We start from the raw sequence: 56,276 nt of genomic DNA, 5'->3' as shown, positions 1-56,276 counted from the left end.
GCTGACGGCTTTCGTCAAGGCGCCCTTCACCGGCAGGGGCGACATGAGCGAAGCGGCGCTGCTAAAGCAGGGGAGCGTCGAATTTCTTGCCGACAAGCTCTTCGGGCCGTACCTCCTTCCCTTCGAGGTCGCCTCGATCCTGCTGCTCGTAGGCCTCGTGGGCGCGGTCGCCCTGGCCAAGAAGAAACTCTAAGGCGGGAGAATAACGATGATACCTTTTGAACACTCGATGCTGCTCTCCGCCCTGCTCTTCGGTATAGGCGCTATCGGCCTCTTCGTCAGGAGAAACATTCTGGTTCTTCTGATGTGCGTCGAACTGATGCTGAACGCCGTGAACCTCGCCTTCGTCGCAGCTTCCGACCACCTCGATTCCGCGGAGGGGCTGATCTACGTCTTCTTCGTGATAACGGTGGCCGCAGCCGAGGCGGCGGTGGGGCTTGCAATAGTCGTGAACCTGTACCGGTACCGCAAGACGGTCTACGCCGAGGACATCAACCTTTTAAAGGGTTGAACCAGGCCCCGGGAGGATATTTAGATGCTTGAGTATATCTGGCTCATTCCATTTTTTCCCATGCTTGGGGCGTTCATAAACGGCGTCTTCGGCAAGAAGTGGGGTCACGGCGCGGTCAACGCGGTCGCCTGCGGCTCCATCTTCCTTTCCTTCCTCGTCTCGGTGGGGGCCTTCATAGGGCTTATGGGGCTCGACCCGTCCCACAGGTTCCACGAACAGGTTCTCTTCACCTGGATACAGGCGGGCTCCACGAAGATCGACCTCGGGTATCTTATCGATCCCTTAAGCTCGGTAATGACCCTGATCGTCACCGGCGTCGGCTTTCTGATCCACGTCTACTCCACCGGCTACATGCACCACGACAAGGGGTACACCCGCTTCTTCACCTACCTCAACCTCTTTTGCTTCGCGATGCTCACGCTGGTGCTGGGCAACTCCTTTCTGGTCCTCTTCGTGGGTTGGGAAGGCGTCGGCCTCTGCTCCTACCTCCTCATCGGCTTCTGGTTCGACGATATGGCCAAGGCCACTGCGGGCATGAAGGCCTTCGTGGTCAACCGCATAGGCGACTTCGGCTTTCTCATCGCGATGTTCATGATCTTCCAGAACTTCGGCACCCTTAACTTCCGCGAGGTGATGAACAGCGCACCCAACGTCCTTCTCTACGGCGGAGCGACGGTCACGGCGATCTGCCTTCTCCTCTTCGTCGGCGCGACCGGCAAGTCCGCGCAGATTCCCCTCTACGTATGGCTTCCCGACGCGATGGCGGGCCCCACCCCGGTCTCCGCCCTCATCCACGCCGCCACGATGGTCACCGCGGGCGTCTACATGATAGGCCGCTGCAACATCATGTTCTCTATGGCACCGGCGGCGATGGCCACCGTAGCCACCGTCGGCGCGCTCACCGCCCTCTTCGCGGGGTCGATAGCGCTGGTGCAAAACGACATAAAGAAGGTCCTCGCCTACTCGACGGTAAGCCAGCTCGGCTACATGTTTCTCGCAATGGGCGTCGGGGCTTACGTCGCGGGCATCTTCCACCTGATGACCCACGCCTTCTTCAAGGCCTGCCTTTTCCTCGGCTCCGGCTCCGTAATCCACGGGATGCACGACCAGCAGGACATGAGGCACATGGGCAACCTTCGGAAGTACATGCCTCACACCTACAAGACCTTCCTCATCGCGACGATAGCGATTGCGGGCATACCTCCGCTGGCGGGCTTCTTCTCCAAGGACGAGATTCTCTGGATGGCCTTCTCCCGCGGCTTCAAGCTCCAGTGGCTGCTCGGCTTCATCGCGGCGGGCGTAACGGCCTTCTACATGTTCCGCCTGGTCTTCATGACCTTCTTCGGCAAGGAGAAGTTCGACCACCACCACGTCCATCCGCACGAGTCTCCCGCCTCGATGTACGTTCCCCTCTACGTGCTTGCCGGGCTCTCGATAGTCGGCGGCTGGGTGGGGATTCCCGAGGCCCTCGGCGGCTCCAACATGTTTCACCACTGGCTGGCCCCGGTGCTCGATTCCAGCGCAGCCCACGTCGCGGTTAGGGAAGCGGCCAACATGGTCGGCAGCGGCGGGCTCGGAGTGGCCTCGGCCTTCGCGGGTGGCCACGAAGCGGCCGCGGAAGCCGGACACGCGGCAGCGGCGGGCGGCGGCCACGACTTCACCGAGTACCTTCTGATGTTCATGTCCGTCGGCTACGCCCTCGCCGGAATACTCGTCGCCGTCTACCTCTACATAAAGCGCCCCGAGATACCCGCGAAGATCGCGGCCTCCGCCAAGGGCGTCTACACCCTCCTCTACAACAAGTATTTCGTGGACGAGATATACGGAGCGGTCTTCGTAGGCGGCTGCGTCGGGCTCGCCAACCACTTCTGGAAGTTCTGGGACGTGGTGGTCATCGACGGCCTCGTAAACGGCGTCGCCGGCGCGGTGCGCACGGTGGGATCGATCTTAGCCAAACTACAAAACGGCCAGGTACAGGCCTATGCCCTGACGATAGCCGCCGGCGCGGTGGCCCTCGTCCTGCTGGTGGCCGCGTTCTAGCCGCGGGATAAGGAGAGAGAGAATGATCCTGACGATACTCGCCTTTTTGCCGCTGATAGGCGCAATAGCCATCCTCCTGATGAAGGAGGAATCTACCGGCGCGATACGGGGGTTCGCCCTCTTCACGGCCTGCGTCAATTTTGTAATCAGCCTTCCGCTGCTCTTCGGTTTCGACAGCGCGAAGGCCGGGATGCAGTACGTGGAGAAAGTCGACTGGATACCCTCGCTGGGCATCTCGTATCACCTCGGCATAGACGGCATAAGCCTCTGGCTGGTGATGCTGACCACCTTCCTCTCGGTCATCTGCATCCTCTCTTCCGGGTCGGTGGAAAAGAAGCTGAAACAGTACATGTTCTTCTTCCTTCTCCTCGAAACCGGGATGATCGGAGCGCTTGCGAGCCTCGACCTCTTCCTCTTCTACATCTTCTGGGAGGCGATGCTCATCCCGATGTACTTTCTCATTGGCGTCTGGGGGGGCAAGGAGCGCATTTACGCCGCCGTGAAGTTCTTCATCTTCACGATGGTCGGCTCGCTGCTGATGCTGGTCGCGATAATCGCCCTCTACTACCTCAATATAAAGGCGGGCAACCCGGCCACCTTCAACATTCTGGAACTCTACAAGCTGCCGATAGCCCCGAGCGTCCAGATGGTGATGTTCATGGCCTTCGCGCTCGCCTTTGCCATAAAGGTGCCGATGTGGCCTGTCCACACCTGGCTGCCCGACGCCCACACGCAGGCCCCGACGGCGGGCTCCGTCATTCTGGCGGGCGTCCTTCTGAAGATGGGGTGCTACGGCTTCCTTCGCTTCGCCATGCCGCTCTTTCCCAACGCGGTCGTCGCCGCCACCCCCTTCATGATGACGCTGGCCGTTGTCGGCATAATCTACGGCGCCCTCGTCGCGATGGTGCAAAAAGACGTAAAGAAGCTGGTCGCCTACTCCTCCGTCTCCCACCTCGGGTACGTCATGCTCGGCATCTTCGCCCTGAACGCGCAAGGAGTGGTCGGCGGCCTCTACCAGTCGCTGAACCACGGCATCTCCACCGGCGCGCTCTTCCTTCTGGTCGGCGTAATCTACGAGCGCAGGCACACCCGCATGATAGAGGATTTCGGCGGGCTGGCCCGCCAGATGCCCTACTACGCGACGATCTTCCTCATAATCACCATGAGCTCGATCGGCCTTCCCGGGCTAAACGGCTTCGTGGGCGAGTTCCTCATAATGATGGGAGCTTACCTCTCATCGCCGATAGCAGCCATCTTCGCCGCCTCGGGCGTCATACTGGCGGCGGGCTACATGCTGTGGATGTACCGCAGGGTGTTTTTCGGACCGCTTGAAAACGAGGCCAACAAGAACCTTACGGACCTTACCGGTCTTGAGTGGGGCTATCTCATGCCGATGGTGATTCTGGCCTTCTGGATGGGAATCTACCCCGCGACCTTCACCTCGAAGATGGAGCCCACGATTACCGCGTGGCTTTCACATATCGAGACGAAGAAGATAGCCTGCATGGAACTTGAGCCCGTCAAAAACCCCGTCGCTTCTCTCTTTAGCGGCGCCGAAACGCTCCGCAAGTAACGGGAGGGATTTTTATGACCTTTCAGATGTCGGATATTTCACTGATAACGCCGGAAATCGTCCTCACTCTGACGGCGCTTCTGGTGCTCCTCGTCGAAGCCTTCCGCCCCGGCGCGGGCAGAAGCGACACGACCTGGCTCTCGATCATCGGCGTTCTTGTCGCCGCCGCCTTCGCCCTCGGCCAGTTCGGGGAGAAGAAGCTCGGCTTTTCCGGGATGCTTTCAATCGACAGCTACTCGGCCTTCTTCAAGCTGATCTTCTGCTCCATCGGTCTCCTCTGTTTCCTTATCTCCGACGGGTTCATGAAGAGCGAGGAATACGAGCACGGCGAGTTTCACGCCCTGATGCTCATGTCCATGACGGGCATGATGCTGATGGCAAGCTCCAACCACCTCCTCATGATGTTCCTCGGCCTGGAGACGATGTCGATAGCCATCTACGCCCTGGCCGGTTACATGAGAACCAAAGAGGGCATGGAGTCGAGCTTCAAGTACTTTCTCCTCGGCGGCGCTTCCTCGGCCTTTCTCCTTTACGGGATCGCGCTTCTCTACGCCTCCACCGGCACCACGCAGATAGACCTTCTCTTCAACCATTTCGCCGCGCAGGGCGGGATGACCCATTCCCCGATGGCGCTGGCGGGAATAGCCCTCATCGCCGGAGGTTTCGCCTTCAAGGTGGCGGCCTTCCCCTTCCACGTCTGGACACCCGACGTCTATCAGGGAGCGCCCACCCCCGTGACCGCCTTCATGGCCACCGGCGTCAAGGCTGCGGCCTTCGCGGCTTTCTTCCGCATTTTCCTCGTCGCCTTCCCTGCCTCCGTCGAAAGCTGGAGCGGGGCGCTCTGGATTATCGCGGTTCTCACCATGACGATGGGCAACCTCGCCGCGCTGGTGCAAAAAGACATAAAGCGCATGCTCGCCTACTCCTCCATCGCGCACGCCGGGTATCTGCTGGTCGCGATGGTCACGGCCACCGCCGACGCAGGAACGGGGCTTCTCTTCTACCTCTTCTCCTACGCCTTCATGAACATCGGCGCTTTTGCCTGCGTAATCATGCTCGGCAGGAAGGGCGACCAGAGGACCACGCTCGACGACTACGCCGGAATCGGCTTTAAAAAGCCCCTTTTAGCCGCCGCCCTCACCGTCTTCATGTTCTCGATGGCGGGAATACCCCCGACGGCGGGTTTCATCGGCAAGTTCCTGATCTTCAAGGCGGCCATCAAGCAGGGCTACATCTGGCTGGCCGTCCTCGGCGTGCTTAACTCCGCCGCCAGCGTCTACTACTACCTTCGGGTGCTCGTGTACATGTACTTCAAGGAGCCCGGCGAAAAGGCGGACGAGCCCCTTCGCGCCGGAGGTCTCATCGCCCTTGCCACAACCATAGCCGTCGTGGTTATCCTCCTCCTCGGCATGGTTCCGGGCGCGATGGTGGAGTTGGCGCAGGCGGCGGCTTCAAAGTTCTAGCTTCACTTTACCCCGGTTTTAAAGGGCTCCCTCGCGGAGCCCTTTTTTATTGGACGGAATTTACGAAACAGGAACAAAAAAGGAGTTATCCGGTAACGAACAAAAAAAGTTCTGTTACAATTATCCTGCACAGGTTTTTTTGGCGCATTGCTTTTTACAGGGGCGCGGTTTGCAGGGTGAGCGGAAGGTTCTCTTCTGTGTTTTTGTCGCGGCGTTTACCGCCGCGCTTTTCCTTTTTGCGGGGCAGGCCCGCGCCTCGCAAAAAAATGTCCTTCTGATTAATTCCTACCACAAAGGGTTCGAGTGGACCGACCGGCTGACCGGGGGCATCGAAAAGGGGCTTTCCGAAAGCACCCCTGAAATCAGCCTTTTCACCGAATATCTCGACACCAAAAGAATCAGCGGCGAACTCCACTTCGACCATATCGAAACGCTCTTCGCCAACAAATTCCGGAAAATGAAGTTCGACCTGATAATCACGGCCGACGACGACGCCCTGAATTTTTTGTACAACCGGGCTCACCGGCTCTTCCCCGGCGTCCCCGTTGTTTTCTGCGGCCTGAGCGGTTACAGCCCGCGGTACCGGGAAAAAATTCCAGAGCTTACGGGAATAGTCCAGGCTCTCGGCGTAAGGGAGACCCTGGAGCTGGCGCTCTCCACGCACCCGTCGGCCAATTCCCTATACATAATCAATGACCGCACGCAGACCGGCGAAAGCAGGCAGGAGCAGTACCTTTCGGCCGTCAAAAACCTGAGCCGTCCGGTAAAAGTCGAGTTTTTGCGCGACTATTCGATGGACGAGCTTATCCGGAAGCTCGCGAGCCTCCCGCCCGGCGGCGTCATAATCCTCCACAGCTTCACCCGGGACCGGCTGGGGCAGGTTTACAACCAGCAGGCGGCCACCGCCATGCTTTCAGAGGCGGCCCCGCTCCCAATCTATACCTGTACCGACGGGAAGGTCGGCTACGGGGCTGTCGGAGGCTGCGTCAGCGAGGGAATGAGCCACGGCCTTGAGACGGCGAAGATGGCCTTGCGCGTGCTTCACGGCGAAAAGCCCTCGTCCATACCGGTGGTCGAAAACGGCATTAACCCGCCGAGCTTCGATCAGAGGCAGCTCGACCGCTTCGGAATAAGCGCTTTCGGGCTTCCAAAGGGAAGCACCATCTATTTCAGGCCGAAGACCATACTGGCCGAGTTCGCGCTGGAGACCGCCGTGGCCGTCACGGTCATAACTCTCCTCTTTCTCCTGGTCGTCGTGCTTGGGGTAAACATCGGCAGGCGTTCGAGAGCCGAAAAAGCGCTGCTCCGTAGCGAAAAGAGGTACCGCGAGCTGGCCGAACTCCTGCCCCTGGTGGTCTTTGAAACCGATCTTCGGGGCCGCATAACCTATCTCAACCGCTTCACCTTTCACCTTTTCGACTACACGCCCGAGGACATCAGAAAAGGGCTGAAGATTTTTGACGTCGTCGAGGAGGGGAAAAAAGACGAGGTCATGCGGAATTTCGCCGGAAGGCTCAGGGGCGAGCTTGGCGAACCGAGGGAATACCGGCTCTTGATGAAGAACAAATCCTTCGTGGACGCTCTGGCCTATGCCATACCTATCGTAGAGGAGGACCGAACCGTCGGCGTGCGCGGGGTAATGATCGACATAACCGGCAGGAAGCGCACCGAAGAGCGCCTTTCCCAGCTGGCGCAGGTGGTGGAGCAGGCCACCGAAGAGGTGGTGATCACCGACGCGAGAGGGGTTATAACCTACGTAAACTCCTCCTTTGAAAAGACGACCGGCTACGTGGCTGCGGAGGTTCTCGGCAAGTCCCCCTCGGTTTTAAAGAGCGGGGAACACGACGACGCCTTTTACAAAGATCTCTGGACGACCATAAAGGCGGGCAGGGAGTGGGCCGGGAGATTTCACAACCGCAGGAAGGATGGAAAACTCTTTTACGAGGACGCGGTCATCTTCCCCATACGCTCCCTTTCGGGGGAGATAACGGGCTACGCGGGCATCAAGCGGGACGTGACCGAGGAGGTCGAGCTTGAAAACCTCATGGCCCAGTCAAAGAAGATGGAGGCGCTCGGCACCCTCGCGGGCGGAATCGCTCACGACTTCAACAACATACTCTCCGCGATAATCGGCTACGCCGAACTGGAGCTTAAGGACGCCCCCACGGGAGAGAGGCTGCACAAAAACCTCTCGTCGATACTGGCTGCCGGCGGTCGCGCCGAGCAGTTGGTGAGGCAGATTCTCGCCTTCAGCCGTTCCCGCAGCACCCAAAAAGAGATAGCCGATCCCGCCGAGATCGCCATCGAAGCCCTGAGCTTCATGCGCGCCACCCTTCCCTCCACGGTGGAGATAGAGACATACTTCAACTGCCCCAAAAGCGTCTTTATCGATCCTGTCCAGCTCCATCAGGTCATCACCAATCTCTGCGCGAACGCCGGGCTGGCGATGCGAAAGTCCGGGGGCATCCTCCGGGTCGCGGTGGACTGCGTGAGCGAGGCCGCCGCCGGGGCACAGGAAAGCGGCTGGGGGTACGTGCGGATAACCGTCTCGGATACCGGGTGCGGAATACCGCCGGGGACCCTGGACCGCATCTTCGACCCCTTCTTCACCACCCGTGAGGGAGGCGAAGGGACGGGCATGGGGCTGGCGGTGGTCCACGGCATAGTCACCGGTAACGGCGGCTCCTTCAAGGTCGAAAGCGAAGTGGGGCAAGGATCGAAGTTTTACGTCTACCTGCCTGCGGTGGAGCGGATGCCAAAATCAAAGGAAGGCAAAAAAGTCCAGCCTTTCGGCGGTAAAGAGAGGGTAATGCTGGTAGACGACGAAAAATCCCTGACCGAGCTTTCAGTCGAGGCGCTGAAAGGGTACGGCTACGACGTGACGGGTTTTACCAGTTCCGCAAGCGCCCTCGATGCTTTCAGGGCGGATCCGGACCTCTTCAAGGCGGTAATCACCGACATGACGATGCCGGGAATCACGGGCGACCGGCTGACCCGTGAAATACTGGCTCTTCGGCCCCGGACGCCGGTGATAATCGTCACCGGCTTCTCGGACAGGCTCTCCGGGGAGCGCGCCGCACAGCTTGGCGCCTCGGCCTTCCTCTACAAGCCCCTCCGCATGGCGGAACTTGCCGCCGCAGTCCGCTCAGGCATCGACAAGGCCAATCAATAAGGGATGAGGACGCGGAAATAAATTCCCTCCTCCCCGTCCTCGTCAAAGCCGTGGGCGTAGCCGACCGCGACGGTGATGGGAAGGTAGTAGCCGAGCACCGTCTCTATTCTGGCCTCACCCCCCGCGCTTCGCCGCCACTGGCCGTCCCCGCCTTCAAGCACCCTCCCGGCGTCGTAGAATATTGCCCCGTAAAACCTGTCCAGGAAGAAAGGTGCGTCGTCTATCCCCCTGTAGATTTTCGCGAGCGGGAAGAGGTATTCGGCGCTTCCCGCGAAGACCGCCGTGCCTTCGTCAACCTTGTACCCGTAGCCGCGCAGGGGAAATTCACCTTCGCCTCCGAGCTGGAAGAGAGACTGGAGGGTCTGGTCGCCGCGCCCTATCCCCAAAATTCCCTTGAGGTCGAAGGCGGTGCGGTAGGGAAGGCGAAAATACTCGCTCCATTTGACCAGTCCCTCCCGGCTGTCCCGCTCGGAGCCGAGCGCTTCGCCTCGCACCCTCGCCTCAAGCTCGACGCGCCTCCCGCCCAGCGGCCCGAGGGTATAGAAGGTAGCGTAGGGAAGGGTGGAATCGTAGGCAAGTCCGGCGTGAAGATAGCTCTGCCTCCCCCTGAAGGGCCGGTCGAGAAGGGAACCGTTCCCGCCGAGGTCTTCCTCGACGCGGCTCAGCGACCCCACCCTCTCGTAAGCGAAACCCAGACTCACGCTGGTGTCTCGAAAGACATTTGAAAGGCTCAGCTCTCCGGTCAGGTCTACGAGGATGTTCTCCTCCCAGTAGTCGTAGTCTGCGGAGGAGGTTTCGAGGAGTCCCGCGTAGGCGGCGGGCAGTTTGACCGCCGAGAGGGTGAACTTCGGGTACCAGACGTCGTTTATGTAGGTAAAAAGGTAGTAGGGGCGATCGAGGCCGCTGGACCAGAACGCCGAGAGTCCGTAAGCCTGTTTCCCGAGGGAGTCCTGACCGGCGGTGAAGAGGCCGGGGGCGTTCCCCGCGTTGTCGAAGGCCATGTCGGGCAGCCAGAAATGGGGAGGGAGCTTTCTTAGAGGCGAATAGGGTTCGTCGCTGGCTCCGGGGGGAAGTTCCCTGGGCAAAGCCGCCTGGCCCCCCATGGGAAGCCCTTCGAGCAGCACCTTGCCCGCGTTTTCGTTCAGCGCGTCGGAGTATTTGAGAAGCGCGAGGTCGAAACCCTTCGAGGAGTAGGAGGAAAACACTATATTTGCCCCGTCCGGCGACCAGCCGCCCTCGAAAGCCCCGCCGACCAGCCGCGTGAGCCTCCTGAAATTATCCTCGTGAACAGTCATTTCGTAGAGGTCGAAAACGCCGGTCTTGTCCCAGCTGAAGAGGAGTTTTTTAGAGTCCGGGCTGAAGGAGGGGAAACCCGCCCGTGAATCCGGAGGGGTCAGCAGATAGGTTTTCCCGGTCTCCATGTTCATGAGGGCCAGCCGGTCTTTTTCTCCGGGGAGCTTGCGGGAGAAGGCGAGGAAGCTGCCGTCGGGGGAGAGGGCGGGGCCGTCGTAGCGGGCTCCGGACTCCGAAAGAAGAACCTTTTCCACCGCCTTCCCCATTTCGACGGTGAAGGTCGAGAGGTGCTGGTTCGGCCCGTCGAGAAAGACTCCCGCCAGCAGTTTCCCGCCGTTTGCGCTTGTAACGTAGCGGATGCGCTCTCCGGCGGTGAGACGCACTTCGTCCCCGCCGGGTTTTACCGAGTACAGGTCTGAATAAAGGAGCCCTCCCGCCCAGGGCTTTTGAAGCTCCTGCCGGGTGTAAAGGATCGAACCCTCCGGGCCGGAAGTTGTGGTGAAGGAGGAGTGGGGGCGAAGAGCCAGAATTCCGGTCTCGCCGGTTGCAGGGTCTAGGAGACTCAGCCGCATCGACTCCTCGGGGTTTCTCTGCGAGTAGACAATCCTGCCGTCGGGGAGGTAGCGCGGCGCTCCCGCGCCGTAAGCCGAACGGGTGAGGGGAGTCACCGGGGTCAGCCCCTCTTTTGTCAGACTTTCGACAACGGGCGAATACTCCGCGTAGAGACCCGCGACCATCTCGTCGTAGAGGCCGGGGTACTCCTTGCCGGTAACGTCCCTCACCGCCCGGTCGATGGCGTAGGGGACACGGCCGGAGTGCTGTCTGGTGAGGGAGCCGATGGTCTTCTCGCCGTGGTTTTCCCCGGCGGTATCAAGCAGCCGTTCGCCGTAGACGTAAGGCGCGGACCAGGAGGGCCACTCCGGGTAGTAGCCGATGAAGCGGTCTAGCGGCGGGACGTTGTTCTCGGCCACCGCGTTTCTAAAGATCATCCCGTAATAAGTAGAATTGCGCCTCCCCGCGCCGTCGAGGTCCGACTCGGCGTTCACCGCCGCGCCCTCGTGAAACCAGGAGGGCAAAAAGATATTTGGCGGAGCCGCTACAAGCCACGAGAGAATCCCCACGCCGGAAAGGGGCGGAATGGGTCCCTCGCCGAAGATCCTTCCCGTGACCTTCGAGTAGCCGCGTCTCGCGCTCATCGTGAAGATGTGCGCCAGTTCGTGGGAAAAGACCGACTTTAGCCAGTCGTTGTAGTCCGCTATGGGGGAGAGAAACTCCGGGTCTACCGCGTAAATGACGATCTGCTTGAAGGGCAGGACGGTCGCGTAGCCGTTGGCGAGATCGGTGTTGTCAACGAGGGTGACTTCCACCGGAGAGGAAAGGGGAAAGCCGTAAGCGGCCTCCAGAGAGTTGTAGATACCCTCCGCCGCTCCCGCGAGGTGAAAAGCCTCCGGTGCGAGGGGCTCTGGGTAATTGATGAAAAAATGGGTCGTCGAAACGGTGCGCCATTCGAGGGCGGGGTCGTAAACCGCGCAAAACCCGTTACCCGCCAGGAGAAGAGCGAAAAGCGCCGCCGCCGCAAACCTTCGTAAAGTAGCCATCCCGCCTCCCTTGACATGAACAGTGCACGCCAAAGTTTAGCACTTAGGAAAGAGACGGCGACAGGGATTAGTCAGTTGTGCAGGGCGGGCTCGGTCCGTCAATTTACAACTTGCCGGGCTTCAGCGGAAGAGGTCGGAGTGGGTTCCTGTGCGCTCGAAACATATTGAGGCGTCGCCCTCAAAAATCCGGTAGATTAAAAGCCAGTCCGGCTCGATGTGGCACTCCCGGTGCCTGATCCAGTTGCCTGATAACGAGTGGTCCCTGTATCTGGCGGGAAGTTGTTCCCCATCTATGAGTAATCCCAAGACGGTCTCCAACGCGGACACCTCCCTCCCGCGCTTTTTCATCAGTTTGACGTCGCGCCTGAACTGCCCGGTAAAAGAGGGCGTGCGGGACACGGCCTAGATTCCGAGTTTTTTGAAAAGGTCTTTCTTGTCCGCGGCTACCGTCACCTCTTCGCCGCGCTCGCTCTTTTCCAGAGTCTTGGCCGTCAGCGCATTCGGTACGCGAACCTCAAAAGGGAGCGCTTTTTCGATCGCCACGCGGGTGAGGAATACGCGGACGGCATCCGAGACAGAAAGCCCCATCGCTTCGAGAGCCTCGGCCGCCTTCTCTTTAACTTCTTCGTCCACCCTTACGTGAACCATCGTCGTAGTCGACATGCAATCTCCTCTTTGAAAGCCTGAGATACAATGTAACTCACATTGGGCGATTTGGCAAGCGGGCAGCCCGGACTTCGGGCAAAAAAATGGAGTCACTTGCTACGGCGTTTCCGCAACAGTGACCCCTAAGGAGGGGAGGAAATGGGGGTTCCGGTTATTACCGTCCGGAGCCGGTTTTTGCTTTTTTTACCCTCGCCGGAGCCAGTGCGGGCTGCGGGGAGGGGAGTGAATCCAGTATCTTTCTGATGATTTCTTTTATCTTTTCAACCATGTCGAATCCGGGGCTCGCAGTAGTTTTCTTACCCGTCGAGGCGCTCAGCCTTAAGCGCCCGGGTCAGATTCACGAAAGCCTTTCTTTCTATCTGGCGGATGCGCTCGCGGGTGACGCCGAGTTCTTCGCCTACCTCTTTTAAAGTCATCGAGGTGTGTTCGCCGATGCCGAAGCGCATCTCAAGAACCGTTCTTTCCCTCTCGTCGAGTCTTCCGAGGGCCTTTTTCAGAAGCTCCGTCCTCTCGCTCTGGTAGATATCCTTGAAGGGGTCGGGCGAATCAGGGTCGGAGAGGGTCTCTTTCACGCTGAGGTCGCCGTCCAGATCGATGGCGCTGTCCAGCGAGCAGATCGACTGCCTCACCCAGCGGAGTTTGGCCACGTAGCCCGGCTTCATGCCGCAATCCAAGGCTATTTCGTCGTCGGTGGGCTCTCTCCCGAGGGATATTTCGAGCCTTTTGTGGACGCGGAGCATCTTGTCGAGATGCTCAAGGACATGCACCGGCACGCGGATGGTCGAGGTCTGCTTGTGCAGGGCTCTCTCTATGGCCTGACGTATCCACCAGGCTCCGTAGGTGGAGAACCTGCATTCCTTTTCAGCCTTGAAGCGCTCGACGCCGCGCATGAGGCCGATATTGCCCTCTTCGATAAGGTCCAGAAAGGAAAGGCCCCTGTTAAGGTAGGCCTTGGCTATCTTCACCACGAGGCGAAGGTTGGATTTTATCATCCTCTCGCGGGCGGCCTCGTCGCCCTTCGCGATCAGATAGGACAACTCTATTTCTTCCTCGGGGGTCAGCAGAGGAGTCTTCCTCACTTCCCGGAGGTAAGCGGCTATGAGGTTTGAACCCTTCGCGCTGGCGTCTTCTCGCTCGCCCCTGTTTATCGTCGCGGATTGGGAGAACATATTTGCTCCTTCCACCCGTTGGCGATTGCCCGTTCGGGTTAATTATTACCTGACGAGTATATATTAAAAACGAATTATGACTTTGTCAACCCGCATTAGCCATTTGTGAAAATTATACTTTACTCTTTTGATAGTAGAACCGTAAGGCCACGGGAAGTGCGCTGTGGATATAGCTGGCGGTTTTTGCTATACCTTCAACATAACCATTAGATGCATGGAAGGCGTGAAATGATACATTTTCAGTCGCATTTTCAGTCGCCCCTCGAAGAGGCCGATCTCGTCATCGTCCCGCTCCCCTACGACGGCACCACTTCTTTCCTCGCCGGGACGGCGAAAGGGCCGGAGGCGATTATCGGGGCCTCGGACCAGCTTGAGGATATGGAGGAGGAGCTTTCGTGGCGTCCTCTTTACGAGCTTCGCGTCCACTCCCTTCCACCGGTCCGCCCCTCCTCGCCCTCCGAAACCCCGGAGGAGTATCTTAAAAAAATCGAGGAGGCGCTTGCGCCGGTGCCCGAAAGCGCCGTCCTGCTCGGCATCGGGGGCGAGCACTCGGTTTCCGTTCCGCTTGTCAAAAACCGTCTTCGCCCCGGCGATACCTTCATAGTCATAGACGCTCATCCCGACCTTCGGGATTACTACGGCGAGTCCGGCCACAGCCACGCCTGCGCCTCCCGCCGGGTCCACTCGGCGGGGATGAACCTCATCCAGATAGCTCTCGGGACGATCTCCCCCGAGGAGAGGGAGTTTTTGAAAAGCGCCGGGAGAATAGAGCAGTTCTGGGCCTGGGAACTGGAAAAACCGGAAAATTTCGCGCGGCTTTTAAAGCGGCTCGGCGAAGTGGAGGGCAACGTCTACCTCTCGCTGGACGCCGACGGCCTTTCCCTTTCCTACATGCCGGGAGTGGGCACGCCGATACCCGGAGGCCTCGAATGGGGGCGGCTGATGGAGGTTTTGCGCGCCGTTTTCGGGAACGCGAAGGCAAACGTGCGCGGCTTTGACCTTGTCGAGGCGATGCCGCTTGAATCAAGCGTCATCACCGAGTTTTCAGCCGCCAAAATAATCCAGAAGATGATTTCGTTCAGGTGGGGAATGAAAAAACTGCTGCGCGACGTTTAAATAATATTCTGGAGCTATTGTTGTACCGGCGGGGTTCCGATCTCCATCGAGGGGGGTTCCAGCCCTTCTTCAGACATTTTGCCCTCGTCGGAAAGCTTCTTTGAGAAGATAAGGTCGAGCCGGACCGCCAGAAACGCCTCCGGCCTGAAGTCCAGTTCTCTTTTCCAGGAAAAACCGGGGCCTACGCCTGCGTAAACCCAGTTCTTGTAAAGCTTGTGGCGAAGTTCGGCGGAAATTACGTAGGCGTTTGTCCTTACGTAGCCGTCGCCTTCACCGTTTAGTCTGGCGTTGTAAGCCAGCACGTCGATCTCGCTCATCCGCTGGAAAACCCCCAGCCCGCCGTCCCAGCGGTAGCCGGGTTCTTTCCATTTCCAGGTCGCCCCCGCCGAAGGGCGGAAAAGAAGGCCGTCTCCCCCCGGTATGTCCCAGTACAGGCGCAGTTTGTTTACGTAGCCCTCAACTGCGTACCAGTAGGCTTTTTCGTCTATGGTTATCCGGCCCGCGTTTTCGGGATGCCAACGCCGCCGAAGGTCGAAGCGCACGAAAGCGTCGGGAGGAATCTTCGTCTTGATGCCGCCCCGGATGGCCGCCCTCCACTGTGAGGTTTCCACAAAAATCCCTTCGAGCGCGGCCGCGAACCCCGAGACCTTTTCCACGGGAATCAGGTCTCCGTCAAGGGCCGTATCCTTCGACTCCACCTCCTCTTCCGCGTCGCTCTGTAAAACGAGGTTCAGCCTCTCCTGGGTGCGGGGCAAGACCAGGCGGGCGCGGACGGAGGATTCGCTCTTGACCCCGCCGTACTGGGAAAAAACGGTCCTGGTTCCCGCCTGTATGAGCGATCCGGTGTTGCCTTCGTAGGCTTCCTCGCCGCCGAGGAAGGTATCGAGCCAGAGCGCGGTTTTTTCTATGCTTTCGGAGAGAAAGACGTGGGTATAGTCGCCGACTCCCCGGACCGGGGCCAAAATTACGTCTTCCCCGGCCCTGGCGGGCGCGGGCGAGAGGAAAAGCTGCGTTTCCACGGAAAGGACGAGGAAGGCGAAGAGGAGCCATGATTTCGGCGAAGAGTCGCTGCTTTTATGAAAAATCATAGCCTTACTTTACCCCCTCGCCGCTCTTCAAACAACCCGGCTCCGCGCAAATCAAAAAAAACCGGCCACAGTAGAGTAAACCCTGAGCCTGAGGACTCCGGAGCATAATTTGACACCCTTTCTTGTGCCCTGTAACATTTGGTTTTATAATTGCAACATTCTATAACCCCCCGGTTTACTACTGGGGATTTTGCCTTCGCGTCACAGCGAGGGCGCTTCGGAGGGAACAGAAATGAAGAAGATGAACGTACTTGCGGCTCTCGTCGTAGCCACCGTAGTCAGCGCCCCCGTCTTCGCCGCCGATATGGGCATGGGAGTCTTTACCTCCCCCTATGCGGGAGCCACCATCAATTTCCAGACCATCGAGGCCGACGAAGGCGGCGACGATGTAAATCCGATGGCGATCACTCTCGTGGGCGGCGCTTTCGTTCACCAGTACGTGGCCCTTGAAGCCCGCCTCGGCTTCGGCATCGTGGACGACTCCATTGACGTTGGAGGCACCGACGTCGACATCATCAACGACATCAACTACGGCATCTACGCCCGTGGCGTCTACACCGTCGACAACTTCATGCCCTACATCCTCCTCGGTTTCACCTCCGCCGAGGTAACGGCCGACGCCGGCGCCTTCGGCGAAGACTCCGAGACCAATTCCAGCCTCTCCTTCGGCCTCGGTCTTGACTACAAGTTCATGGACAACCTCGCCGCCAACCTCGAATATGCTCAGCTCGTGAACGGCGACGACTTCGATCTTTCCGCCATCAGCCTTGGCGTCAAGTACCTCTTCTAAATAAATCAGGGGTCAAGCTAAAGGGCCGGGAGAAGTCCCGGCCCTTTCTTCGTTTTGAAACCCTCCGGTTGCCCCTTTCCCGCAGTAATGTATATTGTATGTTAAGTACTGGATTCTCAGGAGAAAAGCGGATGGAACAGGGGCAGGCGGTGAGAAAAGTTCTCTTCTACAGGGATTTTTGCAAACGGTGCGGGCTCTGCTCGGCCTTTTGCCCCCAGAAGATAATTCTTCGCGACGTCGAAGGGTATCCGTACGCAGTCGATTTTTCAAAGTGCATCGGGTGCCGGAGCTGCGAGCTTCATTGCCCCGATTTCGCCATCTGCGTAGAGGAGGAGGGCTGATGGAAGGTCCGCAGGCAGTGCTTCTCCAGGGAAACGAGGCGGTGGCCAGGGGGGCGCTCTACGCGGGCATGTCCTTCTTCGCGGGCTACCCGATAACCCCTTCCACCGAAATCGCGGAGCTTCTTTCCGGTCTTCTTCCCGAAGAGGGCGGAGTCTTCATCCAGATGGAAGACGAGATCGCCTCCCTCGGGGCCTGTCTCGGCGCTTCTCTGGCCGGGGCGAAGGCGATGACGGCTACCTCGGGGCCGGGGTTCTCCCTCATGCAGGAGCTTATAGGCTTCGGCAGCGGGGCCGAGATTCCCGTGGTGATAGTGGACGTGATGCGGCTGGGGCCCTCTACCGGCGTTCCCACCTCTCCCTCTCAGGGAGATGTGATGCAGGCCCGCTGGGGAACCCACGGCGACCACCCCATCATAGCGCTCACCGCCGATTCGGTGGCCGAGTGTTTCGAGATGACGGTGCGGGCCTTCAATTTTTCGGAACTCTACCGGGTTCCGGTGATACTCCTCATCGACGAGATAATAGGCCACCTGCGGGAGAAGGTCACCCTTCCCGCCGCCGGAGAACTCGCCGTGAAAAACCGCGCTGCGCCCGAGATGCCGCCGGAGTGGTACGAACCCTACGCCGGAGCCTCGAACGGGGTGCCGCCGATGTCCGCCCTCGGCGGAGGTTACCGCCACAACGTCACCGGCCTTCTTCACGACAAAATGGGGCTTCCAACCTCCGACCCGGAAGTTATCCGCGCCTCCACCGACAGGCTCTTCGACAAGATGCGGCGAGGCTTCGGGGATATCTGCCTCACCGAAGAGTACCTTTGCGACGACGCGGAGACCATCCTCATCTCCTACGGGTCGCCCGCGCGTTCGGCGCGGGAGGCGGTGGATGCGCTCAGGGCCGAGGGGATGAAGGCCGGTCTTCTGAAGCTGAAAACGCTCTGGCCCTTTCCGAGGGCGGCGCTTGAGCGCTTCGCCGGAAAGGCGCAGAGGATGGTGGTCTGTGAGATGAACCGGGGGCAGGTCTACCGGGAGACGCTTCGGGTGGGGCGCGGAAGGTGGGAGGTCGGAAAGGTTCTCGCCCCCTACGGCGAGCTCTTTACGCCGGAGAAAATCGCGCGGGCGGTCAGGGGAGGCGGGAAATGAACACCCTTCCGAACCGCCTCATCCTGCAAAAATACCTTCGCCACAACGTCCACTTTCCCCACATCTGGTGTCCGGGGTGCGGCAACGGCATCTTCCTCGGGGCGCTCCTTCGCGCCATCGAGAGGACTGGATATCACCGCGACCAGATAGTTCTCGTCGGCGGGATAGGGTGCATAGGCCGGGCCACCTCCTATGTGGATTTCAACACCGTCCACACCGCGCACGGGCGGGCGCTCCCCTTCGCCACGGGGATCAAGGCCGCGAACCCCGCCCTCAAGGTCATCGCGATAATGGGTGACGGCGACGCCGTGGCCATAGGGGGCAACCACCTCATCCACGCCTGCCGGAGAAACATCGACGTGACTGCCCTCGTGGTAAATAATTTCAACTACGGCATGACCGGCGGCCAGATGTCGCCCACCACCCCGGAAGGGGCGAGGACGCCTACCTCGCCGGGAGGCTCCATAGAGGAGCCCTTCCACATCGCGGACCTCGCCGCCTGCGCCGGGGCCTCCTTCAGCGCCAGGGCGACCACCTTCCACGTGCGCGAGATGGAATCCCTTATCTTCAAGGCGCTCTCCCGCGACGGCTTTTCTATGGTGGAGGTAATCTCCTCCTGCCCCGCCCATTACGGCGCCAACAACGGGGCGAAAACCCCGGTGGAGATGATGCGGTGGCAAAAGGAATACTCCGTACCGGTTGACAAGGCTGCGGCGCTGTCCCCCGAAGAGAGAAAAAAGATGATAATCACCGGGATTATCGCCGAGCGCGAGGTCCCCGGCTGGACTGAAAAATACCGGGCGACGCTCGACGGGAAGAGGGAGAAATGAGGCTTGAATTTCGCCTTGCGGGCTTTGGAGGGCAGGGCCTCGTGACCGCCGGTGTAATCCTCGCCGAAGCGGCGGTGGAGGAGTGGAACCACGTCCTTTGCTCGCAGTCCTACGGCCCTGAGACGAGGGGAGGGACGAGCCGGGTGGACGTGATACTCTCCGACAGCCCGATTCACTTTCCAAAGACGCGAAAAATAGATATCCTGCTGGCCATGACACAGAGCGCCTGCGACAACTGCTACCGCGACCTGAAGGAAGGCGGAATACTCATCCTGGATTCCGGCCTCGTAGCCACGCCGCCGCAGGGGCCCGCCTACAGGATCCCCATAACCGAGCTCTCCAGAAGCCACTTCGGAGGGCAGGCCCCGCCGAATCTGGTCGCCCTCGGCGCACTTATCTCCATCGCAAACCCTGTGGACCCTGAGAGCGTAATGGCGGGAATGGCAAAGCACCTGTCTCCGAAGGCCTACGATCAGGGACTTGTCGCCTTCGCCGTCGGACTCGAAGCCGGAAAGAACGCCGTGCCCACGCCGGTGGCCGCCCTTGCCGAGGCCGACCTTTGAACGCTCAGCCGAAGAAAAGGCCTTCGGGGAAGAAGAAGGACGGCCTCTCGCAGAAGCTCATGCGCCGCCTGCCCTATCAGGTAGTGGACCTTTTCACCGATGTAATGGAGCTTTACGACAAGAAGAGAGTGCTTACGAAGCGGGAGAAATTCGTTTTGGCGGGGTTCGGGGTGTTGCTCCTCATCGGGATGTTCTCCAACCCCTCCGAAGAGGACTACAAAAAGCACCTCAACATGAAAATTTCTCAAAAGCTCAATACGGGCGAGATAAAGGAACGCTTTTTCAACAAGGTCCTCTATAAAAAGATAATCGACGACGTTGAAAACAGCATCGACCGTACCAATCTGCTCTTTTTCAGCGTCTACAGCGCCTCAGTGTCGCTCTACAGCAAGGAAATTCCCGACTTCGACACCACTTCGATAGGTTTCATGGGAAATTTTTTCCAGACCAGCCTGAACATCTCCTCCCCCCTTGAGGAATCCCTCCGCCCGCCGAGAAAGAACGGCAAAGCCGGGCAATAACTCTGTTCCTACTTTCCGTCTCTTGTAATCCAGAATGTAGGGCGGGCTAGGCCCGCCAATCTACAGCTTGCGAGGCTTTGCCTCGCGCTCCTTGGTACTTCTTTTAGCTGTGTAGGTCGTGATTGAGCGAAGCGAAAATCCGACAAAACACTAATGTAGTTCTATAGTTGTGGGGCTCCGCCCCACTCCCCACGGCACTTTTTTTAGAAAAAAGTGCCCAAAAAATCGGCCCGGACCCGTCGCTCGCTCTACGAGCGACCACTTCGTTCCGGCTGGGCCGTACGGGTCACCCACTTCGCTTCGCTCCGTTAAGACCCCGCGCCGGCCCGACGCCTACACTCGTTGCGCCGCGTACGGGCCACGAAGAGGAGACGAAAAGAAGGCTCGTCCAAAACGGGGTAATGAAATGTTTTTGGACTCGAAGGTAATTTGTTTACAGCTATCAAAAAGCACCTCCGAACGAGCGGAGGAACAGTCTTTTTTCCTTTTATGGGGATCGCTATGCTCCACCCATCCGCGGCTTCGGGGTCAAGGAGCAAAGGGAGGGAGGCTGCGGATATAAGGCATACGTTCAAACAAATTACCTTTAAACACTCAGGAAATTTTATTGTTGTTTCATTATGAAACAATGGTATACTTCATGCAAAGTTCACCACCGTTCTCAATAGGACGGTGGAGAGTGTCTTCTCCAGCATTCACAGAGGATGTTGGAAAGTATTTTTGATAATGCTTGGAAAAGGGCCTTTACGGCCCTTTTCCTCTTTCTGGCTTCGGGAGGGCTTGACATGGATCGTTCGGCCATTTTCATTGACGGAGCTTATCTTGACAAACTTCTTTGCAATGAGTTTAGGGGGGCACGCCTAGATATGCAAGCCTTCGCTAGACACCTAGCGAACGGCACCGAAATTCTGCGTTCTTACTATTACACTGCCCACCTTACCAAGGAAATCCGCCAACCGAAGAAGAACGGGCTAGAGTGGCCTCGAGCGACAAATATTTTAATGCACTATCAAGGTTATCTCGCTACCAAGTACGTCTTGGCAAACTGGCCTTTCGCGGTACAACAGTTGGGGGCCAACCAATATTTGTGCAAAAGCGCGTAGATATTATGCTTGGTGTGGATATGGTTCAACTTGCTGCAACGAGGCAAATTACGCGAGCTGTATTACTTGCAGGTGACAGTGATTTTGTTCCTGCAATTGAGGCCGTAAAGCAGCATGGTGTACTGACTGTCCTTTGGCATGGCCCAATTAGATCTGGTCAAAAAAATACAGTACATAAAGAGCTGTGGGATGCGTGTGATGATAGGTTTGAGATAGATGGCGACATGATCTCAAAACTGTGTCGGTAATCTAAATTTGTAATGCTATGAAAACTACCAAAAAAGGCGGCTCCTTTCGGAACCGCCTTCTCTTGTTTATCGAGGAATTTTAAAAAGCGTCGCGAGAAGCCCCGGTTTCAAGGAGCCGCGCAGCGAGAGGGCGAGGCAGTAGCGGGACTACGCCGAGACCCGCGCCCGAGAAACGACGCTGCCATTCGCCGAAAGAGGAGCCGTAATCAGTCGTTGTCGAACATAGACCATATCCCGCACGGGCAGACGCCAGCGCAAAACCCGCACCCGATGCACTTTTCGGGGTCTACTTCGTAGCTGTAGCCGCCGCCGGGGAGATCGACGCGGGAGATGGCGTAGAAGTAGCAGGATTCCTCGCAGATTCCGCAGTCGCGGCAGGAGCCGCAGCTCATGCACTTGCCAGCTTCCTTGTCGCAGGTTTTCCCGTTTTTGGACCTTTCGCGCTCGTACCACTGGAATTTGAGCTTTTCGTAGGGGATTACTGTCTTGTCGTCGGTCTCGAACTCGGTCTTGGAGATCATCGAGTGGACGTAGCGTGCCGCCTTTACGCCCGCGCCTATGGCGTTTGTGATGAGGCCGGGGCGGGTCACGTCGCCCACCGCGAAGACCTTTGGATCGGTGGTCTGGCCTATCGGGTCTACCCTTACGTGGCCGCGTTCGAGGTCGATCTCTTTGGGGAGGTATTCAAGCTCCGGCGTCTCGCCGATGGAGATGATGGCGAGATCGGCGGGCAGCGAGGTGCCGTCCTTGAAGTGAATCGTCTTCGTGGCGTTGTCGTAGCGGTCGGTGAACTTGGGGTAGAGTATCTTCGCACCGCGTTCCGCCGCCATCTTCTGCTCTTTGCCGAAGGAGGCGGGTTTCTGGATGTCTACGGCGGTGACGGTCTTCGCGCCCTGGTTGAAGGCCTCGACGCAGATGTCCATGCCGACGTTGCCCGCGCCGATTACGACCACGTTCTTGCCGGTGAGATCGCGGCTGAGGCCCGAGGTTATCTCCTTCAAAAAGACTATGCCTGGGAGGACGTGCTCGTAGCCGGGGAAGGGTATCGTCCTCGGGGCGTGGCTTCCCGTGGCGAGGATTACGGCGTCGCTCTTCTTGTAAATCTCCTTGTAGAGCTTGTCGTCCACCTTTACGCCGGTTTTTATCTCTATCCCGAGGGACTTGAACCTCTCCATCTCCGCTTCGAGGACTTCGGCGGGGAGGCGCTCCTCCGGGATGCAGTAGTATATCTTGCCGCCGAGTTTCGCCTCGCGCTCGTAGAGGGTGACGGAGTAGCCGCTTAGGGAGAGCTGCCAGGCGGCGGAGAGACCGGCTGGGCCGCCGCCGATGATGGAGATGACGCCGGGCCGTTTCGGCTCCTTTTTCGGGGCGGGGCGGTTTATGGAGATTCTCCCCAGCATGGAAACGTCAACCGGGTCCTTGAGGAAGACGGTGCGCGAGCAGGCGTCCATGCAGATGTTCGGACAGACGTAGCCGCAGACGGTTCCGGGGAAGGGGGAGTATTTGAGGACAAGGTCCTGCGCTTCCTCTTCCTTGTTTTCGCGGATGAGGCGGGTGCGCTCGTGGGTGGGTATCCCCGTCGGGCAGTTGAAGGCGCACGGCGGAGAGTATTTCTCGTTTTCCCACTTCGGCACCGCGCGGCGGTTGTCGCCGGTGGTTATGTAGGGGAGGTTCGTCCTCTCGTGGATGATGTAATCGCCGAAGATGCCGCCCTGTCCTACGGCCTTCTCCCAGGTTCCGGTGCGGAACTGCGAGAGGCTCATCCCCTTTTTCCTGGCTTTCGCGTTCTCGGCGGGGGTGAGGGCGACTACCTTGCGCCACTCCTCCCTGCTGCGGGTGAGCCCCTGATAGAAGCTCATCCTGTCTATCGCCGAGAGGTAGGGCTTCATGTTTTCGGTGAGCCATTCCCAGTCGGCGTCGGTCAGTTCGGTGACGCGGGCGTCGGACTGGCTCACTCCCTCGGCAGGGCCGCGGAAGTAGATGGCGCCGCCGACCATGCCCACGCAAGAGCGGTAGCCGAGGATGTTCGAGGGGTTGCGCGGATTCACGCCGCACACCACCGAGATGCCGCCCGCCTTGAACTCCGCGAAGGAGTCGCCCACGTCGCGGAAATACCACGACTGGATAGGCTCGAAGCGGGGGTTGAACTTGGTGAGGGTGTCGCAGCGCGCGCCGCCGCCGCCCTGCACGTAGAGCTTGCCCTGCGCGCCCGCGTTGTGCGCGCCGTTGGCAACGTCTCCGAGGACGGTTATCGTCGCGCCGCAGTTTATCCAGCCCACGTCGTCGGAACCGGTGGAGTGGACGGTTATCTTCGTCCCCTCCATCCCCATTCCGCCGATGCGCTGGCCGGGAACGCCGAAAACCTCTACCTCGACGCCGCCCTCGACGGGCCAGATGCGGCCGCCGATGCCGTGCTGGCCGTCGGCCGTAATCTTAAGCGTTCTCGTCCCCTCCTTAACCGCCGTCTGGATGCGGATGTCGAGTTCCCTGGAGGTGACGCGGTGGCCTGCTTCAGTTCCTTTTATCTCTTTTGTCTGCATGGGTTTGTATGTTCTCCTCGCCGGCCCTAGCAGGCGTAGCTGATTCCGAGACGCTCCGCAATGGCCTGGTCAGCCACGGAGAGACCGTCGGACATGCCGATGGGAAGTTCGGTGGACCTGCCCATCGGAGCGAAGATCTTTTTCAGTTCCTTGTCGGCGGAGAGGAAGATATCCACCACCCTCTGGGCGACCACGTCGGGATCGAGCCTTCGGTAGAGCTTCGGATCCTGGGTGGTTATGCCGCGCGGGCACTTGCCGGTGTTGCAGATGTTGCAGCGGTTGCGCTCGTCGCCGAGGCACCCCGCCGTGGCCTGCATAACGTACTTGCCGCTGTCCACGCCGGAAGCGCCGAGCATGATCAGCGAAGCTGCGTTCGCCGCGAGATTGCCGTGCTTGCCGACGCCGCCCGCCGCGAAGATAGGCAATTCGTTCTGCGCCCCCAGCTTGACGAGGTTGAGGTAGCACTCGCGGAGGTTGGAGGCTATCGGGTGGCCCATCTTGTCGAGGGAGACGTTGTAGGCCGCGCCGGTGCCGCCGTCCTCGCCGTCGATGCCCAGCGCCGCCGCGAAGGGGTTTCTGGCGAGGTTGTTGAGCACCGCCAGCGCCGTCTTGGTGCCGGAGATCTTCGGGTAGACCGGGACCCTGAATCCCCAGGCCATCGACATCGCCGTTATCATCTTCGCCACCGCTTCCTCGATGGAGTACTTGGTCTGGTGGGTGGGCGGAGAGGAGAGTTCGACGAACTCGGGGACGCCGCGAATCTTGGCGATGTGGCCGATGACCTTCGAGGCCATGAGAAGGCCGCCGTCGCCCGGCTTCGCGCCCTGCCCATACTTGATCTCGATGGCCGCGGGGTCGCACTGCATGTGGGGTATCGCGCGGATTATCTCGTCCCACCCGAAGTAGCCCGAGGCTATCTGGAGGATGAAGTACTTGAGGAAGGGGCTCTTCAAAAGGCGCGCGGGCATGCCGCCCTCGCCGGTGCACATCACTACGGGGATTTTCTCCACCTCGTTCAGGTAGGCTATGCCCATCGCGAGCCCCTCCCACATCGTCGGGGAAAGAGCGCCGATGGACATGCCGCCGATGCGGATGGGGAATATCTCCCTCACCGGGGGAACGAAGGCCATCCCTTCGGGGATGAGGCCGTCGCCGGAGAGCTTCAGGGGAAGCTTTTCCGGGGGAAGGTTCCTGCCGAGGAGGGTGCGTACGCGAAATTCGTGGCGGGCCGCGTCGAGAGCCGGGTCGGTGAGCATCGAGATACGGGTGAACTTGAGCCTGTCGAGCACCGAGACGTCCGGGTCGTTTCTCCTGCCGCCGCGCTTGTAGGGCTCTCCGCCCCTGTTGGCGTGCCAGAAGAACTTGTTGGCCGGGTTGTAGACCGGTTCGATGGCGTCGTTGGGGCAGACCAGCCGGCAGGTAGCGCAGCCGATGCACCTCCTCTCCACGATGGTGGACTGCTTTACGACGCTTACCACCTTGCGGATCGACGCGGGAGCCGGGGTAGACCCGGCGGATTCGACGATACGGCGCTCCTCCACACCCGGCTCGATAGCCTTCACCGGGCATACGGAGGTGCAACGTCCGCAGCGCAGACACCTGTCCTGACGCCAGGTTATGACGTAGGGCAGATCGTTTAAGATAAGCTGATGATTGACGTCGAGCCGTCCAGCTGATTCCATACCTCTATCTCCTTGGCGCCCGGCCTTACCATAACGAAATCATACTTCATCGGATACACGTCCCTGTCGGAATCCCGGCCGGGAATCGCGCTGCCTATGCCGCAAGGCTCGCTCATGAAGCCGACCTTGCCCTTTACTCCGCCGACGACGCCGGGCCGGAGCTTCTTTGTGTCCTGAACCATGAAAACCGTGCCGTCCGCGTCGCAGCCTATAACGCAGTTGGGGCCGTCGATGGTGAGCATGCGAAGGCTGCGGCGCATGAGTCGAAGCGCCTCCGCGTCCTTGCGCCTGCCGGTTTCGGTTTCGGCCAGCGGGGTAATCACGTCCTTGTAGTAATGAAGAGGGTAGCCCAGAGTCCTTCTTGAGTAGTGCAGGATGTGGGCGAAGACCTCGGAGTCGGAGTTGTAGCCGACGTAGGCGGGGTTGCCCCTGCTCTCAAGGTACTGGCGAATCGGAACGAAGGCGGTGTTCTCACCGTTCGTCATCGTGAAAAACCCCTGGATGAAGAAGGGGTGGCAGGCGTAGAGGTTGATGGCGTAGTTGGTGTTCTGCCTGCCCTGCGAGAAGATCGTCTTCGCCATTATCGGGTGTTTGTCCAGCCCGAAGAACTCGCCGACCTCAAGGGGGTCGCCCACTTCCTTGAGGGTGACCACGTCCGGCCAGAAGCTGAAGACGGTAATCGGCGGGTTGACCTTGTCCCTCTCGCCTATGGCGCGAAGCTCAAGCCTCGTCGCGGTGAGAAGGGCTTCCTTCTCGGCCTGGGTCGCGCTCTCGAAACTCTCGGGGTACTCGTAGGCGTTCACCAGGTAGCGGTCGCGTTTCTGGATCTTCATGCCGGGGGTGAGCTTTATCTGGGGCTCCCAGCGGTATTTCACGCGAAAGCCCTTCTCCTGCATGTAGTCCTGAAGCGTGAGGTACCCTTGATGGGTTGTTATGGCCGAAAGAATCGGATACTCGCGTAGCGCCTCGAACTCGCCGCCGAGGGAACGCATCATAAGGCCGAGTCCCGAACCGTCGTGGCCTTCCTTCATCGTCTCCAGCGCGAGTATCGGCTCCATCGGGGAGATATACTCGGCTGAGATGATTGCGCTCAAACGACACATATTTTCTGGCTCCCTGGTTTAAGGAAATTATTCATTTTAAAAACGAAAGCTTACCACAACGCCACAGACACGGTTTTCCGGCGTTCCGGCAGGCCAGTTATTTGCAATCGCCGTGCCCGGCGAGCAAAAGATTCATAAGCTATTGTAATTACAGGGAAACAGCGTGAAAAGCGCTGAAACCGGGAAAACAGCCTGCCTAAATAACGTACACAGAGGCATTTCCCGAAGCGGCGCTTCCTGTGGAAACCTCAGTAATTATTACAATAATAATCATTGCCCAGCTTTTGGGCAATCGAAAAAACCCTTGAATTTGTTACTTTTTTGTAACTCGCTTAGTGGTCCCCGGCGCTGACGGAGACGAAAACCAGGTCGGTTTCGGCCCTCATGCCGTGCGGTTCGCCTTCGGGGGCGAAAATTATCTGCCCGGCGGCCACCTTGTGCTCGCCCTTGTCGTTCAGATAGTACCCCGTCCCCTCTTCGACTACCCAGACGTGGTCGCCCTCGTGGATGTGGGGGTGTATGTCCTGCCCTTTTTTTAGGCACCAGACGGTGACGCGGGCATGCGTGCCGGAGGAGGCGAGGTTCTTGCCCGGCCCGGTGTCGGAGAAATTCGATATATCTTTTATATTCTTGATGTCCATCTAGCTTCCCCTGAAAATTTAAGGTTGGTATGCAAAAATTGTCGTTTTTTTAGATCCTTCCGGCAAACTATTTCGGTGAATGGCGAGGAGTCCGCAGGGCGCGCGGTCGAAGGCAGTATCGTTTATACGCCGAGACCCGTGCCCGAGAAACGACGAAGCCATTAGCCGAAAGAGGAAGCCGGGTTACTTTTTGCGCGAATTCTTTTCCTCTATCCCCGAGATTCCGAACCTCCTGTGCAGCTCCGCTTCAACCTCTTCCGGCGAAATCCCCCGCGAGCCGAGGAGGACGAGGCAGTGGAAGACCAGATCGGCCATTTCGCATACCAGGGCTTTTTCGTCGCCCGATTTCGCGGCGAGAATCACCTCTACCGCCTCTTCGCCGACCTTCTGGAGTATCTTGTCCTCGCCTTTTTCCAACAGCTTGCAGACGTAGGAGTTCTCCTTCGGGTTCGCCTTGCGCTCCTCGATGATCCCGTAGATGGCGTCGATGACGTTTGGCTTCATCACTTACTGACCTCTCACCATGCGCACGCTGACTCCCCGGGCGCGGAGCTTTTCCTTCACCTCGCCCACGGTGGTCTCGCGGAAGTGGAAGATGGAGGCCGCAAGCGCCGCGTCGGCCATCCCCGCCGTCAGCGCCTTGACCATGTGCTCGGCGTTTCCGGCCCCGCCCGAGGCGATTACCGGTATCTCGACGGAGCGCGAGACCGTCGCGGTGAGGGGAATGTCGAATCCGTCCTTGGTGCCGTCGCAGTCCATGGAGGTGAGAAGTATCTCGCCCGCCCCCAGCTCCATCATCTTAACCGCCCACTTTACCGCGTCGATCCCCGTCGGGTTTCTGCCGCCGTGGGTGTAAACCTCCCAGCCGTCTTCGGGGCACTCGCCGCGCCTTTTGGCGTCTATGGCGACGACGATGCACTGCGAGCCGAACTTGAGCGAGGCCTCGCGGACGAAATCGGGCCGGTGGACGGCGGCAGTGTTTATCGAGACCTTGTCGGCCCCCGCGAGGAGGAGCTTTCTCACGTCGGCTATCTCGCGGACTCCTCCGCCCACGGTGAGCGGCATGAAGACGCACTCGGCGGTCATGCGCACAACGTCGATTATTATGTCGCGCGCGTCGCTGGAGGCGGTTATGTCGAGGAAGGTCAGTTCGTCCGCGCCCTGAGCGTCGTAAAGCTTCGCGGCTTCGACAGGGTCGCCCGCGTCGCGCAGGTTCACGAAGTTGGTTCCCTTCACCACGCGCCCCGCGTTCACGTCCAGACAGGGAATTATTCTCTTGGCGAGCATCAGGAAACTTTGCCTTTCTTCGTGAGGGCTATCGCGGCGGCGAGGTCGAGGGTTCCCTCGTAGATCGCCCTGCCGGTGATTACTCCGGTTATTCCGTCTTTCTCGTAGGGAAGGAGGTTTTCGATGTCGGTTATGTCGTTCACGCCGCCGGAGGCTATCACCTGCCCCCTTACGCTGCGGGCGAATTCGGCGGTGGCCTTTACGTTCACCCCGGTCTGCATCCCGTCGCGCTCGATGTCGGTGAAGATGAACCCCGCCGCGCCCTCGTCGCTGAGCACTTTCGCGAGGTCGATGGCGCTGGTCTTCGATACGTCCGCCCAGCCGCGCACCGCCACCATCCCGCCCCGCGCGTCTATTCCGACCAGTATCTTGCCGGGATGGAGCTTGGAGAGCGAGCCCACGAGAGCGGGGTTTTCCAGAGCAGCCGTGCCGAGGATGACGAAATCCAGCCCCTCGTCCAGCAGGCGGCTGGCGGTGGCCTCGTCACGGATTCCTCCGCCGAGGTCCAGCTCAATGTCCACGGCCTTTCGTATGGCGCGTATCGCTTCGAGGTTCTCCGGCTTGCCGGAGAAAGCCCCGTCGAGGTCTACGATGTGGAGGCGCTCCGCCCCTGCGGCAACCCACCTGCGGGCGGTGTCGGCGGGGCTGGCGGAGTAGACGGTGTTGTCCTCCATCCTCCCCTGACGAAGGCGCACGCACTGTCCGCCCTTGAGATCGATCGCGGGAATTACAATCATGTTATTGAAACCTTTGCCTTCTCCCAGAAGGCTTTCAATATGGAAAGCCCCACCTTCTGGCTCTTCTCGGGGTGAAACTGGCAGGCGAAGAGGTTCCCCCTCGCCACGCTTGAGGCGAACTCCACCCCGTGGGTGGTGGTTGTCGCGATGATCTCCCTTTCCTCAGGTACCGGGAAGTAGGAGTGGACGAAGTAGACGAAATCGCCGTCCTGAACGTCCTTCAGCACGTCAACGTCCTTGATTTTTTTCAGGCTGTTCCACCCCATGTGCGGAACCTTGAGCGGCTGGCCTTTAAGCTCCATCTCGTGGGGGAAGCGCACCACTCTCCCCTTGAAGACGCCGAAGCCGGGGGTTGTGCCGTGCTCCTCGCTCTCCTCGAAGAGAAGCTGATAGCCGACGCAGATGCCGAGAAAGGGCACGTCTTCGTAAATTTTCTGTATCACGAGGTCGAGAAGGCCGAAGTGCTCCAGCTTCGTAATGCAGTCGCGGAAGGCCCCCTGACCCGGCAGCACCACCGCCCCCGCCTCTCTAATGAGGCCGGGGTCGCGGGTGAGGACGGCGGGCGCGCCCACCGATTCCAGCGCTTTGTGGACGGAATGGAGATTCCCCGAATCGTAATCGACTATCACTACCGGTCGGCTCATAGATTTCCCTTGGTGGAAGGCACGCCGGTGCGGCGCGGGTCTTTTTCCGTCGCCTGCCGCAGCGCCCTCGCGAAAGCCTTGAAGATAGCCTCTATTATATGGTGGGCGTTTCTGCCCTCCGAGGCCTTTACGTGGAGGGTGAACTTCGAGGCGCGGACGAAAGCCTCGAAAAACTCGCGGAAAAGCTCGGTGTCCATCGTCCCGACCTTGCCGAAAGAGAGGGTGTCATCGTAGGTGAGGTGCGCCCGCCCGGAAAGGTCCACAACGACGGTCGCGAGCGCCTCGTCCATCGGCACCACTCCGTGACCGTAGCGGTTTATCCCCTCGCGAAGGCCGAGGGCGTCCGAGAAGACCGTCCCGAGAGTTATCCCCACGTCCTCCACGGTGTGGTGGAGGTCGATGTGGGTGTCGCCGAGCGCCTCGATCTTCAGGTCGAAGAGGCCGTGGGCGGAAAGCTGAGCCAGCATGTGGTCGAGAAACCCGATGCCGGTGTCGATTTCGTGCGCCCCGGTACCGTCGATGTCGAGGGAGACCTTGACCCGCGTTTCCTTGGTGGAGCGTTCCAGTTCGGCTCTTCTCATTTTTCACCTTTCATAAACTACAGCCCACAAATAATCCCGTCATTCCCGCGAATGCGGGAATCCAGAGACTTTTGTGTGCTTCGCACTTTTACGCCTGGCGGGGCTCTGCCCCGCACCCCGTGGCACTTCTTTTAGAAAGAAGTGCCCAAGAAATCGGCCCGGAAGGAGCCGCTCGCTCTTCGAGCGACCGGTCGCTACGGCGGGGGCGTGAGGGGGCACCCGTTCGCTGCGCTCACTAAGACCCCCCCGCCGCCCTTTCCGCCTCCGCTCCCTGCGTCACCTACGGGCCACGAAGGGAGACGAAAAGCCTTCGTCATTCCCGCGAATGCGGGAATCCAGCGGCTTTAATATCGTGTGGTGCGTTACGCCGCTTGCGCGGCTAACACACCCTACTTTTTTACCCGTATCTCGACGGCCTTGGCGTGGGCGTCGAGACCTTCCATATTCGCGATGTGCATCACCGTTCCCGCGATCTTTTCCAGCGCGGGCTTCGAGTAGCAGATGAGGCTGGAGCGCTTGATGAAATCCTCGACTCCCAGCGGGGAGGAGAAGCGCGCGGTTCCAGCCGTGGGAAGGACGTGGTTCGGCCCCGCCGCGTAGTCGCCCAGCGCCTCGGGCGTGTTGTGCCCGAGGAAGATAGCTCCCGCGTGGCGGATAAGCCCCAGAATCTCGAAGGGATTATCCACCGCGAGTTCAAGGTGCTCGGAAGCGAAATCGTTGGCAAGTTCACAGGCCTTCTCGATCGTATCAACAACAAAGATTGCCCCCCTTTTGTCCCAACTCTTTTGGGCTATCTCCTGCCGGTCGAGGAGCGCCAATTGTCTTTCGACTTCTTTGGATACAGCGCTGGCGAACTTCTCGCTTGTCGTTACGAGTGCAGAGGTCGCCATCTCGTCGTGCTCGGCTTGCGAGAGCAGGTCTGCAGCAATGTGCGCGGGGTCGCCGGAGCCGTCGTTGACTATGAAGATTTCGCTCGGTCCCGCGATCATGTCTATATCCACCTTGCCGAAAACCATCTGTTTGGCAACGGCGACATAGATATTGCCGGGTCCAACGATTTTATCCACGGGTTCAATAGTCTCTGTGCCGTAGGCCAGCGCGGCTATTGCCTGGGCACCGCCGACGCGGTAAACCTCGTCAACCCCACAGAGGTGCGCCGCCGCCTGCACATGGTGGTTTACGACCCCATTCGGCGTCGGGCTGACCATTACGATTCGCTTTACCCCCGCGACTTTCGCGGGAATGGCGTTCATAAGCACAGAAGAGGGGTAGCTCGCCTTGCCGCCGGGTACATAGAGGCCGACGGAATCGAGCGGTGTTACTCTCTGACCAAGAATTACTCCGTCTTCCTCGGAAACCCAGCTTTGCTGAACCTGCTTCTCGTGAAAGGACTCAATGCGTTCTTTAGCAAGATGAAGCGCCTTGCGATCTGCCTCCGGGATTTTGTTATAGCTCGCTTCAAGCTCCTCTTTGGAAGCCATCATGGGCTTATCGGAATTATCGAATTCCTTGGTGTATGAAAGCAATGCGTTGTTTCCATTGTTGCAAATTTCAATAATTATGTTTCTAACAATAGATTCAATTTGAAAGTGGTTCCTATCATCCTGCTTTCTAAGACAAGTTATATTGAAAAATAAATGGAAATCCTTATCTGTACGATGAATTACCTTTTTTCTCATTTCTTCTCCGCCAAGACTTTCTGCAAGCCCTCGACGAGGGCGATGACAGCTTCGGTTCTCGTCTTCATCGAGGCGCGGTTGACGATGAGCCTCGAAGTAGATTCCATTATCGTTTCTATCTCGCGCATCCCGTTCTGCCGCAGCGTCTCGCCGGTGGAAACCAGATCGACTATGCAGTCGGCGAGGCCGGTGAGGGGCGCAAGCTCGATGGAGCCGTAGAGTTTTATCACCTCCACCTGCACGCCCTTGGTGCGGAAGTGGGCTTCGGCGAGGTGAGGGTACTTGGTGGCGACCCGAAGGTGCGCTCCGTCGCGCGGCTGCATCTCGAAGCCGCCGACAGGGCCCGCCACGGCCAGACGGCAGTAGCCGAGGCCGAGGTCGAGCGGCTCGTAGACGTCGGGCTCCTCTTCCAGCAGCACGTCTTTGCCCACCACGCCGATGTCCGCCGCGCCGTGCTCGACGTAGGTCAATACGTCCTGCGAGCGGACGACCAGCACCCGGCACGCGGGGAGGTCGAAGACCAGCTTTCGCGAATCGTCGAGGATGTCGCGGCACTTAACCCCCGCGCCCTCGAAAAGATCGACGATATCCAGCAGCATCCTGCCCTTGGGCAGGGCCATAGTCAAGCGCGCCTGGGTCATTTCGCTTCGCTTACCCTTCTGATCTTCGCGCCGATGGCGGAAAGCTTCTCTTCTATGCGCTCGTAGCCCCTGTCGAGGTGGTAGACACGGGAGACGGTGGTCTCTCCCTCGGCGGCGAGGGCCGCGAGTACGAGGGCCGCGCTGGCGCGAAGGTCCGTCGCCATCACCTTCGCCCCGGAGAGCTTCTTCACCCCGCGTATCACCGCGCTTCCGCGCTCCAGGCGGATATCCGCCCCCATGCGCTGCAGCTCCGGAACGTGCATGTAGCGGTTCTCGAAGATGCGCTCTGAGATAACGCTCATCCCGTCGCCCAGGGCCATGAGCGCCATGAACTGCGCCTGCATGTCGGTGGGAAAGCCGGGGAAGGGGCTCGTCACCACGTCCACGGATTTTATCCTGCGGCTGCCCACCACCGAAACCGCGCCGCCGGGGAGGGGGGTTATCCTCACGCCGGTCTCGGTGAGCTTGTCGGCCAGCGCGTCGAGGTGCTCCAGCCTGCCGCCGGTGATGGTAACGTCGCCGCCGGTAATCGCCGAGGCTATCATGAAGGTGCCCATCTCTATTCGGTCGCCCACCGGGTCGTAGGAGAAGGGACTCAGCTCGTCAACGCCCTCGACCGTCATCAGCGAGGCGCCGATGCCCTCTATCTTAGCCCCCATCGAGACGAGGCAGTGGGCGAGGTCGGAAACCTCCGGCTCGCGGGCGCAGTTTTCGAGCACCGTCGTCCCCTTCGCGAGGACCGCCGCCATGAGGAGGTTTTCCGTGCCCGTCACCGTCACCATGTCGAAGACGATGTGGCCGCCGCGAAGGCGGCTTGCAGAGACCTTTACGTAGCCGTGCTCAAGCTCCACCTTCGCGCCGAGCTTTTCCAGCCCCTTCAGGTGCTGGTCTATCGGCCTCGCGCCGATGGCGCAGCCGCCCGGCAGCGAAACCCTCGCCTCGCCGTAGCGTCCCACGAGCGGCCCGAGGACGAGCACCGAGGCGCGCATCGTCTTCACCAGTTCGTAGGGAGCGTCGAGGTTTGTTATGTTCTTGGTGTCGATGGAGAGCCCCGCCCCCTCGGCCGACACGACCGCGCCCTGATGGGAAAGAAGCCGCCCGAGGGTGCGCACGTCGGCGAGTTTGGGGGAGCGCCTTAGCGTACTCGTCCCTTTGGCGAGGAGGCTCGCCGTCATGAGGGGCAGCACCGCGTTTTTGGCGGGGCTCACCCCTATCGAACCCTTGAGGGGGAAACCCCCTTCGATAACTATTGAATCCAGCGCAAATCCTCCGGAAGGAAGCAAACTTTAAAAAAACTATAATATAACGAAATCGGCCGCCCAAAGAAGAGGGGAAGGAGGATTGCGGAGAAAAAAAGCGAAAGGCGCTACTCTTCCCGGCCGGTTTCCGCTTCGTCCGGTGTAAAGAGCCTCTGGGAGCCGAGCACAAAGAGGAGGAGAGTCCCTCCCCAGGTCAAGGCGAAGTTGACCATCATCGGGGGCTTGGGAACCAGTTCCATCGGGACCGTAGTAAGAGCCAGAAATCCGGCGAGGCTTGCGGCGGTCAGCCACCATTTTTCCCGCTTTTGCCACACGGGGCTGAAAAGGAGCAAAACAAGCGGCAGCACAAGGACGAAGTAGTGGAGCCAGGCCAGCTTCGCGCAGAGGAGATAGGCCGCGAGGCCGAGCGACGCCACCTGCAAATCGGCTAAAAACGACGCCTTTCCGTCCCTGTCCGTTTCCCTCGCCAGAAGCCCCAGCCGGTAGATCCGGTAGCCCGTTAAGAGGAGTCCGGCCGCCAGCGCGGGCAGGGCGAAATCCTTGCCCGTCAGGTAATTGAGCATGCTTGAGAAAGACAGGTTGTAGCTGGTGAAAGGCGTATTTAAGTAGGAAAAATCCTTAATCATCGAGAGCCAGTCGAGCCAAACTCCGGGGTAGCCGAAATAGAGAGCCCCTATCGCCAGCCCTGCCGCGATTCCCGCCAGGCTTCCGGCAACCTCGATCTTAAGTTCGCCCCACTGTCGGCGGACTATTCGCGAAAAAATCAGAAAGGCGGGGACAAGGGCCAGGGAAGGTTTTATCAGGACCCCGAACCAGAGGATGAAACCCGCGAGAAAACTCCATCGCTTGCCGCCCAGCGACAGCGAGAAGAGCGCCAGAGCGAAGAATCCCAACTGGAAGCGGCTGAAATTGTTGTTTAAGTAATCACTGAAAAACGGATTGAAGACAAGCAGAACAAAAATCAGCAGCGTGAGGGAATAAGCGGCGTCGAAGCCGAACAGACGCAGGAGCAGCAGCATCCCCCCGACGAAAAACACAGTCGAGAACAGGCCGAAGCGGCCCTGGTCAAGAGAATAATTCCCTAAGGTTATTGGCGCTATGACGGCGTAGATCAGGGGAGTCTGTACGTTTCTGAGCTGCGACCTGGTACGCAGGGAAAAGACCGCATCCGAATCGACCCCGTATGCCGGGTCCTTGTAAAAGGAATTGATTTTCCGCTCGCCTGTTTCCGAATAAAAATCCCCGCCGCCGAGTTTGTCCACGTACTGAACACCCGCCCAGTAACCGGTGTAGTCCGTCCCTCCGGAGGTAGTACGGCCCGGGCGGATCCTGTCCGATACGAGCAGGCTGGCCGCGATAAGCAGGAGTATCGTCATGAGGGGAAGTTTTTTCAAGGCGCCGCTCCGGAATTACCCGCCCGCAGGCAGAAAATCTTCTCTCACAGGGGAGAAGACCTCTATGGCGACGGAATCTTTCAGTATCTTCGCGCCGTGCTCCACGTTTCCTGGAATGCACCAGCTGTCGCCGGGATTCACCTCGAAGGTTTCGCCACCGATGTCGAGGAGAAGCGCCCCGGAGACCAGATAACCGATCTGCTCGTGAGGGTGGGCGTGGGCTGGCAGAATTTCGCCGCCCGTGAGAAGGAATTCGGCCAGAAGGGTCTTTTCGCCGTAGGTCAGGGTCTTCAGCGAAACCCCCTTCATCGCCCCCCGGTATCCGGTTTCGTCTCTTTTATAGAACATTTGATTTCTCCGTCGCCATAATTTTGTCTTCGCACCTTTTTAACGGTCGCGGGCGGCTATGGCAACTTTAAAGTTGCCGGAAAGAGGCTGCGGAAAATACAATCACAGCCATGCCAGCCAAACCGCCCTCTAAAAACTACACCTGCAACGATTACCGGGAGGAGATGCGCCTCCTGGGTCTGAAAAAGCGTCTTTCGACCGGGAATCTGCCGGAGAGCGAGAAGGCTTCTCTTGTCGAGGAGATAGCCAGGCTCGAAGAGAAGATGGGGATGGGGTAGAAGGGATATTTCTTAAATGGTATCGGCTGCCAAAATTTTGTGAAAATCCGTTTGTTGTTTGCGGGCTGCCCGCCCGCACCGGGCCCCATTTCTTTTGAGCGACCAAAAGAAATGGGGGAAAGAAAAGGCGCGCCCCCTTTGCGCCAAAGCGCTCGTTCGTCGCTCGGCGAGCGCGCAAATCGCCACGGGCTCATGGCGCGCTCGGAACATCCTCGCTCTCTCACTCGCTGGCGCCGGAGGGCGTGGGGAGACGAAAAGAAGGCTCGCACACGAGAAGGACTGTTATTATCTCGTGTGCTCGAAGGTAGTTTGTTTACAACTACTCATTCAAATCATACGTGTAAAAAACCTACCTTCGAGTCCAAAAACATTTCATAATTTCGTTTTTGGACGAGCCATCCTTTCGTCCTCCCCCGTGGCCCGTAGGTGACGCAGGGAGCGGAGGCGGAAAGGGCGGCGGGGGGGTCTTAGCGAGCATAGCGAGCGGGTGCCCCCTCACGCCCCCGTCGCAGCGACCGGTCGCTCGAAGAGCGAGCGGAACCTTTCGGGCCGAGTTTTGTCCCACTTTTTCGACAAAAAGTGGGGCGCGGGTGCGGGGCGCGCCAAGCCCCGCTAGCTGTAAAACCTGCGAAGCACCCAAAAGTCACTGGTCTCCCGCCTTTTACGGAAATGACGAACGGTCAAAACCTGAGGAAACATGAATAACCGACGCTGTGAAATCTTTGGCGAAGGCCCTGCTCTTGTCCTCATTCCCGCGCTGGCCTGCGACGGGAGGATGTGGGAGCCGGTCATGGAGCGCCTTGCGGCTCCTTTCAGGATCTTCATTCCGCGGCCGTGGGAATGCGAATCCATAGGGGAGGCTGCAAAATCCATCGGCGACTGTCTCGCAGCGGAGGGCATTGCCGAAGTGTTCGTAGCGGGGCTTTCGATGGGCGGCTACGTGGCCTTCGAGTTTCTCCGGCGGTTTCCCGGCCTCGTGAAGGCCGCCGCGCTGCTGGATACCACCGCTTTCCCCGACACCCCCGAGCGCAGGCTAAAGCGCGACCAGACTATAGCCCTTATCGACGCGGGGAAGTTCGAGCAGGTGCTTTCGCCCTTCGCCGATTCGGTGATCTGGGCTGGCGGCGAGCGGGCGAAGGGGGCGCGGGAACTCCTTATCTCGATGGCCCGTGAGATCGGGCCGGAGGGCTACCGTCGCTCGGTCGCGGCGATCCGCGACAGGGGCGACTTCGTTGATGTTCTGACCGAAGCGGAGATCCCCCTTCTCTTCCTCGCGGGCGCCTACGACTCGCTGACCCCTCCCGCGCTGGCCGAAGAGATGGCCCGAAAGTCAAAGCGCGGGCAGTTCGCCGTGATACCCGGCAGCGGCCACCTGAGCGCCCTCGAAAACCCCGCCGCCGTGGCCGCCGCCCTTGAAGATTTCTTTACCAGGGATGCTGTTTAACTCTCCTGATCCTCAACTTTCAGCCACTTCATCTTCTCCGCCAGCTCCGCCGGGTAATCCGCCCAGCGCAGGAGTTCCCGGGCCGCGCCCTGCATCCTCGCCAGGTTCATCGGGTCGGTCTCGACCAGCATCTTCTGCGTTATCTCGCCCGCGCGGGACTTCATGAGGGAGCACAGGGCGTCCACCGCCGCGTTCCCCTCCCTGCCGACTCCCGCCTTCAGCAGCAATTTGTCGAGTTTCGCGGACTCAACGGTGTCCATCGGCCCCTCCCTTCGTCTTGATTATCTCTCTCACTTCGAGGGTGTCGGCCAGCTCTTCAAGCACCCTGCCGAGGTCTATCTTTCCCGCTAGCGTCTCTTCGGAGGGGTTCGCCGGAAGACCGCCGAACCCGCCGCCGAGGAGGTTTATGAACTCCATCAGCCTCTGGGAGCGAAGCTCCTTTGCCTGCGTCGCCGTCTGGGAGACGGCGCGGACCCGCGCCGGGGCCTTGGGGAGGGCGGTGTCGCCGTACTCCATCAGCCAGCGGTAGATGCGCTCGATCATCGGCTCGATAACCTCGTCGTCGATGCGCCGGATTATCGAGCGGTACCCTTCGAGCGCGGCGGACTGGGCTATGGAAAGGCCGGTGGCGGTCTGCGAGCCGAGGGCGTCGGCGCTGTCGAGCCCAATAGCCACGCCGCTGGTCTCGTCGGCGAAGGCGGTAAAGAGGTTTATCATCTCGATGAGGACGGGGCTCACGTCCGGGACGGGGACGGGCCGCACCGCCGGACCCGCCGCGCCGGGGCGAAGAACCCACTTCTTGCCGGGGTAGACCGTCGAAAGGTCCTGGCCGGGCACGAGCGCCTCGGCGTCTATCTCGAACATGCAGTTGCCCGCGAGCGCCTTGTTGTCAACGAGAAGGCGCGTCGCGCCGTTTATCATTTTCTGCGAGTCGCGGATGTTTTCCGCCACGCCTACCCCCCAGAACTGGTGGGGAACCGGCTCCCAGCGAAAGCGAAGGTAGGGCCTCATCGCGGGGACCCACGGGTTTGGCGAGCACTTGAGGACGCGGCCGTTCGAGGCGATAACGAGCGCCTCCACGTCCTCGCCCGCGCCCTCCGGGAGTTCTATCCCCGCCTTTTTCAGCAGACTCGCGGGGACGACGCCCCAGTATTCGAGGACGCGGAGCTTTTTAGAGTCGGCTCCGAAGCTTCCGCCCACGGCGCTACGGAGCGAAGATTCCCAGCGCTCCTCGGAGGAGGTGTCACCCTCTTTAACCAGAGCCTCCACGGCGGCAAAGTCCCAACCGGCGCGTCCGACCATCGCCCGGAGCTGGTGGGGATAGAGGCGGTGAAGCTCGATTACCCCCTCGCCCTCCTCCACGTTTCCCGAGTCGGGGTCGGGGTAGAAGTTCCAGAGGGGGACGTTTCTGACGGCGGGGTAGGGGCGCTTTTCGGCGCTCGCCGTCCAGAGCTTCGTCGCGGAATCGATCTCGAAGACGGTCTCGGCGCGCTCGGCCAGCACCGGGACGCGCAGTATCCCCGTCCCGGACCACGCGCCCTCCCACGCCATATCCACGAGGTGGTCCGCCGCCCGGGCGAAGGAGAGGATGCGCTCTATCTCGGCCTTGAGCTCCGAAAGCGCCCTTTCGTCGCCCGCCTCGCCGCGCAGGTCGAAGCGTAGCTGCCGGAGGGCCGGTTCGAGGTGGCGCGAGGCGGTCCTGACCTTGTGGCGGGTGAGGCGGACGAAGAGCTTCGAGCCGGTCGCCTCCCTTCCGCGCCACTGGCCCTGCACCGAAGGGGAGTATTCACCGATGGTGTTGTAGTAGGCCTCCTCCCAGCGCTCCTCGAAGGGCTTTCTCCCCTCTTTGTAGCGCTCGAACCGTTCAAGGACGTAACCCGCGAGTTCAGAAGTGTCTTTCTTCATCAGAATCCAAGCTCCCTGTCAAAAGGTCTGTGCGCCCGCCCCCTTTCGAGGTTCAAGGGGGGAAGCGCCTGCGAGGCGAAGGTCATCATCAGGGCGTCGCCCCTGTCGGGGGAGGAGAGGCCGCGCTTTTTGCGCTCCTGCTTCGATTCCACCCGTATTCTTCCCTGCGAGGTGACGCCGTACTTGATAGAAGAAAGCTGCGAAACCAGTTCGCCGTCCGGCGGCAGCGAGGCTGAGCCGCTCTCCAGCCACTCGCGGACGCGCCACCAAAGCTCGCTGCGAAGGTCGTCGAAGCGGGCCGAGTCCCCCGCGCGGTTCCCCGCGCTGACGGGGTAGACGGCGAACCCAAGCTCCCGCAGCCTGTCCGCCACTCCCGCGCCGAGCCCAACCACGTCCACGAAGATGAGGGCCGGGCGCTCCGCCCTGGCGAAACAGGCGACCTTCCCCGCAACCGCCATCGTGTCGAGCCCGCGGTAGGCGTCTATCTGCCCCACAAGTCCACCCCGGCGGCGCAGGATCACCGTCTCGTCGTCGCCGAAACGCGCCACGTCCACCCCGAAGACGGTAAGATCGCCCGTAGCGGGCTCAATCTCCCGCTCAAGGGCGGGCTCGATGAGGGAAAGAGAGATGAGGGTGTCGGGCTCCGCCTTCGGGAACTCCCCGAGGACGCGCACCCGGTAGACGTCGGAATCCTCCCCGTAGCGCCCGGCCATTCTCGTACCGTAGGAGGGATCGACGAGCGGCGAGGCGAAAGAGGGGAAATGAAAGGTGGAGAAGTGGCTTCGCTCCTCGTGGAAGGCGCGGTAAAAGGCCCCTTCGAGGCGGGTGGGGTTTCCCGCCATCACAACCAGAGCGCCGGGGGTCGAAAGGGCTCCCTCCGCCACCTCGAAGACCTCCTCCGGGATGCCCGAAGCCTCGTCGATGAGGAAGGCGAGGTTTTTGCCGTGAAAGCCCTGAAGGGCTTCCGGGCTCTCGCGCCGCGCCGTCCGCGCGACGGCGAACCAGCTCTCCGGCGAAAAGCGGTGGCGGGCGGAGCCTTTTGCAAGCGAAATCATGCTCTTGAACGGCTCCTTCATCTTCCGATGCCAGCGCGAAACCTCCCCCCAGAGGATATCTTCAAGCTGATGGCCGGTAGGCGCGGTGCAGGGGATGACAGCGCCGGGCTTCACCGAGAGCCACCAGAGAAGCACCCACGAAAGGAGCGCCGACTTGCCCACGCCGTGACCCGAGCGTATCGCTATCCGCCGCTCGCCCCTCTCAAGGGCAAGAAGAACCTCCCGCTGCTGCTCCGTCGGCTTCGCCGAAAGCACGCGCCCGGCGAACTCCAGAGGGCTCTGGACCTTCGTCAGCGCCCTGCCGAGGAGTTCTTCGTAATCCTTACTCACCGGGGCCATCCTCTTCCCCGGCTACTGCCCGAAGGGCGCGGACAAGAAGCTCCGGCGAATCACCCTGCGGGGAATCCTTCTGGAAGAGGGCGAAGAAGGTCTTGAAGAACTCCTTCATGTTTTCCTCCGCCCAGCCGTGGAGCGCCTCGCGCCCGCCCAGCTTCTCGTAAACCCACCAGAAATCCTCGCGCACCCGCTCCTTTGACCCGGCTTCCCGGTCGGTCGAAGGGGCGCTTTCCGAGTCGTTTTGCTTCGCCAATTTGGTCGGTCTCCAGCAGTGGATAAAGGTCGTTAAAACGTTGTGAGAAGCCTCGGTTTCAAGGAGCCGCGCAGGGAAAGGACGAGACAGTAGCAGCGCTACGGCGAGTCCTTGAGCGAGCACGCGACACTGAAAACGAGGCTCGCAACAGTTTTAAAGAGGAACCGCCTCCCGGCGCCCGTCCGCCCTCATCATGTCGGCATTTGAGCCTGTCTTTGAGAAAGAGTGGCGCGAGGGACCGCGGGGAGGCGGTTTGCAGCCGGTTTTTGCAACCGGCCACGAGACCAAGTCTCCTCTTCCGGCGGGTTCACCCCGCCTAAAAAGCGCAAATTTTTATGCAGTGATTACAGGGGGTTGGGATTTTTCGGGGTCAGAGGAGGGAAGGGCGGGAGAGCTGGCGGGCAAACCGGAGGCAAAAAAAGGCCGGGATAGCTCCCGGCCTTTTAAATAGCCGTAAAAGGCGAAGGCCCGCTACGGCCTTTCAAAACCCTTAGAAATAGTATCTGACGCCGAGGTTGAGGGAGGTAAGGTCGTAATCGTCGCCGTTTACAATGCTGATCCACTCGATGTTGGCGGCCATGTTCGGCTGGAACTTGTAGTCGGCGCCGAGGCCGATGGAAAGGCCGGAATCGGTCTCGGAATCGCTGCCGCCGTCCCAGTCCACGGAGACCTTCGCGGTGGAGAGGCCGAGCAGGAAGTAGGGCATGAACTTGTCCGCGAAGAAGACGCCGCGGGCGTATACGCCGAGGTTGTAGTCGTTGATGACATCCACGCCCTGGACGGAATCGTCGATGATGCCGAGGCCGAGGCGGCCTTCGAGGGCTATGTTGCGGTGGACGAAACCGCCCAGAATTGCCGTGATACCGATCGGGTCGGCGTCGCTGCCGCCGCCGTCGGGCTCTATTTCCTGGAAGTTCAGGGTGCCGCCGAAGTAGGGGGTGGCGAAACCGTCGGCCGCGAAGACCGGGGCGCAGACGAGGGCGGCGAGGACGAGCGCCGCAAGAACCTTCAACTTCTTCATTAGGATTTCCTCCAAATGCCTTCGCGATCCATGCGTGAAGGCGATAGCACCGGGATATTTCCGGAGTGTTTAAAAGGTTCCCAATTATAAGGTTAAATTTTCCGGAGTACAAGTTTGCGCAGGGCGCTATTGAGCGAAGCGAAATCCGGCAAAACATCCGCCGTCATTCCCGCGAGGGCGGAATCCAGTAGCAGTTATGTAGGTCGCTTTGAGCATAGCGAAAGGCGACAAAACCATTTCGTGAAAACCATTTTACAGTTGCGGGGCTTTGCCCCGCGCCCTTGGTACTTCTTTTATAAAGAAGTACCCAAGAAATCGGCCCGGGAGGAGCCGCTCGCTCTGCGAGCGACCGGTCGCTACGGCGGGGGCGTGAGGGGGCACCCGCTCGCAAAAGCTCGCTAAGACCCCCCCCGCCGCCCTTTCCGCCTCCGCTCCCTGCGTCACCTACGGGCCACGAGGAGGACGAAAGGATGGCTCGTCCAAAAACGAAATACCTTTGAGCTTTTGGACTCGGAGGTAAATTTTTATTGTATGCATGGCTGTAAAAAGAATACCTTCGAGCACAGGAGCAAAAATTACCCTGCTCATGTGCGAGCCTTCTTTTCGTACCCAACGCTCTCCACAGTAGGCGGTCGAACAAGGTTTTGTAATTGTTGGGTATCGCTTCGCTCACCCAGCCTGAGGACTGAAAATTGTTATTCATAAATTTTGTGGCAATAACCACTGAGAAAATTATAAATTTTATGTTATGGGGTTTCTCTGGTGTTTTAATTTTAATAATCCCGTCTCTACGCGACCAATTACTTAAAGTTTTAAAATTTTTTAGAAATTTACTATTTTGCAAGGATTTCATACAGCCTTGCGCTACCAATAAAATTGTAGTCAGAAGAGCAAATACTACTGATTTTAATAATGTCCATAAAATAGCTGAACACTATTTGGGCAAAGGGCATGCATTTTCAGTAGAAACGATGAATAATATTCACAGAAAAAATAAGGATGTTTGCTATGTTGCTGAATGCTTAGTAGCCGGTAGCAATGAATGCATTTCTTGCGGCTATTTCAGTCTATTGCCTCTTACGCAACCTGTTGTTGATTTATTAAAAAGTGGTGCCATACAAGACTACCAGATAAAAGAGTCCGCAATAATCTCTTTTGATGATCCTTTGCTTAATGAACTATTTATCATGGATCTAATGACATATACAAATAAATGCAGAAGCAAGTGTTGCGCCCATGCCGGGGCGAGCTTAATCCGTAAAATAAAATCAAAAATTGCAACAATAAAAAAAGATAATAGCAACGTAAAAAAAGTATTTACAATTATAGCCACAGACAGTGGTCGCAATATTGTATCAAGGAATGGATTTAAAAAATCAGATAGCTATTCCTCCCCTCTTAACTGGGAACTATGGGAGCGAGATATTTAATTGCTAGTAACGTAGTTACGGGTGCGTTACGGCTTGCGCCTAACACACCCTACATTTCCAAATCAAAAAAAAGGCCGCCCGGTTGGGCGGCCTTTCGCATTTTTTAATTTTCCTACGGCACAGGATTTTGCTGCCGGGCGAGGAGTCCCGCAGCGAGCGCGACGCTGACAGTAGCGGGACTACGGCGAGGAGCGCGAGCGAGTAGCGACGAAGCCCCGCGGCAAAAGCCGAAGCCGTCTGAAAACCTAATCCTCTTCGACCGGTTCGAGTATCCCCTTCTCTTCGAGATAGAGTATATGCTCGTCTAGTACTTCTTCGATGGCGGTGGGCTCTGCGCCGGTGAGCCGGGTGATGAAGGTGACGAGGCGGTCTTCGATATCTTCGTACTCTTCGATGTTGGCGTCGGCGGGGGGAAGGATGTCGCTGTGTTTCTGGCGAAGGACGAGAAGCTCTTCCATGAACTCTTCGCCTTCTTTGTCGTCGGGTATCTCGTAAAAGCCGAGGGCGGCGTTGAAGAGAAATTCGGCTTCGAGGATGTCCTCGACCGTCTCTATCTTCTGCCCGGTGCGCGAGGCGACTTCTTTCGCGGCTTCCTCTATGTCGTAATGGACTTCCTGCTCTTCGGTCATCTATAGCCCTTTCTCACATCCCGAAATGTTTTTTGAATACGGTCATCGCGGCGTAGGCGCCGTGTATCTGGCCCCTGTTGCCCTGGTTCACCACCATCCCCGCGACGGCTATCTGCGGGTTCTTTTCAGGGGCGAAGCCGATGAACCATTCGTATTTGCCCGGCGGGTCGTCGCCGGTAAGGCTGCCGGTTTTACCCGAAACGGCCACGTTTTCAAAGAGTTTTTTCGCGTGGCGTTTGAAAATCTTGCTCGACGTGCCTTCCGTGACGGTGTTGCGCATTATCCCGGTAAGCTCTTCGGCGATTTTGGGTTCGCAGGCGGTGAGCAGGGTTTCGGAGGTTCCTTCGTAGATTACCTTGCCGGTGGCGTCCGTTACCGATTCTATCATCCAGGGGCGCATCATCACGCCGTTGTTGGAGATGGCGGCGGCGATGAGGGCGGCGTGGACGGGGCTTATCTTGGTGCCGATGAAACCCGCCGTGGTCTGGGCGAGATCGAAGGTCTCGACGGGGACGACGGAGGAGGAGGGCTGGAGCGGAAAGTCGAAGGGTATCTCGCGGTTGAAGCCGAAATCCGTGGTGGTCTGCTGCATCTTCTCGGGGCCGATGCAGTAGACGCCTAGCTTGCCGAAAACGATGTTGTTGGATTTGCCCAGGGCCTGCCCCAGCGTCGTTACGTTGCGCTCGCGCTTTCTGTTTTCGGGCAGTATCTTGCGCTTGGTCAGCACATAGGGGCTGCCTTCGTAGGTGAAGACGGTGTCGGCGCAGACCTTGCCGGTTTCGAGGGCGGCGGCGGCGGTGACCACCTTTATAAGGCTGGCGGCGGGGTAGGTGGCGCGCTGGGCGAGACCGGTTATCGTTTTGTCGCGCTGTGAATGCTCGGCGAAGGCCAGAACCCTGCCGGTGGCGGGCTCTATGGCGACTATCGCGCCGTAGGGGACCTTGTGTTTGGCGAGCACGGCTTCGGCCTCGGCCTGAAGCTCCGGGTCGAGGGTGAAGGTGTACTTGTTGCCGTTGACTATCTGGATGTATTTTCCGCCGGGGCCCAGGATGGGCTCGGGGACGCTCATGTCGGGGGTGAACCGCTCGACCTTTTCCTCCTCCGCCGAGGAGGCGAGGCCAAGGGAGGAGAAGGCGCCGCCGCCCGTGGCCATGCCGGGGCGAAGGGCGATTATGGCGAGCGCGACGGCGAAGAGCACAGAGGAGGAGAAGACGAGAATCTTCCTCTTCCGGGGCATCGGTTTTTTATGTTCGGATTCTACCTTGAGGCTGCTGAAAAAATTATGCATCGCTCACAATCTGCTGCTCTAGTGCAAAAGGTCTCGCCCGCCTTTATCCTCGCGCCCGGCCCGCCTCGAAAGCTCCCTGTGGAGGAGATGAACCTCCATCTTCAGGAAGATTTTTTTGGCTCCGAGAGCGAAGAGGAGCGACAAGAGAACCACTACGGGAGCGAAAAACGCCCCGTACATAAGGCCGGGGTTAAGGGCCGCAGTGAGGACGAGGCACAACAAAAGCCCCGCCAGGAAAAAGCCCACGACCCCCCGTTTGCCGAGCCCGAAAGAACCCGCGCCTCCACGCCGCCGGAAAGGATTGAATCGCCTCGGCTTTTTGAATTCTATAACAGTATCGCCTTCAGCCATCTTCAAAACTTTCAGGACAACATTTCATTTAGAAAATACTACCACATTCCTATGGGACAAAGGAAGAAGCAGAGGGAAAAGAAAAGGCCGGTTTTGGCCGGCCTTCACTGCTGCTGTCTAAGTTTTAATTTTACGCCTTCTTCGGCGCCAGCGTCCGGAGGACTCCGGCGATGAGCTCGAAGACGCTGTTGGAGCGAAGCGGCGTGAGGGCGAGCACCTCCGAGAGGGCGAAGAGCCCTCCGAGAAGGATGTTCATGTTTTCCGGTGTCGCGAGGTCTGCCATGCTTTTCCTTTCGTACGGGTTCAGTAGGTCCAGAGGCGCGGGGAGGGTAGCGCGCCGGAGACGTCTACGTGGACGAAGTTTTTGCCGATGCCGATTCTTTTTGCTCCCGCCAGAAACCCCGCCCGCGCGGCGCTAAAGAGCTTTTCGCCCCCTTCGGCGCTTACGTCGGCCGCCTCGCCGCAAAGATGCGCGCTCGAATCCTTCCCCCCGACGGCCTGATTGTGCGCTTCGCACCGAAGGCCGGAATTTATCCTCACCGGCGCGCCGAGGGTCTTTCTCATCTCTTCGAGGAGGTCGACAAGTTCCTTTTTAGGCTCGCAAAGTCCGCAGCCGCAGGGGCAGGCGAACTCCTCGCGGGAAAAGTGCGCGGAAAGATTACCCATTGGAGACTCCTTTCCAGAGCGCCCAGGCGAGGGCCGTCAGCGGGGTGGCCACTCCCGCCCCGACGGCGAAGGCCCGCCCGAGGGCGCGAAAGCCGCTCTCCTTGGCGTTGGCGGTGATGAGGGCCTTTACGTCGGCCTTTATCTCCGCGGCGTCGGAGGCGAGGTTTTGAATTTTTTCTTCCAGGCCGGAGTGGAGGACGCAGTTTTCGATAGAGCAGACCTCCGGCGCTTTCTTCTTAGCCATCCTTTTTGCTCCACTCGATGATCATCGCGGGAAGGTCGTTTCCGAACGTACGGACTCCGTTCGCGTAGTCGTAAAAAGGATTGGTGCGGACGGAGGTCACCGCGCCGCCGAGGGTGGAGAGCGCGCCGTCGGCCAGCATCGAGTCGGCCTTCATCTCCGCGTCGCCCCTTCCGCCTTCCCGGCCGAGAATCTCGCCGATCCTTGCGCCTACGAGTCCGGCGCGGGAACTGCCGCTGGTCCTCGACGAAGCCCTGCGGGCCTTGACGAGGGCATCGGCGGAATCGAGAGCGGCGCGCTCCATCCTGTCTCCCGCCAGAACCTCCCGGAGGAAGCCGCCGGGGGCGAGATTCTTCAGGAGCGGCGGCTTAATCGAAGAGAGGAGCCCGCCGATGTAGGTCGCCCGCTTCTCGTAAGCCTTTTTGGTTTTTCTTGCGTCGTTGTTGTCGCGCACTTCGCCGAGCCCCGACAGAAGATCGGTTCCGAAGGTGAGGTTTGCCGCATAGCCGTCTGTCATTTTTCCTCCTATACTCCGCCCATGAAGGCCGAAAAATCGTCGCGGACGCCTGTGCCCGCCGCGCCCTGTTTCAGATCGTGGCGTATTCGCGACAGTTTCGCGGCGGTGTCAACGGCTGTGAGGGACGAGCCGAGAAACCCCCGGTTGTAAAGCCGCGCCCCCGCCGTCGCCGCCGCCGCGCCGCTGAGGCCCGAGGCCCGGAGCCGCGCCTCGGCCAGTTCGCGGGAGCGCCGGAGGGAGAGGTTCTGCCGCGAGGGCGAGAGGCGAAGGAGCGCCGCCAGTTCCTCCTCTGCCGGGTTTTCAAAACTCACCAGCGCTTCGCCGCGGGTTAAGCCGGAGATCTTGTCCAGCCCCTTTTCCGCGCGTGACTGGACTCTCAATACCGCCGCCTGCGTGGAGCCTGCGGGATCCGACCAGAAACTCATCGCTAAATCCTCCTCACTGTTCCCGCCTTCGTTATCTCGCAAAGGAGGGCGGTTAGTTCGTTGACTTTTTCCCGTACCTCCGCCGGGGAGGCGTTTTCGGGCAGTTGCGCGACGGAACCGAACCTTTTGAGCTTCCCGTGAAGGTTTTTAAGTTCGTCGCGGGCCGCCGCAGGGGTCGAGGGGGGCAAAAAAGGCTTCATCAGCGCAGCTCCGCTTTTCTAATCGCGGTATCGACGCCGCTCCCCTCGCCGCTGAGCATGAAAGAGACGTAGCGTCCCCGCGCGAGGGGCAGCGGCATCTCCTCCGCGCCGCCGGCGGCCATGACCGACTCCACTTCCCCGTCCACCAGAAAGGTGAAGGTCATTTCGCCTTCGGAATCGATGACGGCCGCCGAGGGGGCGGGCCGGAGCTTCCCGTCGCCCTTCTCGGGCCAGAGCGCCGACCATAAGACGCTCCCGGTTCCCGAGGCCACCTTGCGGAAGTAATCCGGCGAGCCCGGAAGTTTCGCGACCAGAGAGCGGGGATCGTCGAGGTACAAAAAACCCTCCGGCCGCGCCGGGAACTCCCGCCGGAACCATTCCTCCTCCTCCCAGTCGAAGGCGAGACAGGAGCCGTCCGCGTCAACGAGGTAGTATACACCCCTGGAAGCGCCCCCCACCGCCGAACCCCGATCCGAAAGCCCTTCGATAAAGGGGGTGTTTACGCCGGAGGTGACGTTCTCCCGGTTCGAGTTCCTTACGAGGTAGAGGCCGTCGTCGAAGAGAGCGAAGGTGCCGATGTCCGTCTGGACGATGGAGTCGCCGGAAACCGGCCCCTCGTTGATTCCCGTCTCCCGAAGCTCGAAGTAGGGGGCGGAGCCGGTGAGGTACTTCACCGCCGTGGGCGTGTAGACCTCCGCCACCTCGTCCCTGCTTATGATGGCGAGGACCTCGCCGCCCGCGTCCAGAGCCGCCCATTCCCGGAAATAGCGCGGCTGTTCCGCCTCCGAGTAACGTATCTTCGACCCCTGGGCCACGAAGAGACACCCCTTGTGGACCGCGAGGGTCTGGGCGGCTAAAAGAGGTCCGGCCAGGGTCTCGGGCAGATAGTTGTTGTCCAGGGGGCCGGGCCATGCTTTGAAGAGTTTTGTGAGGCCTACGTCCTCGTAAGGGAAATAATCCGAGTCGGAAAGCTCCGTTTCCGTGGAGGTCAGCCCCGTCTCGCGCCAGATTCCCGTCGAGCCTTCCATGCGGTTCAGCGCCCACCCGTCGACCCCGGCCGGAAAAGCGGTCCCGTTAGCCAGCGTGGGCGTGACGGCGGAGGGGGTTTCGTCGCGTTTCAACGAGCCCTGGTTGAACGGTCCGCCCGGCCAGGTCACGATGTCGTTTGTCGCCCAGAGCTGATTCGCGGTCTTTTCGCTGTCTTTTATGAGAATGCAAAAGAAGCGCTCCGTCATAGAGTAGTTGAGAAGGGCGATATCCCTGACTATCGCCGTGTCGGTTTTGGTCGAGTTCGTCAGGATGTCGCCCGCGACGGGGGGAAGCCAGAGTCCGGGAGCCATCCTGATGTAAATTGCCATATAGCCGGTGTTCTCGAAATTGAACACCGGGGAGAAACCCGAGCGGGCTCCGGCGACGGTTCCAACCCAGGTCTTCGCGTAGACCGCCCTTTCCCCCGCCGGAACGCTCCCGGTGACGTCAGCCTCGGGGCCGTAACCCGTAGCGGTAAAGCCAACCGAGGAGTGGCCTTCCGCGAGGGCGGGGGCGTCGCCGGGAGTGGGCAGGACAAGGTCCGCTTCCGCCGCGCTTTCGTGGTCGTAGATTCTCGGCGTTCCGCCCCCCTTCGGAGTGTGGACGTAAAAGCTCTTCGCAGCCTCGGAGCTGTAGACCTCCGCCACCCGGCTTTGCCCGAGCTTCCCGAGTTTCCACTCTTCGAGGGAGCCCGGCGCGGGGGTGTAAGCCTCGTCGGAGGGCCTCGGGCGAAGCACTCCGCCGCGAAGGGTGAGCTGGGTGAACTCCGGGAAGAGCCCCGGAGGCATAACCCGGGGGTCGAGCTCGGTGCAGTAGCCCTTCGCCATCAGAGCGCCTCCACCGGAGAAAAGAGCTTCTGAGAGGAGAGGAACTCCGCGGAGCCCTCGTTCTTCAGCCGCTCTTTCAGGTCTCTCCACCTTGCAAAGGCGAACGCGCCCCTCTCGGCCTCCTCCTCAACGCCGGAGAGGGTCAGGCAGCGAAAGAGGGCGTAGGCAGCCAGGCCGTCGGCGTAGCGCGAGGGAATGGAATCGCCCGATTCGGAGGGGCGGGGATAGAAACCGTACTCTATGCGGAGCACCCCCTTTGCCGTCGTCTCGTTGAGGCAAAACCCGTCTCCCGGAAGGAAATGCTCGACCGAACCGTCCCGGAGCGCCCCGGTGTAGCCGTCGCCGGAGATTTTGCCTCCCTCGGCCTCCTCGATGGCGGGAGCGCCCTCGAAGAGCAACGGTTCGCCGTCCTGGGCGGGAGCGGGGGCGAGAAGAATACCTCCCTTTCCCGGCACGTAGCACCGGGGGATTCCGGTTCTGGCGCGCCAGCTCGGGCCGAGGAGCCGGAGCGCCTCTTCCGCGGTCTTCGCGGGAAGCTCTCTTCCCTCGTGCTCCACCCGGAGGATAAGGGCGCACTCCGCGAAGGTCTCGTAGAGAGCTTTTCCCGCCGCCGTCACGTGAAGGTCTGTGCGGCGCAAGATTCCCTCTCTCGCCAACTCCCGCATCCCTTCGTTGAAAAAGCCGGTTATCTGATCCGTGGACCACCGCCTCTGTTTGGGGTCGGAAAGGTCGGTGAGGACCCTTCCCGCGAGGTCGGTGGCGAACAGCCCTTTTTCCAGCGTCATGCCTCTCTCCTTTATTCAGCGGATAGCCGCGCCGACGTTTACGGGATAGCCGTCGGCGATGACGACTCCGAACTCCTTTGCGGGGTAGTAGATTACCAGCCTCGCCCCGAAGCTCCCCGAGGGGAAGGCTATGCCGGTGAGGTCGATGTCTATTCTTCCCAGCGCTCCTCCCGTGACGAAATCGAAGGACCCGGGGCGCTCCAGGGAATCGACGGTGACCCCGGCGAGGTGGAAGACAACCCTCGTCACGCCGAGGGTTGTCAGGTTCAGCTCCTCTCCCGAGGAGTCCCGGACGACGAAGGATATTTCCGCGTTGTGTCCGACGTAGATTACTTCGCTCATTTGTGTTTCTCCGCATGGTAGCCGGGTTTCGTTTTTGCCCGCGCCGAGAGGCGGGTGTTAAGGGCGATTGCGCGCAGTTCCGGCAGGGCGCGGGCGGTCGCGAGGCTCCGCGAGTCGAGGCGCTCCGCCCAGGTTCCGTCCTTCTCGGGTTTTTGCTCCCTTCCCTGCCAGATCTCTATGGGAAAGACCCGGCCCGGGAAGGAGAGGTGAGGAAAGGTATCGAATGACATTTATGAATCCGAGTGATCGAAGGTGTGGGAGGCGGCGCTGTTTCCGTTGGCGTCGGTGGCCATGACCACCCTCGTCTTTATGCCCCCCGGAACCTTGAAGGACTTGTTCCCGGCTCTTCCTCCGCCGCTCCTCTCGCCGAGAAGGAAGGCGAAGACCAGCCGGAACGCCTGCTTCCACGTCCACCCCGACGCGCCGTTGGAGTCGAGGAGGTCGCTTTCCGGGTCGAAGACGGAGCGGGAGGAAACCGCCGCGTCGAGATTGTCGAGTCTGGCCGCCCGCGCCTGGGTGAGGCCCAGCGCGCTTACCTGCTCGGCGGGGGAAAGGCCCGGCGCGTACTCCGTTATCCGGCCGTCGGAGTTGGTCTCGAAGTAGCCGTAAGTAGCCACGGTGGAGAGACCGAAGTTGTCTAAAACATTCCCGTCCCTGTCCCAGCCCATGAACGTGGAGGCCGTGCCCGCACCTCTTCCGGGCAGCTTCACCTTATGCGTGAACGAGACTCCGGCCAACGAAGTCACAGTGATTGTAAGCACCCCTGCGTTCATGGTGGCTGCACCTGCGGTTTGCCTCAAGTAGAGCACCATGTCCTTGCCGCCGACAGGCCAAGCGGGATTTTGCACCCACCCGGAGCCTGTGAGTGTGCCGACAAGCACGTCATCCGCAGTGTCCACGCCTGGGTAAAACGCCGAGGGGTCAGCCGCCCAAACCTCGATGGAGGCTCCGACCCCGAGAATCTGGGAGTACGTGGCTGTCACAGTGGGCCACTCGGCAAACGAGGGGACGAGCATCGCGCCTCTGTGCGTGAGCATTGTTTGGAGGGCTATCTGCCGGATGGCTTCGGCGTATGTGAAGCCCGTCTCTATTTCTCCTGTGAGGTTCACTACGTTGGTTGCCGTGGTTGTTGTCGTGACGTTCGGCACAGTCGCGCCGGTGTGCGTGCCGCTCTTTAGGGTGACGTTGCCGCTTCCGTCGAGGGTGAGCTTTAGGTTGTTCGAGGTGATGTTGTCCGGCCCGGTCAGCTTTCTCGCCGCGCTCCCCCACACCTTGTCCGCCCCGGCCTGCGTTATGCCCACGTCGTTTGCTACACTCTTTATCGCCGCGTCCACCGTGAAGGTGAACTCCGCCGCCTGGGCCTTTCCCGTAGTCACCGTTCCCGCCAGCCGTATAGCATACTGCCCGGCGGCGAACCCCGTAGTGTCGATGATTCCCCCGAAGTGGCCCGTCTTTCCGTTCTGCTTTACGGGCGTGGTCAGGGCGCTCCACGTCCCGGAAGGGTCGCGTATCTGCGCCTCCGGGCTCGCGGGGTCCTCCAGCGTCCCGGCCTCGTTGTGAAAGTTCGCCGCGTAAAAGACGCTGTTACCGGCTGTGAAAAGTCCAAGGTAGATCATCTCAGTCCTCCGAATACGCCGCTGCTTTTGAACTCCTGCCCCTGCCACGCCCCTATGCGGGCCTTAATCCCGGTGAGGGGGAAGGCAATGTCCCGAAGGTTCGCGGCGCGAGCTTCGATGGTGTTTTGTATCGCCGGGTCCGAGGTCAGTCTCCCGGCGGAAAGGAAGGTGTCGGTCCCTACCGGGTTTGTGACGTTGAAAAAATCGTTGTGGAGGTCTATTACCCCGTCGGCAGAAAGCCCCGTCGCCATGTTCGCGAAGATGGAGGCGTAAGCTCCCGCCGCTCCGGTATTTGCAACGCCTGCGTTGTTATAAGGCCCGATAAGACTGTTTACGGCGATAAGAGGCATCCCGGCAGCAGCCGAAGCGCCGTCAAGAAATATGCAATTGCCAAAGGTCCCGCCGTTACCTGAAAGCCCCGCCGCGCCCGTGTTGCCGGAGGTATAACATCCCTCCGTATAAACCCAATTGCCTCTGACGATTCCTCCCCCGGCGTTGTCCGTCGCCTTGCAGTCGATGAGGATTATCGCGTTGGCGAGATTGAAACCCGCTCCCCCGTTCCCGCTTGCCGAGCACATGGTTACCGCGCTGTAGTTATAGGCTCCCGAGGTGCAGGAAAAGCCGTGAGAGGGAGCGTTGTCGAATTTGAGACCGTGAAAGAAGGTATAGGCCAGCGCCCCGTAGCTGAGGCCGACGCCGCTTGAAAGGCCGGAGAAGTCGAGCCGAATCATGTCGGCGGGGTTTGCGACGGCGTTGTCCGAACCGTCCACGGCGGCGAAGACGCAGGGGCTTGAGGAGGAAGGGGCGGTCGTGTCCACCGCGAGGGCGAGGGTGGAAGCCGGAGCGTAGGTTCCGGGCCGTATCTTCAAGAGCCTGTTGGCTTTCGCCTTCGCGACTCCCTCCGCGAGGGTCCACGGAGTACCCGAAGAGCCGTCGCCGCCGCCGGGAGCCGTAGCGGAGATGAATTTGATTTCGACGGCCATCAGCCAAGCACCTCCCCGGTGGGAACGGGCAACCCGGCCCACGCCTCGGGCGTCCTGGAAAGTACGAAACCCGCGAGATCGGCCCAGAGGCCGGAGCCGTTGCAAAACCCGGTGAGGACGGCATCGATGGCCGCCTCGAAGTAGGTTTTGTTACCCGCCTCCGTCGCCCATGCTATCCACGCCGCCTTCGTCGCTGTCCGGTCGGCGAGGGGGTTGGCGCCCAGGAAGGCGACCAGCCACTCGAAAGCCGCCAGCCCGTCCGCGCCGCTGGCTGCCTCGACGCGCGCCCTGAACTCAAGCGCGAAAGGGTCGGGTGCCTCCACGATATGGATGTGCGCGGCGTTTTCCGGGTAGACCGGCACGGTGAAGAAGACGTTCGCCCCCCAGTCAGCCGGGTTTTTCGACCCGTCGATGGTAATTCCGTGGTGGGCCGGGGTGGAGACGGTCAGCAAAAAACCGTTCGTCGTCACCTTCGCCACCCGGCAGGGGCCGAAAAGCTCGGCGTCGCCGGTGAGAGTGACGGTTTTGCCGTGCAGATTTTCATGAATCTGGCCCTGCATTTTACCCTCCGGGGGGAAGAGGGGGAGGCGCGTTGCCTCCCCCTGTTTCGGGTAAGAGAGTTAGCCGAGTTCGGCGCGGATGACGACGCCCGCGTACCTGTTCCTCTCGAAGATCTTGCCGCCGTAGACCATGAGGCCCCGCACGCCGGTGGCGAATTCGTTCGGGAGGCGCAGCGCCTCGGTGTCGGTGACCTGTTCGGCGAAGGTGATCGTCTCCTTGCTGCCGCAGAGGATCATGAAGGGGTCGGCCCCGGTGCCCGCCCCGGCGACGTTGTTGGAGCAGTAGAGCTTGAACCCGGCGAGCTTGCCCATCAGCCCCTGCTCCACGATCTTGTCGCCCCTGTCGGTGGCGTGGATGAGCTCCTCGGAGGTGAGGATGAGTTCCTCGACCTCCGGCGGAATCACCGCCCACATGTCACCCTCGATCCAGGTGTTGGACTTGCGAAAGGCCTTCTTCGCCGTCACGAGGGTCTTGTAGAAATTGGCGGCGGTGAGGGCTCCGAAGCCCACGTAGCCGAAGTTGGTCCAGACAACGGTGCCGTCGGTCACGGTAGCGCCGACGATGGAGGGGAAGACGGGAGCGCTGCCGCCCGAGGTGCCTGCGGTGGAGCACTTGTAGACGAAGCCGTTGGCGGTCGCGGGCTTTACGAGAGCGCCGAGGGAGTAAGCGGTGGTGTTGGCGCGGGCGGCGACGGCGGCAAGGGCGGTGACGACCTGGCCTATCTCGCCGGTGAAGGCCGGGCCGAGAAGCCACTCCTCGATCTCGTCCTTCATCGCTATCGCGGCGCGGCGGGTGTAGTTCTCGCGCACCTCCACCGAAGCCTGCGCCTTCTCCACGTCCTCCACCTTGAAGGCCCAGTACTTGCGCTGGTCGATGGCGAGGGTGTCGGTCAGATCCTCCACGTCCTGATAGCTGACGGGGGTTCCGGCGGTGTTGTCGTAATCGGCCACGGTGATGTTGCCGAGGTAGGGGACGTGGACGGTGTCGCCGAAGGACTTGATCTCGCCCTCGTAGTGGGTGTTGACGAGTTTGCGCATCACGAAGGAATCGTCCCAGTTCTTCAGGAGCTGCTTCGACCATATCTCCGGGATGAAGTTCTGAAGGGTCTTGGTGTAAGCCATTTGTCTAAATCTCTCCTTTTCCTGTTAGCCTATCTGACCCGAGGCCAGGGCGGCGTTGATGGAAGACTCGTTCTTCTTGAAATCCGCGACGGACATCTTCGCGATATCCTCCCTCGTGAAACGGGAGGAGGAGGGGACGGAAACGGAGCCGCCCTGCGGAGCGGCGGTCGCACGCAGGCGCTCCTCGCGCCCCGCCAGAGCTTTCTTCGCGGCCTCGTCGCGCCCCTTGCCCACGATCTCCTCCTTGTAAAGAGAGATTGCCCAGACGGCGTCCTCCGGGTTCACAGAATGGACGAGGCACGCCTGCACCACCGGCGGCTGGCCCATCGCCCACTCGATGAAGGATTCATCCTTGCGAAGGGAGAGGGCGTCGGGGTGGTGGCAGAGGAGGGAGTGGATAAAGGAGTGCTCCGCCGTGACCATCTGCATGAGAATGATCGAGTGGGTGAGGTCTTCGAGGAATTCCAGCAGGGGCGTAAGCTCCTCCGAGTCGCCGAAGAGCACTTTCAGGCGCAAAAGGTGCTCGCTGAGCGCCCCCGCGACGAAGTGGCAGCCGCACTCGGCGGCCTCCATCACCGACGCGGGACGGGGGGAAGGGGTTTTGGACGCGGATTTCGGCTTGTCTTTCGGCCTTTCCTGTAAGCGCCCTTTCGCAGTTTCATTCGCCGCTTGAGCGGCCTTTCTTTCATCCGGCACTTTTTTTCCTCCTCGGGCGGCTTTGGCGGGCCGCCCATTTCGCACTGAGCGGCCTGGGTAAGGGGACGCTCGCCGTCATTGGAGGAAAGTCTAGAAAGCCACCGGGGTCACGAGGTCTAAAAAGTGAAATTGATTTATTAGTGATGGCGGAGGGTTAGGATTTTTCGGGGTCAGAGGAGGGAAGGAGGATTTATTGCCTGGGGTCGGGTCGGCATTCCCGCGGAGGGAATCCAGTTATGTAGGATGGGCTTTGGCCCATCGGTCTATGGTTTTTCTCGGGTGCCGTTAGCTAGGTAGGATGGGCTTTAGCCCATCGGTCTACGTCTGTGGGGCTCTGCCCCACTCCCCTTGGTACTTCTTTTAGAAAGAAGTACCCAAGAAATCGGCCCGGGAGGTTCCGCTCGCTCTACGAGCGACCGGTCGCTACGGCGGGGGCGTGAGGGGGCACTCGTTCGCTGCGCTCACTAAGACCCCCCCGCCGCCCTTTCCGCCTCCGCTCCCTGCGTCACCTACGGGC

Annotated in this window: 57 protein-coding genes (1 of these 57 running past the window's edge); 16 read left to right on the top strand and 41 right to left on the bottom strand. The window is 60.0% G+C overall.

Annotation, left to right across the window (positions count from 1 at the left end):
* The 6 genes from EPN96_06870 to EPN96_06845 form a co-directional block, all read left to right on the top strand.
* Positions 1–193 carry the 3' portion of an NADH-quinone oxidoreductase subunit J gene (locus EPN96_06870; protein ID TAL17095.1) on the top strand. It extends 305 nt beyond the left edge of the window, so 193 of the gene's 498 nt are visible here — the last part of the coding sequence; its start codon lies off the left edge, out of view; the stop codon is at positions 191–193.
* A 15-nt stretch (positions 194–208) separates the two neighbouring features.
* On the top strand, positions 209–511 hold the full coding sequence (gene nuoK / locus EPN96_06865) for an NADH-quinone oxidoreductase subunit NuoK (GenBank protein ID TAL17094.1): 303 nt from the start codon (positions 209–211) through the stop codon (positions 509–511).
* Between the two features lie 24 nt (positions 512–535).
* Entirely contained in the window at positions 536–2,551 is a 2,016-nt protein-coding gene (locus EPN96_06860) for an NADH-quinone oxidoreductase subunit L (protein ID TAL17093.1), read from the top strand.
* 22 nt (positions 2,552–2,573) lie between these two features.
* Positions 2,574–4,124 carry an NADH-quinone oxidoreductase subunit M gene (locus EPN96_06855; protein TAL17092.1) on the top strand — a complete coding sequence of 517 codons (1,551 nt, stop codon included), beginning with the start codon at positions 2,574–2,576 and terminating at the stop codon, positions 4,122–4,124.
* A gap of 14 nt (positions 4,125–4,138) precedes the next feature.
* Positions 4,139–5,587 carry an NADH-quinone oxidoreductase subunit N gene (locus tag EPN96_06850; protein TAL17091.1) on the top strand — a complete coding sequence of 483 codons (1,449 nt, stop codon included), beginning with the start codon at positions 4,139–4,141 and terminating at the stop codon, positions 5,585–5,587.
* Between the two features lie 169 nt (positions 5,588–5,756).
* The gene (locus EPN96_06845) at positions 5,757–8,759 is read left to right on the top strand and encodes a PAS domain S-box protein (GenBank protein TAL17090.1); all 3,003 of its coding nucleotides are present in this window, start codon (positions 5,757–5,759) and stop codon (positions 8,757–8,759) included.
* Here the strand turns inward: EPN96_06845 and EPN96_06840 are convergent.
* The 4 genes from EPN96_06840 to EPN96_06825 all read right to left on the bottom strand — a co-directional run bounded on the left by EPN96_06840 (position 8,753) and on the right by EPN96_06825 (position 13,485).
* Positions 8,753–11,650, bottom strand: a complete 2,898-nt coding sequence (locus tag EPN96_06840; protein TAL17089.1) for a hypothetical protein — start codon at positions 11,648–11,650, stop codon at positions 8,753–8,755. The two genes, EPN96_06845 and EPN96_06840, sit on opposite strands and share 7 nt — an antisense overlap.
* 120 nt (positions 11,651–11,770) lie before the next feature.
* Entirely contained in the window at positions 11,771–12,049 is a 279-nt protein-coding gene (locus EPN96_06835) for a type II toxin-antitoxin system YafQ family toxin (GenBank protein TAL17088.1), read from the bottom strand.
* Between the two features lie 3 nt (positions 12,050–12,052).
* Positions 12,053–12,313, bottom strand: coding sequence for a type II toxin-antitoxin system RelB/DinJ family antitoxin (locus EPN96_06830; protein ID TAL17087.1), 261 nt, complete (start codon positions 12,311–12,313; stop codon positions 12,053–12,055).
* A 299-nt stretch (positions 12,314–12,612) separates the two neighbouring features.
* The gene (locus EPN96_06825; protein TAL17086.1) at positions 12,613–13,485 is read right to left on the bottom strand and encodes a sigma-70 family RNA polymerase sigma factor; all 873 of its coding nucleotides are present in this window, start codon (positions 13,483–13,485) and stop codon (positions 12,613–12,615) included.
* 210 nt (positions 13,486–13,695) lie between these two features.
* Here EPN96_06825 and speB point away from each other — a divergent pair, with 210 nt between their 5' ends.
* A complete protein-coding gene (gene speB / locus EPN96_06820) occupies positions 13,696–14,601 on the top strand; it encodes an agmatinase (GenBank protein ID TAL17085.1) in 906 nt (301 codons plus the stop codon).
* Positions 14,602–14,615: 14 nt separating this feature from the next.
* Here speB and EPN96_06815 read toward each other — a convergent pair whose 3' ends face one another.
* The gene (locus tag EPN96_06815; protein TAL17084.1) at positions 14,616–15,689 is read right to left on the bottom strand and encodes a hypothetical protein; all 1,074 of its coding nucleotides are present in this window, start codon (positions 15,687–15,689) and stop codon (positions 14,616–14,618) included.
* 232 nt (positions 15,690–15,921) lie between these two features.
* Here EPN96_06815 and EPN96_06810 point away from each other — a divergent pair, with 232 nt between their 5' ends.
* The 7 genes from EPN96_06810 to EPN96_06780 all read left to right on the top strand — a co-directional run bounded on the left by EPN96_06810 (position 15,922) and on the right by EPN96_06780 (position 21,224).
* Complete coding sequence (locus EPN96_06810; GenBank protein TAL17083.1) at positions 15,922–16,479, top strand: porin family protein; 558 nt, start codon at positions 15,922–15,924, stop codon at positions 16,477–16,479.
* Between the two features lie 131 nt (positions 16,480–16,610).
* A complete protein-coding gene (locus EPN96_06805) occupies positions 16,611–16,820 on the top strand; it encodes a 4Fe-4S dicluster domain-containing protein (GenBank protein TAL17082.1) in 210 nt (69 codons plus the stop codon).
* Positions 16,820–17,959 (top strand): 2-oxoacid:acceptor oxidoreductase subunit alpha, encoded by a 1,140-nt coding sequence (locus EPN96_06800; protein TAL17081.1) that lies wholly within the window; start codon positions 16,820–16,822, stop codon positions 17,957–17,959. Before EPN96_06805 ends, EPN96_06800 begins: the two co-directional genes overlap by 1 nt.
* Complete coding sequence (locus tag EPN96_06795; protein ID TAL17080.1) at positions 17,956–18,789, top strand: 2-oxoacid:ferredoxin oxidoreductase subunit beta; 834 nt, start codon at positions 17,956–17,958, stop codon at positions 18,787–18,789. The genes EPN96_06800 and EPN96_06795 overlap by 4 nt, the downstream gene beginning before the upstream one ends.
* Positions 18,786–19,352, top strand: coding sequence for a 2-oxoacid:ferredoxin oxidoreductase subunit gamma (locus EPN96_06790; protein ID TAL17079.1), 567 nt, complete (start codon positions 18,786–18,788; stop codon positions 19,350–19,352). The genes EPN96_06795 and EPN96_06790 overlap by 4 nt, the downstream gene beginning before the upstream one ends.
* The gene (locus EPN96_06785; GenBank protein ID TAL17078.1) at positions 19,349–19,873 is read left to right on the top strand and encodes a DUF4359 domain-containing protein; all 525 of its coding nucleotides are present in this window, start codon (positions 19,349–19,351) and stop codon (positions 19,871–19,873) included. Before EPN96_06790 ends, EPN96_06785 begins: the two co-directional genes overlap by 4 nt.
* A 976-nt stretch (positions 19,874–20,849) precedes the next feature.
* Positions 20,850–21,224: an NYN domain-containing protein gene (locus EPN96_06780; GenBank protein TAL17077.1), complete on the top strand. Its 375-nt coding sequence runs from the start codon at positions 20,850–20,852 to the stop codon at positions 21,222–21,224.
* A gap of 206 nt (positions 21,225–21,430) precedes the next feature.
* Here the strand turns inward: EPN96_06780 and EPN96_06775 are convergent, their stop codons facing one another.
* The 14 genes from EPN96_06775 to EPN96_06710 form a co-directional block, all read right to left on the bottom strand.
* Positions 21,431–23,764 (bottom strand): 4Fe-4S dicluster domain-containing protein, encoded by a 2,334-nt coding sequence (locus tag EPN96_06775; GenBank protein ID TAL17076.1) that lies wholly within the window; start codon positions 23,762–23,764, stop codon positions 21,431–21,433.
* Between the two features lie 26 nt (positions 23,765–23,790).
* Positions 23,791–25,446 (bottom strand): 4Fe-4S dicluster domain-containing protein, encoded by a 1,656-nt coding sequence (locus tag EPN96_06770; protein ID TAL17075.1) that lies wholly within the window; start codon positions 25,444–25,446, stop codon positions 23,791–23,793.
* Complete coding sequence (locus EPN96_06765) at positions 25,401–26,549, bottom strand: glutamate synthase (GenBank protein TAL17074.1); 1,149 nt, start codon at positions 26,547–26,549, stop codon at positions 25,401–25,403. The genes EPN96_06770 and EPN96_06765 overlap by 46 nt, the downstream gene beginning before the upstream one ends.
* A gap of 332 nt (positions 26,550–26,881) precedes the next feature.
* Positions 26,882–27,190: a cupin domain-containing protein gene (locus EPN96_06760; protein TAL17073.1), complete on the bottom strand. Its 309-nt coding sequence runs from the start codon at positions 27,188–27,190 to the stop codon at positions 26,882–26,884.
* Positions 27,191–27,373: 183 nt separating this feature from the next.
* Positions 27,374–27,694 (bottom strand): phosphoribosyl-ATP diphosphatase, encoded by a 321-nt coding sequence (locus tag EPN96_06755; protein TAL17118.1) that lies wholly within the window; start codon positions 27,692–27,694, stop codon positions 27,374–27,376.
* Positions 27,695–27,697: 3 nt separating this feature from the next.
* A complete protein-coding gene (gene hisF / locus EPN96_06750; GenBank protein ID TAL17072.1) occupies positions 27,698–28,477 on the bottom strand; it encodes an imidazole glycerol phosphate synthase subunit HisF in 780 nt (259 codons plus the stop codon).
* The gene (hisA, locus tag EPN96_06745; GenBank protein ID TAL17071.1) at positions 28,477–29,214 is read right to left on the bottom strand and encodes a 1-(5-phosphoribosyl)-5-[(5-phosphoribosylamino)methylideneamino]imidazole-4-carboxamide isomerase; all 738 of its coding nucleotides are present in this window, start codon (positions 29,212–29,214) and stop codon (positions 28,477–28,479) included. The genes hisF and hisA overlap by 1 nt, the downstream gene beginning before the upstream one ends.
* Positions 29,211–29,858 carry an imidazole glycerol phosphate synthase subunit HisH gene (gene hisH / locus EPN96_06740; protein TAL17070.1) on the bottom strand — a complete coding sequence of 216 codons (648 nt, stop codon included), beginning with the start codon at positions 29,856–29,858 and terminating at the stop codon, positions 29,211–29,213. Before hisH ends, hisA begins: the two co-directional genes overlap by 4 nt.
* Positions 29,855–30,439 carry an imidazoleglycerol-phosphate dehydratase HisB gene (gene hisB, locus EPN96_06735; protein TAL17069.1) on the bottom strand — a complete coding sequence of 195 codons (585 nt, stop codon included), beginning with the start codon at positions 30,437–30,439 and terminating at the stop codon, positions 29,855–29,857. Before hisB ends, hisH begins: the two co-directional genes overlap by 4 nt.
* Before the next feature lie 389 nt (positions 30,440–30,828).
* The gene (hisD, locus tag EPN96_06730) at positions 30,829–32,118 is read right to left on the bottom strand and encodes a histidinol dehydrogenase (protein TAL17068.1); all 1,290 of its coding nucleotides are present in this window, start codon (positions 32,116–32,118) and stop codon (positions 30,829–30,831) included.
* On the bottom strand, positions 32,115–32,759 hold the full coding sequence (locus tag EPN96_06725) for an ATP phosphoribosyltransferase (protein TAL17067.1): 645 nt from the start codon (positions 32,757–32,759) through the stop codon (positions 32,115–32,117). Before EPN96_06725 ends, hisD begins: the two co-directional genes overlap by 4 nt.
* Complete coding sequence (gene murA, locus EPN96_06720; GenBank protein TAL17117.1) at positions 32,756–34,018, bottom strand: UDP-N-acetylglucosamine 1-carboxyvinyltransferase; 1,263 nt, start codon at positions 34,016–34,018, stop codon at positions 32,756–32,758. Before murA ends, EPN96_06725 begins: the two co-directional genes overlap by 4 nt.
* A 107-nt stretch (positions 34,019–34,125) precedes the next feature.
* Entirely contained in the window at positions 34,126–35,412 is a 1,287-nt protein-coding gene (locus EPN96_06715) for a DUF2029 domain-containing protein (protein ID TAL17066.1), read from the bottom strand.
* A gap of 15 nt (positions 35,413–35,427) precedes the next feature.
* Positions 35,428–35,760, bottom strand: coding sequence for a cupin domain-containing protein (locus tag EPN96_06710; protein TAL17065.1), 333 nt, complete (start codon positions 35,758–35,760; stop codon positions 35,428–35,430).
* A 975-nt stretch (positions 35,761–36,735) separates the two neighbouring features.
* Here EPN96_06710 and EPN96_06705 point away from each other — a divergent pair.
* The gene (locus tag EPN96_06705; protein ID TAL17064.1) at positions 36,736–37,482 is read left to right on the top strand and encodes an alpha/beta fold hydrolase; all 747 of its coding nucleotides are present in this window, start codon (positions 36,736–36,738) and stop codon (positions 37,480–37,482) included.
* Here EPN96_06705 and EPN96_06700 read toward each other — a convergent pair.
* The 5 genes from EPN96_06700 to EPN96_06680 form a co-directional block, all read right to left on the bottom strand.
* Entirely contained in the window at positions 37,479–37,742 is a 264-nt protein-coding gene (locus EPN96_06700; GenBank protein TAL17063.1) for a hypothetical protein, read from the bottom strand. The two genes, EPN96_06705 and EPN96_06700, sit on opposite strands and share 4 nt — an antisense overlap.
* Positions 37,729–39,387: a hypothetical protein gene (locus EPN96_06695; protein ID TAL17062.1), complete on the bottom strand. Its 1,659-nt coding sequence runs from the start codon at positions 39,385–39,387 to the stop codon at positions 37,729–37,731. The genes EPN96_06700 and EPN96_06695 overlap by 14 nt, the downstream gene beginning before the upstream one ends.
* Positions 39,387–40,781 carry a terminase B gene (locus tag EPN96_06690; GenBank protein ID TAL17061.1) on the bottom strand — a complete coding sequence of 465 codons (1,395 nt, stop codon included), beginning with the start codon at positions 40,779–40,781 and terminating at the stop codon, positions 39,387–39,389. The genes EPN96_06695 and EPN96_06690 overlap by 1 nt, the downstream gene beginning before the upstream one ends.
* On the bottom strand, positions 40,765–41,031 hold the full coding sequence (locus EPN96_06685) for a hypothetical protein (GenBank protein TAL17060.1): 267 nt from the start codon (positions 41,029–41,031) through the stop codon (positions 40,765–40,767). Before EPN96_06685 ends, EPN96_06690 begins: the two co-directional genes overlap by 17 nt.
* A 490-nt stretch (positions 41,032–41,521) precedes the next feature.
* The gene (locus EPN96_06680) at positions 41,522–42,052 is read right to left on the bottom strand and encodes a porin family protein (GenBank protein ID TAL17059.1); all 531 of its coding nucleotides are present in this window, start codon (positions 42,050–42,052) and stop codon (positions 41,522–41,524) included.
* 692 nt (positions 42,053–42,744) lie between these two features.
* Between EPN96_06680 and EPN96_06675 the strand changes: the two genes are divergently transcribed.
* Complete coding sequence (locus EPN96_06675) at positions 42,745–43,482, top strand: hypothetical protein (protein TAL17058.1); 738 nt, start codon at positions 42,745–42,747, stop codon at positions 43,480–43,482.
* A 245-nt stretch (positions 43,483–43,727) separates the two neighbouring features.
* Here EPN96_06675 and EPN96_06670 read toward each other — a convergent pair whose 3' ends face one another.
* From EPN96_06670 to EPN96_06590, 17 genes are all read right to left on the bottom strand, one after another.
* Positions 43,728–44,111 carry a hypothetical protein gene (locus EPN96_06670; GenBank protein ID TAL17057.1) on the bottom strand — a complete coding sequence of 128 codons (384 nt, stop codon included), beginning with the start codon at positions 44,109–44,111 and terminating at the stop codon, positions 43,728–43,730.
* Between the two features lie 13 nt (positions 44,112–44,124).
* Positions 44,125–45,399, bottom strand: coding sequence for a hypothetical protein (locus EPN96_06665; protein ID TAL17056.1), 1,275 nt, complete (start codon positions 45,397–45,399; stop codon positions 44,125–44,127).
* A gap of 18 nt (positions 45,400–45,417) precedes the next feature.
* Positions 45,418–45,645 (bottom strand): hypothetical protein, encoded by a 228-nt coding sequence (locus tag EPN96_06660; GenBank protein ID TAL17055.1) that lies wholly within the window; start codon positions 45,643–45,645, stop codon positions 45,418–45,420.
* Positions 45,646–46,053: 408 nt separating this feature from the next.
* Entirely contained in the window at positions 46,054–46,416 is a 363-nt protein-coding gene (locus EPN96_06655) for a hypothetical protein (protein TAL17054.1), read from the bottom strand.
* On the bottom strand, positions 46,409–46,660 hold the full coding sequence (locus EPN96_06650; GenBank protein TAL17053.1) for a hypothetical protein: 252 nt from the start codon (positions 46,658–46,660) through the stop codon (positions 46,409–46,411). The genes EPN96_06655 and EPN96_06650 overlap by 8 nt, the downstream gene beginning before the upstream one ends.
* On the bottom strand, positions 46,653–47,174 hold the full coding sequence (locus EPN96_06645) for a hypothetical protein (protein TAL17052.1): 522 nt from the start codon (positions 47,172–47,174) through the stop codon (positions 46,653–46,655). The genes EPN96_06650 and EPN96_06645 overlap by 8 nt, the downstream gene beginning before the upstream one ends.
* An 8-nt stretch (positions 47,175–47,182) precedes the next feature.
* Positions 47,183–47,599, bottom strand: coding sequence for a hypothetical protein (locus EPN96_06640; protein ID TAL17051.1), 417 nt, complete (start codon positions 47,597–47,599; stop codon positions 47,183–47,185).
* 2 nt (positions 47,600–47,601) lie between these two features.
* Entirely contained in the window at positions 47,602–47,799 is a 198-nt protein-coding gene (locus EPN96_06635) for a hypothetical protein (protein TAL17050.1), read from the bottom strand.
* Positions 47,799–49,655 (bottom strand): hypothetical protein, encoded by a 1,857-nt coding sequence (locus EPN96_06630; protein TAL17049.1) that lies wholly within the window; start codon positions 49,653–49,655, stop codon positions 47,799–47,801. Before EPN96_06630 ends, EPN96_06635 begins: the two co-directional genes overlap by 1 nt.
* Positions 49,655–50,440 (bottom strand): hypothetical protein, encoded by a 786-nt coding sequence (locus EPN96_06625; protein TAL17048.1) that lies wholly within the window; start codon positions 50,438–50,440, stop codon positions 49,655–49,657. Before EPN96_06625 ends, EPN96_06630 begins: the two co-directional genes overlap by 1 nt.
* Positions 50,441–50,455: 15 nt before the next feature.
* Complete coding sequence (locus EPN96_06620; protein TAL17047.1) at positions 50,456–50,782, bottom strand: hypothetical protein; 327 nt, start codon at positions 50,780–50,782, stop codon at positions 50,456–50,458.
* Positions 50,779–51,012, bottom strand: a complete 234-nt coding sequence (locus EPN96_06615; protein TAL17046.1) for a hypothetical protein — start codon at positions 51,010–51,012, stop codon at positions 50,779–50,781. The genes EPN96_06620 and EPN96_06615 overlap by 4 nt, the downstream gene beginning before the upstream one ends.
* A complete protein-coding gene (locus EPN96_06610) occupies positions 51,013–52,398 on the bottom strand; it encodes a hypothetical protein (protein ID TAL17045.1) in 1,386 nt (461 codons plus the stop codon). It lies immediately after the preceding gene.
* Entirely contained in the window at positions 52,395–53,381 is a 987-nt protein-coding gene (locus tag EPN96_06605) for a hypothetical protein (protein ID TAL17044.1), read from the bottom strand. The genes EPN96_06610 and EPN96_06605 overlap by 4 nt, the downstream gene beginning before the upstream one ends.
* Positions 53,381–53,941 (bottom strand): hypothetical protein, encoded by a 561-nt coding sequence (locus EPN96_06600; GenBank protein ID TAL17043.1) that lies wholly within the window; start codon positions 53,939–53,941, stop codon positions 53,381–53,383. Before EPN96_06600 ends, EPN96_06605 begins: the two co-directional genes overlap by 1 nt.
* A 60-nt stretch (positions 53,942–54,001) precedes the next feature.
* Entirely contained in the window at positions 54,002–55,063 is a 1,062-nt protein-coding gene (locus EPN96_06595) for a hypothetical protein (protein ID TAL17042.1), read from the bottom strand.
* Positions 55,064–55,087: 24 nt separating this feature from the next.
* Complete coding sequence (locus EPN96_06590; GenBank protein TAL17041.1) at positions 55,088–55,759, bottom strand: hypothetical protein; 672 nt, start codon at positions 55,757–55,759, stop codon at positions 55,088–55,090.
* Between the last annotated feature and the right edge of the window lie 517 nt (positions 55,760–56,276).

The sequence above is a fragment of the bacterium genome (assembly GCA_004322275.1).
Classification (GTDB): domain Bacteria; phylum Desulfobacterota; class Deferrisomatia; order Deferrisomatales; family BM512; genus SCTA01.
This window is presented reverse-complemented; position numbering and strand designations above follow the sequence as displayed.

Coding starts and splice junctions, on each gene's coding strand:
- EPN96_06725 (TAL17067.1), bottom strand. CDS start 32,759: ATGACCCAGGCGCGCTTGACTATGGCCCTGCCCAAGGGCAGGATGCTG.
- EPN96_06630 (TAL17049.1), bottom strand. CDS start 49,655: ATGGCGAAGGGCTACTGCACCGAGCTCGACCCCCGGGTTATGCCTCCG.
- EPN96_06670 (TAL17057.1), bottom strand. CDS start 44,111: ATGACCGAAGAGCAGGAAGTCCATTACGACATAGAGGAAGCCGCGAAA.
- EPN96_06690 (TAL17061.1), bottom strand. CDS start 40,781: ATGGCCCCGGTGAGTAAGGATTACGAAGAACTCCTCGGCAGGGCGCTG.
- EPN96_06635 (TAL17050.1), bottom strand. CDS start 47,799: ATGAAGCCTTTTTTGCCCCCCTCGACCCCTGCGGCGGCCCGCGACGAA.
- EPN96_06760 (TAL17073.1), bottom strand. CDS start 27,190: ATGGACATCAAGAATATAAAAGATATATCGAATTTCTCCGACACCGGG.
- EPN96_06615 (TAL17046.1), bottom strand. CDS start 51,012: ATGTCATTCGATACCTTTCCTCACCTCTCCTTCCCGGGCCGGGTCTTT.
- EPN96_06770 (TAL17075.1), bottom strand. CDS start 25,446: ATGGAATCAGCTGGACGGCTCGACGTCAATCATCAGCTTATCTTAAAC.
- EPN96_06610 (TAL17045.1), bottom strand. CDS start 52,398: ATGATCTACCTTGGACTTTTCACAGCCGGTAACAGCGTCTTTTACGCG.
- EPN96_06840 (TAL17089.1), bottom strand. CDS start 11,650: ATGGCTACTTTACGAAGGTTTGCGGCGGCGGCGCTTTTCGCTCTTCTC.
- EPN96_06595 (TAL17042.1), bottom strand. CDS start 55,063: ATGGCTTACACCAAGACCCTTCAGAACTTCATCCCGGAGATATGGTCG.
- EPN96_06830 (TAL17087.1), bottom strand. CDS start 12,313: ATGTCGACTACGACGATGGTTCACGTAAGGGTGGACGAAGAAGTTAAA.
- hisF (TAL17072.1), bottom strand. CDS start 28,477: ATGCTCGCCAAGAGAATAATTCCCTGTCTGGACGTGAACGCGGGGCGC.
- EPN96_06600 (TAL17043.1), bottom strand. CDS start 53,941: ATGCAGGGCCAGATTCATGAAAATCTGCACGGCAAAACCGTCACTCTC.
- EPN96_06765 (TAL17074.1), bottom strand. CDS start 26,549: ATGTGTCGTTTGAGCGCAATCATCTCAGCCGAGTATATCTCCCCGATG.
- EPN96_06810 (TAL17083.1), top strand. CDS start 15,922: ATGAAGAAGATGAACGTACTTGCGGCTCTCGTCGTAGCCACCGTAGTC.
- EPN96_06640 (TAL17051.1), bottom strand. CDS start 47,599: ATGAGTTTCTGGTCGGATCCCGCAGGCTCCACGCAGGCGGCGGTATTG.
- EPN96_06825 (TAL17086.1), bottom strand. CDS start 13,485: ATGTTCTCCCAATCCGCGACGATAAACAGGGGCGAGCGAGAAGACGCC.
- hisB (TAL17069.1), bottom strand. CDS start 30,439: ATGAGAAGAGCCGAACTGGAACGCTCCACCAAGGAAACGCGGGTCAAG.
- EPN96_06860 (TAL17093.1), top strand. CDS start 536: ATGCTTGAGTATATCTGGCTCATTCCATTTTTTCCCATGCTTGGGGCG.
- nuoK (TAL17094.1), top strand. CDS start 209: ATGATACCTTTTGAACACTCGATGCTGCTCTCCGCCCTGCTCTTCGGT.
- EPN96_06700 (TAL17063.1), bottom strand. CDS start 37,742: ATGGACACCGTTGAGTCCGCGAAACTCGACAAATTGCTGCTGAAGGCG.
- EPN96_06705 (TAL17064.1), top strand. CDS start 36,736: ATGAATAACCGACGCTGTGAAATCTTTGGCGAAGGCCCTGCTCTTGTC.
- hisD (TAL17068.1), bottom strand. CDS start 32,118: ATGAGAAAAAAGGTAATTCATCGTACAGATAAGGATTTCCATTTATTT.
- EPN96_06850 (TAL17091.1), top strand. CDS start 4,139: ATGACCTTTCAGATGTCGGATATTTCACTGATAACGCCGGAAATCGTC.
- EPN96_06775 (TAL17076.1), bottom strand. CDS start 23,764: ATGCAGACAAAAGAGATAAAAGGAACTGAAGCAGGCCACCGCGTCACC.
- EPN96_06795 (TAL17080.1), top strand. CDS start 17,956: ATGAACACCCTTCCGAACCGCCTCATCCTGCAAAAATACCTTCGCCAC.
- EPN96_06805 (TAL17082.1), top strand. CDS start 16,611: ATGGAACAGGGGCAGGCGGTGAGAAAAGTTCTCTTCTACAGGGATTTT.
- EPN96_06710 (TAL17065.1), bottom strand. CDS start 35,760: ATGTTCTATAAAAGAGACGAAACCGGATACCGGGGGGCGATGAAGGGG.
- hisA (TAL17071.1), bottom strand. CDS start 29,214: ATGATTGTAATTCCCGCGATCGATCTCAAGGGCGGACAGTGCGTGCGC.
- speB (TAL17085.1), top strand. CDS start 13,696: ATGCATGGAAGGCGTGAAATGATACATTTTCAGTCGCATTTTCAGTCG.
- hisH (TAL17070.1), bottom strand. CDS start 29,858: ATGAGCCGACCGGTAGTGATAGTCGATTACGATTCGGGGAATCTCCAT.
- EPN96_06665 (TAL17056.1), bottom strand. CDS start 45,399: ATGCATAATTTTTTCAGCAGCCTCAAGGTAGAATCCGAACATAAAAAA.
- EPN96_06645 (TAL17052.1), bottom strand. CDS start 47,174: ATGACAGACGGCTATGCGGCAAACCTCACCTTCGGAACCGATCTTCTG.
- EPN96_06625 (TAL17048.1), bottom strand. CDS start 50,440: ATGACGCTGGAAAAAGGGCTGTTCGCCACCGACCTCGCGGGAAGGGTC.
- EPN96_06755 (TAL17118.1), bottom strand. CDS start 27,694: ATGAAGCCAAACGTCATCGACGCCATCTACGGGATCATCGAGGAGCGC.
- EPN96_06790 (TAL17079.1), top strand. CDS start 18,786: ATGAGGCTTGAATTTCGCCTTGCGGGCTTTGGAGGGCAGGGCCTCGTG.
- EPN96_06650 (TAL17053.1), bottom strand. CDS start 46,660: ATGGCTAAGAAGAAAGCGCCGGAGGTCTGCTCTATCGAAAACTGCGTC.
- EPN96_06605 (TAL17044.1), bottom strand. CDS start 53,381: ATGGCCGTCGAAATCAAATTCATCTCCGCTACGGCTCCCGGCGGCGGC.
- EPN96_06620 (TAL17047.1), bottom strand. CDS start 50,782: ATGAGCGAAGTAATCTACGTCGGACACAACGCGGAAATATCCTTCGTC.
- EPN96_06855 (TAL17092.1), top strand. CDS start 2,574: ATGATCCTGACGATACTCGCCTTTTTGCCGCTGATAGGCGCAATAGCC.
- EPN96_06680 (TAL17059.1), bottom strand. CDS start 42,052: ATGAAGAAGTTGAAGGTTCTTGCGGCGCTCGTCCTCGCCGCCCTCGTC.
- EPN96_06800 (TAL17081.1), top strand. CDS start 16,820: ATGGAAGGTCCGCAGGCAGTGCTTCTCCAGGGAAACGAGGCGGTGGCC.
- EPN96_06695 (TAL17062.1), bottom strand. CDS start 39,387: ATGAAGAAAGACACTTCTGAACTCGCGGGTTACGTCCTTGAACGGTTC.
- EPN96_06815 (TAL17084.1), bottom strand. CDS start 15,689: ATGATTTTTCATAAAAGCAGCGACTCTTCGCCGAAATCATGGCTCCTC.
- EPN96_06655 (TAL17054.1), bottom strand. CDS start 46,416: ATGGGTAATCTTTCCGCGCACTTTTCCCGCGAGGAGTTCGCCTGCCCC.